The 57,671-nt window shown below is 48.8% G+C and carries 51 protein-coding genes (1 of these 51 cut by a window edge); 30 read left to right on the top strand and 21 right to left on the bottom strand.

What is annotated here, in order from left to right; translation table 11 throughout:
• On the bottom strand, window positions 1-1,364 hold the 5' portion of the coding sequence (locus J7619_RS26530; RefSeq protein ID WP_291206168.1) for a two-component regulator propeller domain-containing protein. 1,792 nt of this gene lie to the left of the window's left edge; 1,364 of the gene's 3,156 nt are visible here — the first part of the coding sequence; its start codon is at window positions 1,362-1,364; its stop codon lies off the left edge, out of view.
• Window positions 1,365-1,370: 6 nt separating this feature from the next.
• Window positions 1,371-4,427, bottom strand: a complete 3,057-nt coding sequence (locus tag J7619_RS26525; protein WP_291206165.1) for a two-component regulator propeller domain-containing protein — start codon at window positions 4,425-4,427, stop codon at window positions 1,371-1,373.
• Between the two features lie 405 nt (window positions 4,428-4,832).
• Between J7619_RS26525 and J7619_RS26520 the strand changes: the two genes are divergently transcribed.
• Complete coding sequence (locus tag J7619_RS26520) at window positions 4,833-5,462, top strand: response regulator transcription factor (protein ID WP_291206162.1); 630 nt, start codon at window positions 4,833-4,835, stop codon at window positions 5,460-5,462.
• 316 nt (window positions 5,463-5,778) lie between these two features.
• Complete coding sequence (locus J7619_RS26515; protein WP_291206159.1) at window positions 5,779-6,405, top strand: response regulator transcription factor; 627 nt, start codon at window positions 5,779-5,781, stop codon at window positions 6,403-6,405.
• Between the two features lie 31 nt (window positions 6,406-6,436).
• On the opposite strand, the gene J7619_RS26510 is transcribed toward J7619_RS26515, so the two are convergent.
• Complete coding sequence (locus J7619_RS26510; RefSeq protein ID WP_291206156.1) at window positions 6,437-7,078, bottom strand: response regulator transcription factor; 642 nt, start codon at window positions 7,076-7,078, stop codon at window positions 6,437-6,439.
• A 185-nt stretch (window positions 7,079-7,263) separates the two neighbouring features.
• Between J7619_RS26510 and J7619_RS26505 the strand changes: the two genes are divergently transcribed.
• The 3 genes from J7619_RS26505 to J7619_RS26495 all read left to right on the top strand — a co-directional run bounded on the left by J7619_RS26505 (window position 7,264) and on the right by J7619_RS26495 (window position 11,156).
• Window positions 7,264-7,908 carry a response regulator transcription factor gene (locus J7619_RS26505; RefSeq protein WP_291206153.1) on the top strand — a complete coding sequence of 215 codons (645 nt, stop codon included), beginning with the start codon at window positions 7,264-7,266 and terminating at the stop codon, window positions 7,906-7,908.
• A 427-nt stretch (window positions 7,909-8,335) separates the two neighbouring features.
• Window positions 8,336-9,874, top strand: coding sequence for a tail fiber domain-containing protein (locus tag J7619_RS26500; RefSeq protein ID WP_291206150.1), 1,539 nt, complete (start codon window positions 8,336-8,338; stop codon window positions 9,872-9,874).
• 7 nt (window positions 9,875-9,881) lie between these two features.
• Complete coding sequence (locus tag J7619_RS26495; protein WP_291206147.1) at window positions 9,882-11,156, top strand: T9SS type A sorting domain-containing protein; 1,275 nt, start codon at window positions 9,882-9,884, stop codon at window positions 11,154-11,156.
• A gap of 89 nt (window positions 11,157-11,245) precedes the next feature.
• On the opposite strand, the gene J7619_RS26490 is transcribed toward J7619_RS26495, so the two are convergent.
• Complete coding sequence (locus J7619_RS26490) at window positions 11,246-12,379, bottom strand: hypothetical protein (protein ID WP_291206144.1); 1,134 nt, start codon at window positions 12,377-12,379, stop codon at window positions 11,246-11,248.
• A 228-nt stretch (window positions 12,380-12,607) separates the two neighbouring features.
• Here J7619_RS26490 and J7619_RS26485 point away from each other — a divergent pair, with 228 nt between their 5' ends.
• The 7 genes from J7619_RS26485 to J7619_RS26455 all read left to right on the top strand — a co-directional run bounded on the left by J7619_RS26485 (window position 12,608) and on the right by J7619_RS26455 (window position 21,779).
• Window positions 12,608-15,766: a lantibiotic dehydratase gene (locus tag J7619_RS26485; RefSeq protein WP_291206142.1), complete on the top strand. Its 3,159-nt coding sequence runs from the start codon at window positions 12,608-12,610 to the stop codon at window positions 15,764-15,766.
• Between the two features lie 59 nt (window positions 15,767-15,825).
• A complete protein-coding gene (locus J7619_RS26480; RefSeq protein ID WP_291206140.1) occupies window positions 15,826-16,626 on the top strand; it encodes a LytTR family DNA-binding domain-containing protein in 801 nt (266 codons plus the stop codon).
• A gap of 372 nt (window positions 16,627-16,998) precedes the next feature.
• Window positions 16,999-17,772, top strand: coding sequence for a sensor histidine kinase (locus tag J7619_RS26475; RefSeq protein WP_291206323.1), 774 nt, complete (start codon window positions 16,999-17,001; stop codon window positions 17,770-17,772).
• A 370-nt stretch (window positions 17,773-18,142) separates the two neighbouring features.
• Window positions 18,143-18,964, top strand: coding sequence for a helix-turn-helix domain-containing protein (locus J7619_RS26470; RefSeq protein ID WP_291206138.1), 822 nt, complete (start codon window positions 18,143-18,145; stop codon window positions 18,962-18,964).
• A gap of 326 nt (window positions 18,965-19,290) precedes the next feature.
• Window positions 19,291-19,968 carry a GNAT family N-acetyltransferase gene (locus J7619_RS26465; RefSeq protein WP_291206136.1) on the top strand — a complete coding sequence of 226 codons (678 nt, stop codon included), beginning with the start codon at window positions 19,291-19,293 and terminating at the stop codon, window positions 19,966-19,968.
• An 89-nt stretch (window positions 19,969-20,057) separates the two neighbouring features.
• Window positions 20,058-20,945, top strand: coding sequence for an oxidoreductase (locus tag J7619_RS26460; protein ID WP_291206134.1), 888 nt, complete (start codon window positions 20,058-20,060; stop codon window positions 20,943-20,945).
• A 15-nt stretch (window positions 20,946-20,960) separates the two neighbouring features.
• A complete protein-coding gene (locus tag J7619_RS26455) occupies window positions 20,961-21,779 on the top strand; it encodes an AraC family transcriptional regulator (RefSeq protein ID WP_291206132.1) in 819 nt (272 codons plus the stop codon).
• 82 nt (window positions 21,780-21,861) lie between these two features.
• Here the strand turns inward: J7619_RS26455 and J7619_RS26450 are convergent, their stop codons facing one another.
• Entirely contained in the window at window positions 21,862-22,776 is a 915-nt protein-coding gene (locus J7619_RS26450; RefSeq protein WP_291206130.1) for a pirin family protein, read from the bottom strand.
• 156 nt (window positions 22,777-22,932) lie between these two features.
• Here J7619_RS26450 and J7619_RS26445 point away from each other — a divergent pair, with 156 nt between their 5' ends.
• Window positions 22,933-23,193, top strand: coding sequence for a DUF4140 domain-containing protein (locus J7619_RS26445; protein ID WP_291206128.1), 261 nt, complete (start codon window positions 22,933-22,935; stop codon window positions 23,191-23,193).
• Complete coding sequence (locus J7619_RS26440; protein ID WP_291206126.1) at window positions 23,190-23,729, top strand: DUF4139 domain-containing protein; 540 nt, start codon at window positions 23,190-23,192, stop codon at window positions 23,727-23,729. The genes J7619_RS26445 and J7619_RS26440 overlap by 4 nt, the downstream gene beginning before the upstream one ends.
• Before the next feature lie 57 nt (window positions 23,730-23,786).
• Here J7619_RS26440 and J7619_RS26435 read toward each other — a convergent pair whose 3' ends face one another.
• Complete coding sequence (locus J7619_RS26435; protein WP_291206124.1) at window positions 23,787-25,391, bottom strand: ABC-F family ATP-binding cassette domain-containing protein; 1,605 nt, start codon at window positions 25,389-25,391, stop codon at window positions 23,787-23,789.
• Between the two features lie 177 nt (window positions 25,392-25,568).
• Complete coding sequence (locus J7619_RS26430; RefSeq protein WP_291206114.1) at window positions 25,569-26,069, bottom strand: methylated-DNA--[protein]-cysteine S-methyltransferase; 501 nt, start codon at window positions 26,067-26,069, stop codon at window positions 25,569-25,571.
• Window positions 26,070-26,288: 219 nt separating this feature from the next.
• On the opposite strand from J7619_RS26430, the gene J7619_RS26425 reads away from it, so the two are divergent.
• The gene (locus tag J7619_RS26425) at window positions 26,289-26,468 is read left to right on the top strand and encodes a hypothetical protein (protein WP_291206111.1); all 180 of its coding nucleotides are present in this window, start codon (window positions 26,289-26,291) and stop codon (window positions 26,466-26,468) included.
• 25 nt (window positions 26,469-26,493) lie between these two features.
• Here J7619_RS26425 and J7619_RS26420 read toward each other — a convergent pair whose 3' ends face one another.
• The 3 genes from J7619_RS26420 to J7619_RS26410 form a co-directional block, all read right to left on the bottom strand.
• The gene (locus J7619_RS26420) at window positions 26,494-26,706 is read right to left on the bottom strand and encodes a hypothetical protein (RefSeq protein ID WP_291206108.1); all 213 of its coding nucleotides are present in this window, start codon (window positions 26,704-26,706) and stop codon (window positions 26,494-26,496) included.
• 219 nt (window positions 26,707-26,925) lie between these two features.
• Window positions 26,926-27,336 (bottom strand): OsmC family protein, encoded by a 411-nt coding sequence (locus J7619_RS26415; protein ID WP_291206105.1) that lies wholly within the window; start codon window positions 27,334-27,336, stop codon window positions 26,926-26,928.
• Window positions 27,337-27,410: 74 nt separating this feature from the next.
• Entirely contained in the window at window positions 27,411-27,995 is a 585-nt protein-coding gene (locus tag J7619_RS26410; RefSeq protein WP_291206102.1) for a TetR/AcrR family transcriptional regulator, read from the bottom strand.
• Between the two features lie 183 nt (window positions 27,996-28,178).
• On the opposite strand from J7619_RS26410, the gene J7619_RS26405 reads away from it, so the two are divergent.
• The 3 genes from J7619_RS26405 (at window position 28,179) to J7619_RS26395 (ending at window position 29,968) form a co-directional block, all read left to right on the top strand.
• A complete protein-coding gene (locus tag J7619_RS26405; RefSeq protein ID WP_291206099.1) occupies window positions 28,179-28,571 on the top strand; it encodes a hypothetical protein in 393 nt (130 codons plus the stop codon).
• Between the two features lie 84 nt (window positions 28,572-28,655).
• Window positions 28,656-29,297: an SCO family protein gene (locus tag J7619_RS26400; RefSeq protein WP_291206096.1), complete on the top strand. Its 642-nt coding sequence runs from the start codon at window positions 28,656-28,658 to the stop codon at window positions 29,295-29,297.
• An 89-nt stretch (window positions 29,298-29,386) separates the two neighbouring features.
• Window positions 29,387-29,968, top strand: coding sequence for a DJ-1/PfpI family protein (locus J7619_RS26395; protein WP_291206094.1), 582 nt, complete (start codon window positions 29,387-29,389; stop codon window positions 29,966-29,968).
• A 70-nt stretch (window positions 29,969-30,038) separates the two neighbouring features.
• On the opposite strand, the gene J7619_RS26390 is transcribed toward J7619_RS26395, so the two are convergent.
• Complete coding sequence (locus J7619_RS26390; RefSeq protein ID WP_291206091.1) at window positions 30,039-31,154, bottom strand: hypothetical protein; 1,116 nt, start codon at window positions 31,152-31,154, stop codon at window positions 30,039-30,041.
• 421 nt (window positions 31,155-31,575) lie between these two features.
• On the opposite strand from J7619_RS26390, the gene J7619_RS26385 reads away from it, so the two are divergent.
• Window positions 31,576-32,475: a DMT family transporter gene (locus J7619_RS26385; RefSeq protein ID WP_291206088.1), complete on the top strand. Its 900-nt coding sequence runs from the start codon at window positions 31,576-31,578 to the stop codon at window positions 32,473-32,475.
• An 18-nt stretch (window positions 32,476-32,493) separates the two neighbouring features.
• On the opposite strand, the gene J7619_RS26380 is transcribed toward J7619_RS26385, so the two are convergent.
• The 3 genes from J7619_RS26380 to J7619_RS26370 form a co-directional block, all read right to left on the bottom strand.
• Window positions 32,494-33,480 carry a glycosyltransferase gene (locus tag J7619_RS26380; protein ID WP_291206085.1) on the bottom strand — a complete coding sequence of 329 codons (987 nt, stop codon included), beginning with the start codon at window positions 33,478-33,480 and terminating at the stop codon, window positions 32,494-32,496.
• A 175-nt stretch (window positions 33,481-33,655) separates the two neighbouring features.
• Window positions 33,656-34,069: a response regulator gene (locus tag J7619_RS26375; RefSeq protein ID WP_291206082.1), complete on the bottom strand. Its 414-nt coding sequence runs from the start codon at window positions 34,067-34,069 to the stop codon at window positions 33,656-33,658.
• Complete coding sequence (locus J7619_RS26370) at window positions 34,062-35,675, bottom strand: ATP-binding protein (RefSeq protein WP_291206079.1); 1,614 nt, start codon at window positions 35,673-35,675, stop codon at window positions 34,062-34,064. The genes J7619_RS26375 and J7619_RS26370 overlap by 8 nt, the downstream gene beginning before the upstream one ends.
• Window positions 35,676-36,117: 442 nt before the next feature.
• On the opposite strand from J7619_RS26370, the gene J7619_RS26365 reads away from it, so the two are divergent.
• The 4 genes from J7619_RS26365 to J7619_RS26350 all read left to right on the top strand — a co-directional run bounded on the left by J7619_RS26365 (window position 36,118) and on the right by J7619_RS26350 (window position 38,206).
• A complete protein-coding gene (locus tag J7619_RS26365; protein ID WP_291206076.1) occupies window positions 36,118-36,477 on the top strand; it encodes a DUF4180 domain-containing protein in 360 nt (119 codons plus the stop codon).
• A 4-nt stretch (window positions 36,478-36,481) separates the two neighbouring features.
• On the top strand, window positions 36,482-37,045 hold the full coding sequence (locus J7619_RS26360) for a Crp/Fnr family transcriptional regulator (protein WP_291206073.1): 564 nt from the start codon (window positions 36,482-36,484) through the stop codon (window positions 37,043-37,045).
• Window positions 37,046-37,120: 75 nt separating this feature from the next.
• A complete protein-coding gene (locus tag J7619_RS26355; RefSeq protein ID WP_291206070.1) occupies window positions 37,121-37,450 on the top strand; it encodes a multidrug efflux SMR transporter in 330 nt (109 codons plus the stop codon).
• 69 nt (window positions 37,451-37,519) lie between these two features.
• The gene (locus J7619_RS26350; RefSeq protein ID WP_291206066.1) at window positions 37,520-38,206 is read left to right on the top strand and encodes a phosphoribosyltransferase; all 687 of its coding nucleotides are present in this window, start codon (window positions 37,520-37,522) and stop codon (window positions 38,204-38,206) included.
• 185 nt (window positions 38,207-38,391) lie between these two features.
• On the opposite strand, the gene J7619_RS26345 is transcribed toward J7619_RS26350, so the two are convergent.
• Together J7619_RS26345 and J7619_RS26340 are read right to left on the bottom strand one after the other, a co-directional pair.
• Window positions 38,392-39,966: a SusD/RagB family nutrient-binding outer membrane lipoprotein gene (locus J7619_RS26345; RefSeq protein WP_291206063.1), complete on the bottom strand. Its 1,575-nt coding sequence runs from the start codon at window positions 39,964-39,966 to the stop codon at window positions 38,392-38,394.
• Window positions 39,967-39,986: 20 nt separating this feature from the next.
• On the bottom strand, window positions 39,987-43,109 hold the full coding sequence (locus J7619_RS26340; RefSeq protein WP_291206060.1) for a SusC/RagA family TonB-linked outer membrane protein: 3,123 nt from the start codon (window positions 43,107-43,109) through the stop codon (window positions 39,987-39,989).
• 443 nt (window positions 43,110-43,552) lie between these two features.
• Here J7619_RS26340 and J7619_RS26335 point away from each other — a divergent pair, with 443 nt between their 5' ends.
• The 5 genes from J7619_RS26335 (at window position 43,553) to J7619_RS26315 (ending at window position 48,290) form a co-directional block, all read left to right on the top strand.
• The gene (locus tag J7619_RS26335) at window positions 43,553-44,116 is read left to right on the top strand and encodes a dihydrofolate reductase family protein (protein WP_291206057.1); all 564 of its coding nucleotides are present in this window, start codon (window positions 43,553-43,555) and stop codon (window positions 44,114-44,116) included.
• 206 nt (window positions 44,117-44,322) lie between these two features.
• The gene (locus tag J7619_RS26330) at window positions 44,323-44,802 is read left to right on the top strand and encodes a hypothetical protein (protein ID WP_291206054.1); all 480 of its coding nucleotides are present in this window, start codon (window positions 44,323-44,325) and stop codon (window positions 44,800-44,802) included.
• Window positions 44,803-44,925: 123 nt separating this feature from the next.
• Complete coding sequence (locus J7619_RS26325; RefSeq protein WP_291206051.1) at window positions 44,926-46,341, top strand: PLP-dependent aminotransferase family protein; 1,416 nt, start codon at window positions 44,926-44,928, stop codon at window positions 46,339-46,341.
• A 118-nt stretch (window positions 46,342-46,459) separates the two neighbouring features.
• Window positions 46,460-47,329, top strand: a complete 870-nt coding sequence (locus tag J7619_RS26320; protein ID WP_291206047.1) for an EamA family transporter — start codon at window positions 46,460-46,462, stop codon at window positions 47,327-47,329.
• Window positions 47,330-47,339: 10 nt separating this feature from the next.
• Window positions 47,340-48,290, top strand: a complete 951-nt coding sequence (locus J7619_RS26315) for a ketopantoate reductase family protein (protein ID WP_291206044.1) — start codon at window positions 47,340-47,342, stop codon at window positions 48,288-48,290.
• 109 nt (window positions 48,291-48,399) lie between these two features.
• On the opposite strand, the gene J7619_RS26310 is transcribed toward J7619_RS26315, so the two are convergent.
• The 3 genes from J7619_RS26310 to J7619_RS26300 form a co-directional block, all read right to left on the bottom strand.
• Window positions 48,400-50,418: a choice-of-anchor Q domain-containing protein gene (locus J7619_RS26310; protein ID WP_291206041.1), complete on the bottom strand. Its 2,019-nt coding sequence runs from the start codon at window positions 50,416-50,418 to the stop codon at window positions 48,400-48,402.
• A gap of 181 nt (window positions 50,419-50,599) precedes the next feature.
• Window positions 50,600-51,382: a TlpA disulfide reductase family protein gene (locus J7619_RS26305; RefSeq protein WP_291206037.1), complete on the bottom strand. Its 783-nt coding sequence runs from the start codon at window positions 51,380-51,382 to the stop codon at window positions 50,600-50,602.
• A 102-nt stretch (window positions 51,383-51,484) separates the two neighbouring features.
• The gene (locus J7619_RS26300; RefSeq protein WP_291206034.1) at window positions 51,485-52,330 is read right to left on the bottom strand and encodes an SDR family NAD(P)-dependent oxidoreductase; all 846 of its coding nucleotides are present in this window, start codon (window positions 52,328-52,330) and stop codon (window positions 51,485-51,487) included.
• A 197-nt stretch (window positions 52,331-52,527) separates the two neighbouring features.
• Here J7619_RS26300 and J7619_RS26295 point away from each other — a divergent pair, with 197 nt between their 5' ends.
• Both J7619_RS26295 and J7619_RS26290 read left to right on the top strand, forming a co-directional pair.
• Window positions 52,528-53,427, top strand: coding sequence for an AraC family transcriptional regulator (locus J7619_RS26295; RefSeq protein WP_291206031.1), 900 nt, complete (start codon window positions 52,528-52,530; stop codon window positions 53,425-53,427).
• A 156-nt stretch (window positions 53,428-53,583) separates the two neighbouring features.
• Window positions 53,584-53,964 carry a nuclear transport factor 2 family protein gene (locus J7619_RS26290; RefSeq protein ID WP_291206028.1) on the top strand — a complete coding sequence of 127 codons (381 nt, stop codon included), beginning with the start codon at window positions 53,584-53,586 and terminating at the stop codon, window positions 53,962-53,964.
• 37 nt (window positions 53,965-54,001) lie between these two features.
• On the opposite strand, the gene J7619_RS26285 is transcribed toward J7619_RS26290, so the two are convergent.
• Both J7619_RS26285 and J7619_RS26280 read right to left on the bottom strand, forming a co-directional pair.
• Entirely contained in the window at window positions 54,002-56,359 is a 2,358-nt protein-coding gene (locus tag J7619_RS26285) for an ABC transporter permease (protein WP_291206024.1), read from the bottom strand.
• 609 nt (window positions 56,360-56,968) lie between these two features.
• On the bottom strand, window positions 56,969-57,397 hold the full coding sequence (locus J7619_RS26280) for a hypothetical protein (RefSeq protein ID WP_291206021.1): 429 nt from the start codon (window positions 57,395-57,397) through the stop codon (window positions 56,969-56,971).
• Window positions 57,398-57,671 lie beyond the last annotated feature (274 nt).

Genomic DNA, 57,671 nt, shown 5'->3' with positions numbered 1-57,671 from the left:
ATGTAGCGGAGCCCTGCGAATCGGGTACCGAGCCAGATTCGCCCGGTTTGGTCTTCATATATATGCGAAATTTCCCCGCCTGCATTCAATTGGCCTTTCAATTTGCTACCCCTGGCGTCGAAGCGATAAAGTACATCGTTTCTTACACACCAAATGTCGCCGTGCCGGTCTGTGAGGGTGGTGCGCTTGTTCATGCTCAGTTCGTCGACCGGCGGCCGGAGCCGGTAGGCGATCGTTTTGCCTGTTGCGCTTTTCCCGAGCACATTGAAGGACGGTGTGATTACCGAAGAATCCGAGAATGCCGTCTGCGCATAGTAGACATTCGCTTCGCGTTCGTTGCTGCCGGCCGTCAGGGTTTCGAATGCATGAAAGTCGAAAATGAATAGTCCATTGCTGAGCGTTCCGAGGAAGAGCCTTCGATGTTTTTCATCAAAAAATACGGAAGCTACATTGTTCTTTTGAAAATCGAAGTCGTTGAGGAGAAGGCTGGTCTGTATCTCTCCCGGATGCTTCTCTGAAAGGACGAACAACTTTTGATCCTGGTAAATGAAAGCGTTTTTCGACAGATCATGGGAATAAACCAGGTACGGTTCGGTCAAATCCAGCCTGGGATCGTGCTTTTGTTCAGCGGTCAGCCTCACTTTTTCCGTTGCAAGGTTCTTGCCAGGGCCCGTCGCCAGCAGTTCGATGTTACCGGCCTGGTCGTCGTTGTACAAACTCGTCCCGATCCTGAAAATTCCCCGCGGCCAGCGCACCTGCGTGGCGTAGTTTTTCTGTTTTTTCCAATTGGAATAATAACCGATGCTGCCGTCTTTTTGCCATATAAAAAAGTCGTTGTTCGAATTGGGGATGAGAAATACGTAATGGGAAGGAAACCATCTCTTTTTGAATGAATCAATCTCATCGTGCAGGAACCAGTTCATATTAAGCCGGTCGGCATGCCCTTTTGAAAAGAACAAACTATGAAAACCTTCTTCGATTTTAAACATCTCCCGAATACGCCTGACCGGTAGTGGGACCTCTTTTTTTGCCCTGCCTGCATGGATTTTAACATAGTTGTGATTATCCGTTATGGCGAACAACGCCCCGGCGCCCGGAAGGAAATCCACGAACATATTGTTCTCCAGGCCAAGTTCGGTTTTGTTGAATGTCAGGAACGACTGCCCGTCAAATCGGACCAGGCCATTGTAGGTAGTGAGCCACACAAAGCCGTCACGGTCCTGTGCAATAGCGGCCACCGAGTTCTGAGGCAGGCCATTTTCGCTGGTGTAATGCCGAAGGGTATATTGAGGCGGCTGCGCGACGCACCAAAATGTGGTCAAGACCAGCCATACCTGAAAAAGAACACGTAAAATCAAACTCATAGATTTTTACTCTTTCCAAAATTCGATAGAAAATACTGTCCCGGAAGCGGATGCCGCTGTAATACGCACATTGAGCATGCCCGCCAGTTCCTTTACAATCACCAACCCGATTCCATGAATATCCGGTCCGCTATCTGCCGGTTCAGGATAGTGGATTTCTTCATTGCCATTAAACCAGTTCTGCACGGTTTCAGGCAATCCGGGACCCGTGTCCGTCACGAACAACCTCATTACTTCGCTTTCCTTCATGGCGCTCACAGTTACCGAACCATCCGAGGTGTATTTGTTGGCATTGTCGATCAGGTTGTGCAGGATAATTTTCAGCAATTGCCGATTGGTTCGGAGCATAAGCGTTTCAGGAACATTATTGACAAACTTGTTTCCCTGAACTTTAAACGAGGCGTTAAAAATGACAGCAATTTCATCGACCAGGCTCCGCACGGCAAAGGTGTCGTAGGCTACCGAGCCCCCCGACATCTGCGATTTGACATAAGAAAGCATGTTTTCCAGTAGCATAAGGACCCTTCTGGAAGACTCGTTGACACTGGAACCGATTGTTTCCACCAGCGCCAAGTCGCCCTTTTGGACAAGGCCGGACACTTTTCCGGAGGCAAATTCAATCGATCTCAGCGGGCTGCGGATGTCGTGGCTGATGGAGGCAATCAGGTGCATTTGAAGACGGGTTTGCCGGAGGAGTTCCTGTTCCGATCCTTTCAGTACACTCAGCGTGTCCTGCAAACTGCGCGTCTTTTCCGACACGCGGGATTCCAGGATTCTATTTAGCTGATCGGCTTTTTTCAGACGGTTTTTGAAATAGAAATAAATACCTATCAGTACCAGGGTAATGACCAGCAATTTAAAAGGCCAGGTATCGTACCAGGGGTAGGGGACGATGATCGTAAGGGTTTTCACTTGCACGGAGTTTTGCCCGAATCCCGTGTTTTTACGGATTTTAAGTGCGTATGTGCCCGATGTAAGGTTGTTGAGGAGGATAGAATGCTGTTCTTGTTCAATGGGGAACCATGTTTGCGAAGAGGCAGTGCGATCTTCCGCCGAAATCGTATAGTACAATTGCTGATTTTGCCTGTCTGCGAGGTACGGTGATGACACAAATACGCGCAAGTCAGTTACGCCTGTGAGCTGGATTTTCGAACCGTCGACGGGAATGTCCCCGTTATTACCCTCAATGCGGTCGATGAAAATTTTGGAACGCGGTGTGTCGACCAGGACTTGTTCGGGTTTAAAAAAGACCAGCCCTCCCATCGACGGCAGCGATACATAACCATTCTGCAACCTAACCGCACAGGGTTGGCATCCCCCATTAAATTCGTTGATCTGAAAGCCGCTCTGCTTGCTGTACCGATGGTAGTATAGCCGGGTACTGTCGCTATGGCTGGCAAAATCAAGCAGGTCGCTCCGGAGCATGCGGAATAAGCCCTGGTTTGTCGGGATCCAGAAAAAGTCCCTGCGGTCGTGTACGATACAATGAGCGTTAGAAAGAAAGTGGTCTTTGTCCAGGGGGAACCGCACCGGCTTTCCGTTTTGTACAAGAAAGAAGCCATCGTCGTCGGTGGTGTACCAGAGCTCGCCCGGGCGGGCCAGCAGGAGGCTTTTGATGTAATGCCCGTTGGTGTGCGGAATGGCGGAAATGGTTTTTCGCGCGAGATTTACCATATACAAGCCCGGGTGTGTACCAACCCAAAGCATATTCTTCCCATCTTTAAGCATGTAAGAAACATGCTTGATCTTTTTTGTTAAGGTATGTACCGGCATCCCGTTTTCGCCAGGGTCGATGTATTTCACCCCATCCGTCTCCATGCCAAGCCAGATACGCCCGGTCTCGTCTTCATAGAGGAAAGAAATATCGCTCCCCAGGTTCCAGACTTGCTTCAACTGTTTACCGGCATTATCATAGCGGTATAGCTGTTGGTACGACCAGCCATAGCCGGCGATCCAGATATCACCTGAACGGCTTTTGACGATTGTGTAGCCATTGATGGCCTTTCCCAGCGGGTGAGGTATGACCCGCGAAAAGCGCTGCCCGTCCTGACCTTTTCCGAGTACGTAGAAGTGTGGGGTGATCACCGAGCTGTCGGACAATACAGCCTGTGCATAATAAACATTCAGGCCGGGATCGTCGGTGTCAATACCAACAGCGTCGAAAACCTTTAAATCGTAAATAAAAAGACCATTGGTGATTGTCCCCAGGTAAAGCCTTTGGTGTCGGCTGTCATGGAAAACGGAGGTAAGGCCATTTCGGCCGAAGTCGACGTCGTCGAGCAAAACGGTTGCCGTTAAATGGCCCGGTATCCTTTCCGACAATGAATACAGCTTACGATCCTGATAGATAAATGCATTGCCCGACAAATCGTCTGCATAGAGCTTGTAGGGCCTGGCCAGATCGGGTTTTTCCGCCCTCATATGTGCGGGGACAAACGTTACGTTCGCACCTGTGGCGGTAGGCCCGCTGGTGGCTACAAGCCGTATGCTGCCCGCCTCGTCGTCGTAATAGAGGTTCGTCCCGATCCTGAAAAGCCCGATAGGCGAAAGCAGTCGGGTTTCGTAGGACTTTTGTTTCTTCCATCCAGCGTAAAGATCGATTTTTCCACCCTTACTCCATATGTAAAAATCACCGTCCGGCTTAGGTAATAAAAACAAGTTATATGTCGGCACAAAATCTTTGTTCCAGCGGTCGGGCAGGCCCAGCATATACATCAGATCGTAGGGGCCCGCGCCGGGTTTGAATATTTTATGAATGCGTTTTTCCAGCGGACTTTTGTCGGGAATAGCTTTGCCGCCGGCGATTCGGATATGGGTCTGGTTTTCTCCCACGGCATACAGCCGCTCGCCCCTACTTTCAATGTCGGTATTAAATGAAAGGAAACTGCTGGATTTCAGGCCCAACTTGTCTTTGTCGAAGGTTACAAACGATTGTCCGTCGAATCTGACCAGGCCCATGTCGGTGGCGAGCCAAACGAAGCCGTCGTGATCCTGCATGATCGCCCTTACGGAATTTTGGGGCAATCCATTGTCGCTGGTGTAGTGACGGACACTATGTTTCATTGCTTTCGCCATGGGCTGCGAGGCGACCGGCAACGCGGGAACTTGTAGTAAGATACAGACACACATTGCTATCCGCCTCACGGCCCGGCCAACAGGGCCCGATGTCAATGCGTTCTCTTGTATCCGATCATTCACTGAATTTATACTTGTGGTTTAGGTATATCGGGATTTCAAGGCAAAGTAAGCGAAATCATTCAGTTGCCGATAACAAAAAAATGACAGGTAATCGTAAATGCCCCTTTCGAAACCGTAGAAATCATTCTATATCTTATTTGTGAAGGGGTGATTGTAACAAAAGCCGTTTCAGCCTACTTTTACCGATGTCACCAGTTTATTCTTTTACTCCTATACGTCGCGCCCGGGCGCGGCTGTTGTCTGTACCGACCGGCCATTGGCCCTACTAGCATGAACATACTCATTATCGACGACCAAACGCTGCTGCGCACCGGCATGCGGTTATTTCTGGGAACCATTCCCGGCGACTATCAACTTTTTGAGGCTGCGGACCTGACAACTGCCAGGGTGGTGCTCCGAGAAAATCCCGATATCGGAATGGTAATCACCGAAGTCAAAATGGAGGGATTGATTTCTTCGGAGATTATCCAATTGCTGAAATCCGTCAAACCCGGCATTGCCATATTATTCTATTCCGGCCTGTCAGAACGCATTTTTGCCCTTCCGGCGCTCCGGGGCGGCGCCGATGGGTTCATCATGAAGCGCGAAAAGCCCGCCGACCTCGCCAAGGCGATCGCTATCGTTGGCTCGGGCGGGAAATACCTGAGCGTCGGGTTGCAGGCTGCACTGATCTCGATGATCGATACCGACCATCAGAAGGAAGCCATAGAATCGCTCGAAACGCTTTCCCAGCGCGAGAGGATTGTGATGAACCAGGTGGTACAGGGAAAATCGACCAAGGAGATTGCTTTCCTGCTTAATGTAAAATGCAACACGGTAAGCACGTACAAAAAGCGTATCTATAAGAAAATGAATGTGATAGATACGTTCGAGCTATCGCAGAAAGCCGCGGGTTTTTGAAGTAATAGAAATCTTTCTATGGTATAGTTTCAGTCGGTGCGAGCTAATACGACGTATTTCTATTTAGTTTTGATGCGGATAGGCTGAGCTTCCCCGCACTATCAAATCTGAGGATTTTATAGATTGCGTATATATATAATCGTTCATATTGTAGTGGGCGATGGCATGGGGATTTTGTCTTTCGGGAATCCCGATTTTATGATAAACCTGTTCACACTATACACACGCGCCGGAAACGGACTCCCCGGGAGCCTCGGCGCATGAACATCTGTTATTTATCACATCAATTTTAAGCCTTGACCCCTTCTTTTGACCTATGAAAGTGCTCGTTATTGACGGCCATCCGCTCATGAGATCGGCCATTAAACGGGAAGTAAAAGACCACAAGCCGCAGGCCAGGGTTATGCTCATGGCACAGCTCGATGAGGCGATCGAAATAATCGGAAAGCAATTCTTCGACCTGATCATTATCGAAATAGGCATTCCCGGCGGGGGTATGCACACGATCCGTGAAATGCGGGCGATGGCGCGCGGAGGTAAGATCCTCGTGTATTCGTCGATGAGTGAGGCTACCTATGCGCTGCCTGCGGTTTCCTCCGGTGCGCACGGGTTTTTGTCCAAAGACGTTTCCGGCGATGAACTGCGCATTGCGATCGATATGGTACTCGATTCGAAGACCTATTTTAGTAAAGCGATACAGGAAAGCCTGCTGTCGCAGGTGATTGCCAATGTGGATGCGTCGGACCACAACCCGTTACAGTCGCTCACGCCGCGGGAACGGCTGGTAGTGCATTTATTACTGGAAGGAAATAAAATAAGAGCGATTGCCGACATGCTGAACCTGAAAGAAAGCACGGTCAGCACGTTTAAAGCGAACGTTTTTAAGAAGCTGCAGGTGAGCAATCTGGTAGCCTTGTCGGAAAAAATGGAAATACTTCGGTAGCCGGCAGGAGGCTACCCGTAATTATGGCACATTAACAGGCCGTTGCTGCGACATCGTCAATGATTTTGGAGAGTTCAATCGCACTCGTGACACCGCATTTCTGGAAAATCTTCTTTTTAAACGTACTCACGGTACTCAATTTCAGCTGTAACTGGGTGGCGATCTCCTTAGTCCACATTCCCCTGATAAGCAGTCTGCTGATTTCCAGTTCCCGGTCGGTCAATCCGATCCATTTCCGTCGCTTGATTTTGTTGTAATTCTGGGGTAATTGCGTCACCAGTTGTTCGCGGACGGCCTCGCTGAGGTATTTCCTGTCGTTTACCACCGCCGACACTGCTTCCCCGTACATCTCCGGGTCGGATCGCTTCGATAAATAGCCGTCAGCCCCGGCCTGTATATATTTCAATGCATACTTTTCCTCCGGTAGTCCGCTGAAAATCAGAATTTTTGTTTCCGTCCTCGCTTTTTTGATCATGTCGATCATCTTGACATCCTGGCCGCCGGGAAGATGGATGTCGAGCACAACGAGGTCGATAGGTTTGTTCTGAACGATCCGGATGCCTTCGTTAAAATCTTCGGACTCCAAAACCGTTGCGTTTTGAAATAGTTCGCGTATCACCAGACGCATGCCCATTCTGACAACGGCATGATCCTCAATTAGTAATGCATTCATCTCAGATAGTAATTTGATTCAGACAAGCGCGGTTACGGCTTTGTCACATCAAAACTAGGTACGCGCACCCGCGGGTGCAATGGAGATGTTGATTTCGGGTTGTCAACATAGTACTACGCTTTTCGATGGAATTTCCTGGAGTTTTTGTTGTTACTTCGGGATATCATTGACAACCACCACTACCATTGCAGCCTTCCCCAGCCCGAATCTTACTCGTCGAAGACCACGATATCGTCCGAATCGCCACCAGCATGCTCGTTCAGGAGGTGATCAATGATGCTGTCGTAGACACTGCGGCTAACTTCAAGGAAGCGGCGTATGCGGTCTCTTCGAAGAATTATCAGCTGATTATCCTCGATTTGAACATACCCGGTGCCAACCATTTGCTGACGATCGAGAAGTTGCGTGCGCTGCAACCCAACGTTCCGGTACTCGTCTTCTCGGGACAGAAGGAAGAGCTGTACGGTTTGCATTGCATTCGCGCGGGCGCAGCCGGGTTTGTCTCCAAAGAATCCAAAGCCACCGAATTGCAGGATGCCATCCGGGTGGTTCTTAAAGGACAGAAGTACCTCAGCCCGGTTGTCCGGGCGCAGTTGCTGAGTTCCATGGTGCAGCAGGGGGGAGCCGATCCCGCCGAACTTTTATCGCCCAAAGAACTGGTGGTAATGGAGATGCTGCTGGAAGGCAAGTGGACAAAGGATATTGCCGGTCAATTGAATCTGAAAAGCACAACTGTCAGCACTTTCAAAGCCCGCATTTTCAAGAAACTTGGCGTTAATAACCTGCTGGATCTCGCGAAGCGCGTCGAGCTGTATCACCTCTCCAAATAGTTTGCCGATCCACGTTCGGAATAAAAATACCTCCATTTACTATCTATTTTTTATGAGAGTAAAGTATAGAACTGTTTCTATGCTTTATCGAAAACATATTTATTAATATATTGATAAACAGATATTTGTGTAAAACGCGGATTCGGATTGTTTCGCACGTCCTTCGAATCGGATACATTTTTGCCGCTACTTTGTAGATATAGTTTGCATCACAGGTCATTGCCGTGACTGACCGTCCGGTAGCTGTTTTGAGATAGCAATCTCTGATCCTTTCAAGGTTCAGCCAGTCCATTAAGCCCCATAGAAATCAAAATAACCCAGAAGATCCATTCAGCAATGAAAGGCTGGAAGTCGCGTCCCGGAAAATCAATCGCTTGTCAATTTAATACTGTTTTTAAACCATTTGTTAATTAAAACCAATTAAACAATGAAAGTAAAACAACTACTAACACGCACTACCGGTGCATTCGGAATTACCGCCGGTTTGCTTTTTGCGGGTTCGCCATTGATGGCGCAGGTAAAGATCGGGGACAACCCGAACACGATTAATCCAAGTTCTATTCTGGAACTGGAAAGTGCAACGAAAGGGCTATTGCTTCCTCGCGTAGCGCTTACTTCCACCACAGTGGCAGCTCCGGTTACCAATGCCGTAGCCGGTATGCACGTGTACAACACGACGGACAACGCTGAGGTACAGCCAGGCGAATACTTTTTCGATGGTTCGACATGGGTGAGATTGAACTCGAACGATACGTATAATTATATCGAAGGTAACGGTGCACCAACCGGTAGCTGTCCGGCCAAAACCATCTATACAGACTCGGATGAAAACAGTGCTACTTTCGGTCAGCAATGGAGCTGTATCAATGGAGCCTGGGTAGCTTATTCTTCTCCTACCAAGACACCTTTCTTTGCCGGATTAACCTCAAATGATGCTGGCGGTGCAAAGAGAGGCCTGATCTCCCGATTCGGTCATATAGTAGTTCGACGGGAAACGCCGGCCAACAGTGGTAAATCGACCATCACACCGGGCGGTATCATTCAACTTTACAGAGGCAATGCCATCGACGCGGGTTACGGCGGGGCTATCGACTTGACAAACGTTGCCGGTAATCCACTTCAATACCGGATTGCTGTACGCCCTACCGTACAAAACGGTAACGGCGGGTTGGTATTCCATACGACTGCTGCCGGCGGCGAAACTCCACAGCCAAGAATGATGCTGACGCCCAGCGGTAAACTGGGCATCGGGGTTACACTCGTTAATGCACCCAACCTGGTTCATGTCAACGGCTCGCTTCAAGGGTCTGAGCAGGATGTAGATGCAGGCGAACTGGCACAAGGCACAGCAAACCTAAGCGGTTACCGGCTTTATCAGGAAGGCGTGAGAGTTGTTGATGGTCAAAACGTACAAATCAACCGAGCTCAAATTGTTGTTCAGTCTGGCGATGCTCCGAACCTGGTTTTAACAAAAAAGAATATGCCTCCTGCCTCGGAACCATTTGTCGTATTCCGTGTGAACGGTAGCGAAGAGGGTAGAATATTCCGTAACAGCAACGGAGACGTGGGTTTTCCAGCTCCAACCTCTGACCGCCGTTTGAAGGAAAATATCAAAAGCACACATTACTCGATCCAGGATCTGATGAAAATAGGTGTGGTGGAATACAACTACATCGCGAACCCGAAGAAAGAGCGTACAATCGGTTTCCTTGCACAGGATCTCTACAAAGTGTTCCCGGAAGCGGTTACCGTGGGTGGTGAAGATGCCAAAACCAATCCATGGAGAGTGGATGCCAGCAAAATCACCCCGCTTCTGGTAAAAGCAGTTCAAGATCAACAGAAAGAAATCGAATCGCTGAAAGCGCAACTGAGCGAAATGAATGCGCTGAAAGCAGAAGTAGCCAGCATCAAGGCGATGTTGGGCAATGCCGGGCAGAAATCATCTGAGGCTACCATTTCAAAATGAGTGAACTATGCACAAAATCATCCATAAAAAGCTCATTGGCCTGAGCGCAGGCCTGTGCCTGTCGCTCTCGCTGATGACCGATCCCGCGGCTGCGCAATCGAGCAGCCAGGGGAATACGGTCATCGAAAGCGGCACGCAGATGACCGTGTTTGGAACGCACACCTTCCTGACAGGAGGGGCGGCTATTCAACCGGGCATTATCAAAGCCAATCGTGCCCTTTCGCCGGGAATCCTCGGGTTTGGAGCCAGTGCCACCTACACCGGGCAGGACGACGCGAACCACGTAGATGGCTATGTGTCGAAAGACGGAACAAGCGCATTTGATTTTCCCGTTGGTGATGGTACCAGGTTACGTCCCATCGGCATTTCTGCTCCTGCCACATCAGGGGTTTATAAGGCCGCTTACTGGTCCGAAAGTGCCGGGGCTGCCACGTTGCCTGCCGGTGCACCGTTTCCGCTGACAAACATGAAGTCCGATGTGACCGGTGTAAGCGCCCTGGAATATTGGGACCTGGACGGCGCGGGGCCGGTAAATATTACGCTTAACTGGGATGCGGCGAGCAATCTGACTGCGCTCACGAGTTCGAATATGGTCAATCTGATTATAGTGGGATACAACCCGGCCACCTCTCAATGGGAAAGCCTGGGTAAAGCAGGGGGCACGACAGGCACGCTGGCAGGTACCGGCAGCGTTACCGCCACTGGTGTAATACCCAACAACTATTCGGCATTTACTTTTGGCGCAAACATCGCGTTGCCTGTGACACTGGTGTCATTCGATGCTCGCAAGGAAGGCGCTACGACTTCGCTCAATTGGGCTACCACGGCCGAAACCAACAGCGACCGCTTCGAGATTGAGCGCAGCGCGAATGGCAAGGCCTGGACCAAGATAGGTACCGTGGCGTCCACAGGCGAAAGTAAGGTGCTTGTCAATTACAAATTCACCGATGCAAACCCATTGGGTGGCGAAAACCTTTATCGCCTGAGAATGGTGGATAAAGACGAAACATTCGCTTACAGTAGCATCAAAAACGTGACCTTCGATCAGCTTTCGAAGCAGCTTGCTTATCCGAACCCTGCACGCGACATCGTGTACATTCAGGATGCGGATCATGTCAAAAGCATTTCGGTCATTGACATGAGCGGAAAAACCGTGAAGGAAACTGGTATCGATGCGGGCGGAACGTTCAGGGTCGACGGACTTGCTGCCGGAATGTATCTTGTGAAAGTCGTTAACAAAGATGGGGGAGTAAAATCACAGAAGATCATCGTTGCAAGGTAATTGCTTCATGTGTTAAACCTCTTTATGCAAATAGCCCCAGGGAATTTCCCGGGGGCTATTTTTTTAAGTAATGTTGAAGAAGCGTTATATCAGAAATGCCAGATAAGGTCATCGAAGTTGACTTTTTCAGGGTGCAGCGCTTTCACCAATGCGCTGCCGATGCCTGCGATGCCCTCCCCGAATGCCAGGTTTTTTTGCATATTCCAGGAGTTTTCGGGCGTTTTGTAACCCGCAAATCCATCAGGGTGAATATCGAACCGGAGAATTTGCCTGTACCAGAATCCGGCAGCGTTTTCAAGCGTTTGGTCGTAGGTGAGCCGGGCAACGCGATCGAACAATAATGCGATGCCGGCGGCCCCGTATTGTATTCCGGCATCCCTGGTAGCACTCAGGTGCTCCTGCCGGCATTTGGCGTATTTTCTCAGCATTTCCAATCCTGCCCGTGTCCAGGACGGATTGCCGAATGCCGCACCGGTGCGTAATAATGCATAACCGGTTTCGGCATTCGCGTCAGTCTGCTGATTTTCCAGATAAGTAACCGCCTCACCAACGATCCCTTCCAGGAAATCGGCAGGGCAGAGGCCCATATCGATGGCCCGGGCCAGAAAAAGAAGTATAGCTGTACTTTCGATTGGGGAGAACACGGCAGGCCTGGTATGGTGCCCGTTCAATCCCGATTGCCAGTAGCAACCTTCGCCCGTAGGTATCGCGTAGCGTACAATGCCCTGGACTAGTTCATCGATAACCGGTTGGGCGAACGCTCTGTTGTAATAGCTCCTTTGAAGGAAATAAATGCCGTAGCCGAGTGCACCGCTTTCAAAGCCACCCAGGTTCCCGATATATAACTCGGAACGCATTTTTTTGAGCAAAACAGCATCTATGTCGCTTAGGAAAACATTGGGGTCGAGGTCCAGCACGCTGACCTGACAGAGGTATTGCGCCACCGCACCCAAACTGGCAAAGTCCTGCGGATAGGCTTTCAGCGGATCGCTGTCTACGAGGTCGCAGGCATGGTCGAATGCATCCCGCGCAGCGTCGAGGTATTGTTTTTTGCCCGAATGCACTGCATATAAATAAGTGAAAACAGAAACGCCGAGGTATCCCCGGGTAAAACCGAAACTGCTCAGCTGTTTTTTATGTGTACTTACAACTTCATAGATCTCATCGATTTTGGCAGCGGCGATCATAGCCGAAAGCCCCGATATTCCTGTTGATGTCGTCATGGTACCGGTTGGTTTTTATATACAAATGTGACGACAACCGGGAGTGGGAGCAGAACTTTTTAGACCAACCTTGTATCTAATTCGACGAACTGTGAAACAGCAGGCGGAAATGACCGTCGGGCGTATGGTTCGCTTTGTCGATGAAACGCTGTTGTTCGCATAAATAGTTTGTTTTCAGTTAGTTCGGGTGATTAGTTTCAGCCAGAGATTGTAAACTCTTCCTGTTATATGTCTATTGTATCCCAAGGATTCTTCGTGCTGAGACGTCCCAGGTTGCCATTGGACGTCCTTTATGCATTCAATGAGCGGGTGGGCAACCGCCCGGAGCTGTTCGAGCGGGAGCTGATCCGTTTTTTCTCGCAATCGTCGATGTTGGAGGCCCTCTACGTGGCCTCGCCGGAACTGTATCATTCGTTCACGGGTCTGATCGAAGGCAAGGTCAAAACCGGCGTGGACAAGTTGCTGAAAACGCTATATAAGTATCTTGTCAGGATGACGTCCCGCAGTACTCCCTACGGCCTCTTCGCCGGGTGCGCGACGGGCGAGCTGGCTCAGAAAACATGCATTGCATTCGACGAGGCCGAACCATTTCGAAAACATGTGCGGCTGGATATGAACTACGTAGCCGAACTCGCAGACGGACTTTTGCAAAAAAGCACCATTCGTAACAACGTGAAGTTCTTTCCCAACACAAGTCTCTACCCGATCGGCGATGCTTACCGCTATGTCGAAAGCGCATTGAGCAACAAGAAGCGGCTTTATGTGCTGGCGTCGGTAGACCGTAATGCTTATCTGGACAAGGTTATCGCCACAGCCCGAGAAGGTACTACCGCGTGGCAGATCGCAGATTGCATTGTATCCGAAGAGGTAAGCCGGGCGGAGGCGGAGCAGTTTGTCGATGCGATCATCAGTGCCCAAATTCTCGTTTCCGAGCTGGCAGCTACGGTCACTGGTAAAGAATTCTTTTTTACAATTATCGACAAGCTGCGCGGAATAGAAGGAGCACGGCAGGATTTGCAGCAGTTGAACAGAATCGCCGGCCTGCTCCAATCGGGCGAACAGGGTGTGGACAAATACCGGGAAGTGGAGTCGGTATTGGCGGAGCATTTCGTCACGACCGGGAGCAAGGACCTGGTGCAGACGGATCTTTTTCTGCAAACCCAATCCTGTACGATCAACGAGAAGGCAGTTACGGTATTAGCAAAAGAATATCAAAGTCTCGAGTGCCTGGGCTTCCGGAACCGGCTGCCGGAGATGGATCAGTTCAAAAAAAGATTTCTGGCAAGGTATGAGCAACGCGAAATGCCGCTGCTGGAAGTACTGGATTGTGAAACCGGGATCGGTTATGGCGATGCCATGGCGGGCAGGGCGGACAATCTCCCGTTGCTGGACGAAATGCAATGGCCGGAGCCGCCCCGGCCCGGGGAAACCGATATTTCTGCCACAATGGAACTCAGGGAGAGGTTATATCGGCAATCCATTGCGGAAAATAGTCATCGCATTTGCCTCACTGACAGTATCCTGGATGAATTTCGAAAGACGGTCGGGGACGCGGGCCAGACACCGGACAGCTTTTACCTCTTCGGAAATCTCATTGCTGGCTCGCAGGCGGATATCGATAATGGAAATTTCCAATTCGCATTCAAAGCGATGGGAGGGCCGTCGGGCCTGAAACTGATCGGGCGCTTTTGCCATGGGAACGAACAGCTATCCGTACGGGTAAAGAATGCAGTGGCGGAGGAGGAAGCATTGCATGAAGAAGGAGTTTATGCGGAGATTGCCCACCTGCCCGAGGCACGCATAGGGAATGTGCTCATGCGGCCGCATCTGCGTGAATTTGAAATCCCATACCTCTCGGGCTCCTCCATGCCGCGCGAAAACCAGATTCTTCCGGAAGACCTGATGGTGTCGATATCGGTTTCCGGGGAGGTGATATTGCGGTCAAAAAGGTTGAACAAACGCGTTTTTCCGAGACTTACCAATGCTCATAACTTCTCCGATGGGTTGCCGGTGTACCGGTTTCTCTGCGAACTCACCTACCAGCACGATTACCACTACCTGGGTTGGGAATGGGGTTATCTTGCTTCCCATACGTTTCTGCCACGCGTCGAATACAAGCATTGGATACTAAGCCGGGCAACCTGGAATATCGATAAAAAAGTGGTGAGAAGTCTTACAGGGAGCGAAGCCCTGACAGCCAGGGAATGGCGTGTGATTAGAAATGCCTTTGACATTCCTCGTTTTGTTCAGCTTCGACAAGGGGATAGCGAATTGCTGATCGACGGGGATTCCGATTTTGCGGTGGAGGTGATTTGTGATTCGATCAGGAAGTTTGACAAAGTCACTTTGACAGAATTTCCCGAGCATATACAGAGTGGTTTTCTCGGCAAACCGGGGGAAACCTACGTGAATGAGGTTTTGCTGCCATTTTTGAATAAAAAGGAGTCACCAGTGCCCGCGCGTGTTTGGGAACAACCGCGAATAACGGAGCCTCTCGTGAGGCGCGAGTTTATGGCTGGCAGTGAATGGTTATATGTCAAAATCTACGCCGGGACCCGGACCGCCGATCGCCTGCTGACGTCGGTCATTAAACCGTTTGCCGATCGCCTTATTGCGGAAAGCGCCATTGAAAAATGGTTTTTCATCCGTTACGGAGACCCCGATAACCACATCCGCTTGCGATTTTTTCATGGTAAGGACAAGTCGTTCTGGCAGACAGTCCTGGCGGAACTGCATGTACTGATGGAGCCGTACCTGAGCAATGGAACCGTCCATAAAATACAGGTCGATACCTATAAGCGGGAGTTGGAACGCTACGGGCATCAGGCATTCGAAGAAATCGAATCCATATTTTTTGCCGATAGTGTCGCGACGGCAGACCTTCTGAATAGGCTGTCGGGCGACGACGGTGAGCATTTCCGGTGGTTGTCGGGGTTGAAGGGAGTGGATATGCTTCTGGACGACCTGGGTTTTACATTGGAAGATAAAAAAGTGTTTGCCGGGCAGTTACAGGAACGCTTTTTCCGGGAATTTCGGGGAGATACCCACCTGAATGTCCAGCTAAACAACAAATACCGCCAGCATACCGAAGAGATCAGGCGTTTTCTGGATTCGGGACATGACGCTCAGAACGGGATCGACGACATCGTTACGTTGCTCGAAAAACGGTCCGCCCGCATCAGGGCTTCGCTCGGGATTGTTTTGCCGCGGAGTGAAATTTCACGGGGTAATTTCGCCAGTAGCTTTGTGCATATGTTTCTGAACAGGCTTTTTGTTTCTCAACAGCGTGAACATGAGTTAGTTGTGTATCATTATTTGAAAAAATATTACGAGTCTAAGTTGGCAAGAAGGGAAAAAGTGGCACATTTGACATTTGTTTGTGCTTAGCGGAATTTGCTTTGCACGGGCAGTAAATTCAAAAGTTACTACCCGGACGCGGTTTAAGTATGACAGGGAAAATTAGTTGCCTCATTGTGGATGATGAGGAACCGGCTCATGAAGTCCTTAAATTTCTGATTTCGAAACTCAGTTGGTTGACCTACGCAGGAAGTTGCTATAATGCATTGGAGGCGCTGGAAATGATCCCGGAAGTGAAGCCGGATATCCTGTTTCTGGATGTAAATATGCCGGAGTTGTCGGGACTTGATCTGCTGAATATCGTTCATGCTCCGGATGCGCACGTGATCATGACCACCGCCTATCCCGAGTATGCAGTAGATGGTTTTACATTCGATGTTACCGCTTTTTTGCTGAAACCCGTCGGCTTCGACCGGTTTTTAAAAGCTGTCACCAAGGTCAGAAGGCTGATCGGCGATAGTCATCTGGCCAATGAAAGGGCACGAGTCCCGGATACGGGCGCTAATGAGCCGGCTGATCACCAGCAGTTGCCCACTCCGCAACCTTCTGAACAGCGGCCCGAGACGGTGCAGGAAGAATACATGTGGATCCGCGCCGACCGCAAAATGTACTGTGTATGGTTCAAGGACATTTATTTTGTGGAAGGTTTGAAGGACTATGTGAAAGTATATTATACCGACGGGGTGCTGGTGACATTAGCTTCCATGGCAGCCATGACGACCCGCCTGCCCTCGCCCACATTCGTGAGGACACACAGGTCCTACATTGTCAACCGCAACATGATCAAAATGATTGAAGGAAATATGGTTACCATGCTGAACGGCATGAAAGTGTCGATAGCCGTGTCGCCTACGCGCGACGAAGTACTCCGCCAATTGACAGAAAGATAAGCCCACTGAATGAATAACGATATTACAAAGAGGGGATCATTGATAGAAAGGCTGCTGTTTCCCCGGACGCAAAAGTTAAGAATCTCCTATCATGTTCTGTTTTGGGTCTTGTTTATTTTGCTGCATTACTCCTATGCGTTGCCGACAATCTTAAAGAAGAATGCAGATCCAACCGTATCCATTGCGAGCTTTGGCTATTTCATGAAAGTAATTCCAGAGTACTATCTATGCGTCGGGTTCTTTTATTTGCTTCGTGATTACCTAAAAGGCTTCTTCCTTTTTCTTGTTCTTTTCATTTTCGCGTTGGCGATCAATCACGTGTTTTCGTTTGCATTGTATTCGGCCGTAGACCATTTTTTTGGATTGGAAAACATGACAGAAAGGTATAGAATGTATGCCAGTATGTATCTTGTACCCTTCAATTTCCGAGATCCCGCTGCGTGGTTGGTATTTGGTAATGACATTTCCGATGTGCAGTTCTTTATATTGCCTGCCGCTTTGAAAACGGCAAAATATGCTGCTAATGAGCGATTTATGAGGCAGAAAATCCAGGATGACGCCCGTAATATGGAATTGAAAGCATTGAAGTCTCAGATAAATCCGCACTTTGTTTTTAATGTACTAAATGCCGCCTACGCCAAAGTTTTACCCGTTTCGGAAGACGCTGCGGAATACCTACAGAAAGTTTCCGAGATTCTGAGATTATCGTTGTACAAGATGGACGACGAGTTTACCAAGCTGGAAACAGAACTCGAATATATGAACCTGTATGTCGAATTGGAATCGATACGCAGTAACCATCGCTGTCAGATTAATGTGGAGCAATACGGGGAAATTAAAGAAACGCAACGCGTTCCGACTGTTTCACTGATCACTTTAGTTGAAAATGCGTTTAAACACGGCGTTCATTCGACCCGGCACGATTCATTTGTTGATATCCAAATCACTGTGCTAGCCGGTACGTTAACTTTTGAGATCACCAACAGCAAGCCATCGCAGCCGCTGAAAAACAAGTCGGGAAGCGGCGGCATCGGGCTGGTTAACCTGGAAAAACGGTTGGCGATTTATTTTCCACGACGGTATAAATTTGAAAAGTTTGAAACTAAGAGCGAGTTTAAGGTTTCCCTACAAATACCGGTACAATAGCCTTGCACGAAAGGATTCGCACTTTGGTCGAACGTTCATTTAGGTTGGTATAAAAAGTTTAAAAAGAATGTTTTTGCTGTCTTATTTCGGGGAGTGATAACTTTTAAATGATAACCAACCCGATGAAAACGCAAGCACTACCCCAGCCAAAACTCCAGTTGGCCAGAATCACAGTGGCACGGCTCAACGGCGTCTCAAAAGCCGGTGTTAACAAAGATTTTATACAGTTAGATACCACGCACAGCACGATGTCATGTAGAACAATCCTGATATAAAAACTGGTAGTGCAGTTTTGGTATGTAGATTTGTGGAACGCGTCGCGGGTATCCTTGGCGCGTTCCATTCAACAGGAGTTTATGACTCATAGCTCATGGCGCAACACACCGATTTTCCATTGCACGAACTACCGCCGTCACGCTTTTTAGCGTCGGATAGCGGACTGGCATTGGGCGATCATGCACAGAGCCATCGTATCAGTTTTTTTGCCATTGTCTGGTTTTTGGAGACGGGCGGCACGCACCATATCGACTTCGAATCGTTTCCGGTAAAGGCCAACGAAGTGTTTCTGCTGGCGCCGAACCAGGTGCATTCGATTCCTGCGGTCAGACTCCCGCGCGCACGCACGATCGTGTTTGCACATGATGTTTTCGACCGGATCGACGAGCCGCATTTACGCCAGCTATTCCTCCCTTTCGAAAACGAGGCGTTCGCCATTCCCGCCGAAATGCAGGCGCCATTGACGCACCTTTTTGACCTCATACTCCTCGAATGCGCCGGTGCCGCCGATTTGACATTGCTTCTGAAATATACAACGGCCTATCTCACTCACCTTTATCGTTTTGGAAAACGGAATCACAGGGTTGCCGGGGCTGAGGACCACCGGTTGGTAAGGTTGTTTCAATTGATGCAAATGCATTACCGGCAGGAAAAGTCGGCGGCATTCTATGCCCGGGAAATCGGGCTTACGCCCAAGAGAGTGAATGAGCTGCTCCGGGAAAAAATGAAAACGACCGTGAGCAAACTGCTCTACCGCCTCATGCTTATCGAGGCGAAGCGGGAATTGTACCACCGACAGCACTCGGTAAAGGAAATTGCCTATGGGTTAGGATTTAGCGATCAATCCTATTTTGCCCGCTTCTTCAAAAAACAGACCGGACTCACGCCGGAGGAGTTCCGTGCCGGCGCTCATTAGCGGATGAACCAGGTCGTGAGGATGTTCAGATTGTCCTAACCTTCGGACAGATCGTGCGGGCTAGTGGACCGCGCTTTCCCGATATTTGTAATATCAATTTTGCATATGCAAAATACGGGCCGACAGCCCGTTATTGACTAGCATGAAGTGGCTTTGCGGCCTTCTGTTTCGAATAGTGTTTTCGTGTGTTTTGGCAAAAGTGGCTGCTTTTTCATGGCAGCCACTTTTTTGTTTTATTCCTCAAAGTGCAACAAAGCGGGTGCGGCCGTTGTTGACTGATGAAACCGGTAGCCGATGGCGATCCTCCAACGTATTGATTATCTGAAATGAAACAAATCCTCGACAACCCGGCCTGGTACGCACTGCGCACACACAATCGTGTGCTTGGGAACGTACAGAAAGGTTCAGCATATTTCCGGCCGGAAGTTTCTCCGTTCGTGGCGGTGGAAGGCCCCGCGTTGGAAGGGCTGCCGGCGCTACATGGCGCCATTCCCTTCGATAACAACGTGATATTTGTCAGTAACGAAAACGTGGAAATACCTGGTCCGTGGCAACTTTTGGCTGCCGTTCCCGGCTATCAGATGCTTTACCGCGGTCAGGCATATCCGGGATCTGAGGGGCCGGCGACTATTCCACTCACTATGGAGCATGTTCCTGAGATGTTGGCCCTAACCAGCCTTACCGCTCCGGGTCCATTCTCGGAAGAAACCATTCGTTTCGGGCATTATGAAGGAATTTTTGATGATGGCAAGCTGGTGGCAATGGCCGGCCAGCGGATGCACCCGGAAGGTTACGCGGAGATCAGCGCCGTTTGTACCCATCCCGATCACCTGGGCAAGGGGTACGCGAAGCATTTGCTGCTCCGGCAGGTAAACCGCATTCAGCAGAATGGAGAACAGCCTTTCCTGCATGTAAAGGCTGATAACGCGCGCGCGATTGGCGTGTACGAATCGCTGGGTTTTGAGATCCGGACGGAGATATTCTTTTATGTATTGAAGCGGTGAGCTTTTTAACAAAGTAACTCTGAGCTTTTCAACAAAGCCGGGGCCTGGGCTGTGGCCTACTTTTGCATTGTACTAAAAACACAAAGACAATGACAAAAGTATGGTTTATCACAGGCAGCTCCCGCGGATTGGGACGCAACCTGGCAGAAGCAGTTTTGAAAAGCGGAGATAAATTGGTTGCCACAGCACGGAATACCGCGCAACTGGATGAACTGGTTGCACAATATGGCGATCAGATTTATCCTATTTCACTGGATGTGACGGATTACGAGCAGGTTTATCGCGTGGTAGCCGACGCCGTTTCACATTTCGGACGTATCGATGTGCTGGTGAACAATGCTGGCTTCGGTATCATTGGCGCCGCGGAAGCTTACACCGAAGAGCAGGTCCGCAGCCAGCTGGAAACGAATCTTTACGCGCCGATTGAAATTACTCGCGCCGTATTGCCCTATATGCGTAAACAGGGAAGCGGCCGTATTTTGCAGATCAGCTCGATTGGAGGACGTGTAGGGAATGCGGGTCTTACCATGTACCAGGCGGCCAAGTTTGGTCTGGGCGGATTTACCGAAGCGCTGGCCAAAGAAGTAGCGCCACTGGGCATTCATGTTACCAGTGTCGAGCCGGGGGGCTTCCGTACGGACTGGGCCGGGGCGTCGATGACTTACGCCCGCGAGATTGAAGGCTATGAGATGGTCAACCAGCGTACCGATTATTTCAAATCCGGAAAATTCGTGCCGGTGGGCGATCCTGAAAGGGCTGCCGATGTGCTGGTGGCTTTGGCTGTACATCCCGCACCGCCTGTCCACCTCATACTGGGTAGTGAAGCAATCGGTATATTGAAAAGTGCCGACGAGGCCCGGAAGGCAGAGATGGAAGCCTGGGAGCACGTCAGCATTTCGACCGACCACCATGAATCGGAGGATTTTCTGGAAACTTCGATGGGTAAATGGTACACCGGTATCAAAAAGAACGCCTGATAGCTAACTTTGTTCATGATCGATCTGAAATCCAACAAACCGAAATCTCCCATCGCGTATTCCTGCTATTTCACACGGAATCGCGAGGGGGAGCAGTTTGCGCCCGAGCACGTGTTCAGTTACCAAATTTCCGGGTCGCTCACGATCAACAACGGTGAAAAGGAATATATTTTCAAACCAGGCGACTACCGGTTTATCCGGCGAAATCAACTCCTGAAATTCATCAAACAACCACCTGCGGATGGTGTCTTCAAATCTGTTTCGGTTTACCTGGACCAGGAAACGCTGCGAAGTTTCGCCATGGAGCACGGGTACCAGGCCGATCCTGCACCTGGCCAGGAGGCGGAGTCAGTTATCGCATTGAAGGGAGGGGGACTGTTGAAGGGATTTATGGACTCGCTGATGCCTTATAGTGAGGACGACCAACTGATCGATGCAGATTTGCAGGCCTTGAAACTGCGAGAAGCCATTATGATACTTTTGCGCTCGTCGACTGTAATGAAAGATATCCTGTTCGATTTCAGCGAGCCGGGCAAGATCGATCTGGAAGCGTTCATGAATAAAAACTTCCATTTTAATGTGCAAATAAACCGCTTTGCTTATCTGACAGGAAGGAGCCTGGCGACATTCAAACGCGATTTTGAACACATATTTCACACATCGCCCAGCCGCTGGCTACAACAACGAAGATTGCAGGAGGCACATTACCTGATCAAAGAAAAGGGGCGAACAGCCTCTGATGTGTATCTCGAAATCGGCTTTGAAGACCTTTCGCATTTCTCATTTGCATTCAAAAAGATGTTTGGCGTTCCGCCGTCGAGGCTCGCTGGTTGAAAAAGCGCAGGTATAATGCTTTGCCAATTTCCTGATGTTTCATCGCATCAGGAAATTGGCATAATGGTGTTCTGTGTTGATCTCAGGAAAGCGGTTCTGGTCGGGGAGGGGCGCCGGCTGGCCGGGAATAGTCTTCGGGCAGGGGGATAAATTCGTGATCGTCGGCAGGGGGCAACTGAATGCGCCCCTGTTTCCAATCCTCCTTGGCCTGCTCGATACGTTCCTTTCTGGACGAAACAAAGTTCCACCAAATAAAACGTTCGCCAAGCGGCTCACCACCCAGTAACATCAGTGTCGTATTTTCCCGGGCTTTGATGACCGGCTCCGCATTCTTGTTGAAAACCAGCATCTGTCCGGGCTGGTAAAAATGTCCGCTGACCTGGACCGAACCTTTCACTACGTAAATAGCCCTTTCGGAATACCCGTCCGGAATCCGAAAAGTTGCCCCCGTCTCTAAAACGACATGCAGGTAGAACAGCGGAGAAAGTGTTTCAACGCCGTTGGATACTCCAAATGCATTGCCGGCAATGAGCCGCATCCATACGCCTTTGTCAGTGAATACCGGTAGTTCGCTTTTCGTATAGTTCCTGAAATTCGGGACAGATTCTTCATCCTTTTCGGGTAATGCCACCCACGTCTGGATCATTTCCAGCCCGCCCGCAAGTGCCGCAGGATCTTCGAAACGCTCCGAATGCGCGATCCCGCTGCCGGCCGTCATCCAGTTCACTTCGCCGGGCTTGATGATCTGCTGAACGCCCGTACTATCGCGATGCGTAACTTGCCCGTCAAACAGATAGCTCACCGTCGACAGCCCGATATGGGGATGTGGCAGCACGTCCATCAACGACGGGTTGACCGGAACCGAACCCAGCGGCCCTGCGTGGTCCATGAATATGAATGGCCCGACCATCCTCCGGAGACGAAAAGGAAGTATCCGTTTCACCACCACCGATTCACTGATTGCCGCCTTTCGGGCTTCGATTACGATATCCAGCATGCTGTATTTTTTGGTTAAAGATAAGGGAATGCAGGGTAAGTGAGAAGTGCCCTTGGTTAAGCAAGAGTTACTTAAAGCATTCGTATTTTACTTTTTTTGATTACTTTTTGAACATTATCCTCAGACAATCCCGACTCACCTTAATCGAATTCAAACATGCGGCTCCTTTCCCTCAGCATTGTCATAACCTTTTTATCGTTTCAGGGACTTGCGCAAAAGACACAGGTCGTAAACAGCAACATCGGGCAGGTCACGATTTACCGAAACGGGGCGGAAGTGACGAGGGACATTTCCGTGACATTGGATGAAAGTACACATGAGTTGATATTCAAAGGCCTGTCCGGTTCGCTGGATAAGGAGAGTATCCGGCTTTCAGGGCTCGCGGATCTGACGGTATTGTCGGTTTTGCCGATTTGAAAACAGAACAAATTTCCGACAGCTACTACGAATACCTGGCTGTTCCAAAAGTGCGGCAAGAAGTTTTCCTGAATGCCTATCTCCCGTCATGGGCGAACCTGAATTTGCTTCCGGGCGACGTAAACCTGTACCTCGAAAACAGCTACGTCGGTAAAACCCGCCTCGATCCGGCTAATGCGTCGGATACGCTCAGTCTTTCATTTGGAGTAGATAAATCGATGTCTGTGCATCGTGAGCAGGTCAAGAGTTACACTAAGAGGCAGTTTCTGGGCAATAATGTGACCGAAAATCGCACGTACCGTATTGTTTTACGAAACACCAAAAAGGCGCCCGCCCGAATCGTGGTCAAAGATCAGTATCCTTTGGCGCGGAGCAAGGATATCGAGGTGTTCGATAAATCGGCGCCGGATGCCAAGTTGGATGACTATACCGGCGAGCTGACATGGACTTTGTCTTTACCGGCGGGGGAAAGCAAGGAGTTGAACTTGCGTTATGCCGTCAAATATCCCCAAAGCGGCTACGTGGCCGGAGAATGAAGGATTATGGAGGTGAACCAGCATTCTCCGGAGTTTGATAAAGTGAGCTAACCTTACTTAGCTCAGCAGGATTTCCCTTTCCACCGCAATCTCCCGCAGAAAATGTGCGTCATGTGACACCACAAGTAGTGTTCCGCGGTATTCGTTGATTGCGGCCGTGAGTATGCCGATGTTCTGAATGTCGAGATTATTGGTCGGTTCGTCGAGGATAATCATATCCGGTGCTTGCGTGGCAACGGCCAACGAGCAGAGCATGAGCCGCATTTTTTCTCCGCCGCTGAGATTTATACAGGGTTTATCCCAATATTCCCGGGTAAACAAGAAGCGGTTGAGCCGGATTTTGATGTCGTGCTCTTGTAATGCGCCGGAATTAAATTGCTGAGCCTGTTCATAGACCGTCAATGCATTGTTGATCAGTGAGTAATCCTGGTCAATGTAAATGGACTTGAAGTCAGCTCGTTCCATAATAGCCGGCGCTCCGGTGCTTGCCATAGGTTGCAGGTCACCCAGGATCATACGTATCAGGGTTGTTTTTCCGGATCCATTGGTTCCTTTGATCGCAATGCGCTCACCGCTGGTGAGCTGAAAATCGAGGTTTTCGTGCCAAAGCGGCTGGCCTCCATAGACGAAATTGACGTGCCTAGCTGTTACAAGTACCTTGCCCTTGTGCAATGACGAATTATCAAAATCGACTTTCATTTTATCGAGCGCAGGTAATTCGCTACGCAAATGGCTGAGTTCCTGGGCAATTCCTCCCACTTTTTCGGCGTGAATCCCCTTCATCCGGGCCGTGCTGCGTTCCGCACTGTTGCGGAATACATTCTGGACGATCGTAGGCAGCCCCGCCTTTTCCTGTTTCTTTTTGCCGCGCGCATCCAGCTTTTGTTGCCGTTCCATCGACTCTCTTTCGATTTCTTTGGCCTTGCGCAGCGCCTTCTCCTTTGCTTTTACGTCGAGGTTTAGCGCCTCATGCTCGATGGTCTTTTGCTCTGCGTAAAAATCGTAGTTGCCACCATACATGGTAATGCCCCGCCTGCCGAGTTCGCAGACCGTATTGAGCAGGTTCAGTAACGTCCTGTCGTGGCTCACAACGACCAGCGTATTGGCCGTTGAGCGGATATAGTCGTACAAAAGTGCCCGGCTAGGGGCGTCGAGGTGGTTGCTGGGTTCGTCGAGCAGCACGATATCCGGCTCATGAACCATGATACCCGCCAGGAATACCTTTGTTTTTTGTCCGCCGCTCAACTCGGACATGGGTTGGGAAAGCGCTATTCCGTGAAGCTGCCAGTGCGCGAAAGCCTCCTGGCAGCGCTCCTCAATACCCCAGTCGTCGTCCAATAGTTCGAGGTTAATGTCCGTTAAATGGCCTTCCAGGATCTCCCGGAGTGCCAGTAACTTGTCGTGAATGCCCAGTGCTTCGGCAACCGTCAGCGCATTGTACTGACCAAAGAGCTGGGGAGCGAAATAGGGCTTCGAATCTGCTCCGGCCGTTCCGGATGAAGGTTTCAATCTTCCCGCCAGAATGCTGAGTAAAGTGGATTTCCCAGCGCCATTGTTGCCAATGAGGGCGATTTTATCCTGCCTATTTACAGTAAGATTTATATCAGAAAACAGCACGTCTCGATTGGGGTGTGCATAGGTAACACCTTGAAGAAAAAGCATAGAAAATTTCTTTTGAGAATGAATAATAGCAGCCGCCATCACGGCCGCGTGCATTTATTTTCCTGAAAGAAATGATCTCCTACACCTGGTGTTTCTGGTTGGTGAATAATGTTGCAAAGGTAAGAATAAATCCCGAATGTAAATAGGTTAACTATCGGTTACCATATTGTACACGATTTAATCGAACAAATTGGTTTGGCGATACGGCGCTTCCAGTTCGAGCAGAAGTGCTTTGTTTTCAAGGCCGCCGCCAAAACCTACGAGCTTGCCATTGGCCCCTACAACCCGGTGACAAGGCGCTATAATCGGAATGGGGTTCTTGTTGGCTGCACCGCCTACGGCCCTGACCGAATCGGGGTTGCCGATCTGTCGCGCGATATCACCATACGTCCTCGTTTCGCCGAATGGGATGGTCAGCAACGCTTCCCACACCTGTATTTGAAAATCACTGCCGACAAAATCGAGTTCAAGTGAGAAAGTTTTGCGCTGTTTGGCAAAATACTCATTCAACTGCTTTTCCGTTTCGAGCAGCGCCGGATGGTCCGGATCTTCCACGCCGCAGTCTATACTCGATTTACGCGGATCATAGTTCCAAAGCACGGCCCTCAATCCCTTGCTGCTGGCAATCAGCGTAAGCGTCCCGGTCGGCGACGCTATGCTCTTGAAGAAGTTATCCATGTTTGTCGCATTTTGTCTTATGCAACAAAAAACCGGATTTCATTGGTTCGAATTGGCATTAGATTGAATCGAAGAACCCGGGTTCCGTCAGTAGTCCGGATTCCTGAACCGTTTTTTCAGAGTAGTAATTGAAATCCACAGAACCGCGGCACCTCCGTAGCCCGTATAGAATTTGTCCATCTCCATCACGGCCTCAGGTTTACACAAGTCCATAAACACATGAAGAACCAGTTTAAAACCACTGGTAAAGGACACAATCTGGAACCCCGTACTGATCAGGTCAGGAAGGTTGGTTTGAATGAAACGGTTTTGAAACCAAAATGTAAAGAGATAAGCAATGCTTCCAAAGCCGGCCAAAACAAAGATGATCCTGGGAGCGAGAACATCCCTGATAACTGAATTCAGCACATCGACCAAGTCAAACTCAGTTCTTGGTGGTTGACGTTCTGGCACTTTTGTATTCGGAGCAAAGGGCGATAAAAATCCCAAATGCGCCGCCTGCCAAAGCGCCGGAAATGTTGGCAATGCTACCGCCGATCACGGCGCCGCCCATGGAAGTTGAGATCAGCGAAGGAACCAGGGAGCTCCATTCATCTCCGCTGCATTGTTTTTTAGTTGTTGTGATGGAGGATTGCATAGATTAGTGTGTTTGGATGTGGTTGACAAGTTAGCTAGTACTTGTTACAAAAGTAAACGGTTCAGACATGATTGCAATGGCATGCAACCCCTCAATTTTTGGCGATTATTGTAGTATTTATAATATGTATGAGTGACGGAAAATTGTCAAACGGCAAAAAAGGAGCGACTAGCAACTGTTTAAAAATCAGTTGTTAACCACTCCTTAATGATAATCTCCTTAAAGTAGCGTCGCGTTCAACACGATTTCGAAGCTGAATGCCTGGCTTACCGGACAGGTTTCTTCTGCGCCTTTGGCGATTACCTGAAATTCTTCTTCTGAAATGCCGGGAACTTTGGCTTGCAGCGTGAGCTCGGACTTGGTGATTTTACCGTTATCCAATGTGACGACCGATTGCGTTTCCAAAGAGTCGACAGTGTAGCCTGCCTGGGTGAGATCAAGGTCTAGCTTCATCGTAAAACATCCCGCGTGAGCCGCGGCAAGAAGCTCTTCAGGGTTGGTGCCGATGCCGTCGGCGAAGCGGCTGTTGAATGAGTATTGCGTTTGGTTGAGTACGGTACTGCCTGTTGTGATATGTCCGGCGCCTGTTTTGATATCACCATTCCATACGGCTGTTGCTTTGCGTTTCATGATCTTTTGAGTTTAAAATTGAAAAATGGTTTGAAAATAAACTGTACTATTTGGTACAAAATTAGGTAAAAAAATTAATTCAGGATTTTCAGGTTCATACGGACCAGTTCAGCGAGTTTACGCTGGTCCGGTTCCATTCTGCGCGTCACGTTGATGCCATTCCAGAGGTTCACCAGGTAGGTTCCCAGGGCGTCTGCGGGTTCCTCGGTTTGAAGCAACCCCAGGTCTTTGCCTTTCTGAACCGCTTCGGTGAATATCTCTTCCAGCAAGTGAAGGTACTTCGCTGCAATCATTTTCAGGCCGGAGTCGTCGGCCGACACTTGTATCAATGCGTTGCCGAAATAGCAGCCTTTGTTACCAACCGGCGACTCGTTACCGGTAAGCGACAGGAAGAAATCTCTGATAAACTGTACCGGGTCGGCGCAGGTTGTGAGCGCGTCACGGATCGCTTTGAAGTTCAGTTCGACGACCCGTTCCATCGACTTCCGGAACAATTCTTCCTTGCCGCCTTTGAATGCGAAATAAAAACTGCCTTTTCCGATTCCCATGGCATGGAGCAAGTCGTCGGCAGTCGCGTTGGCATATCCTTTCTCCCAAAAGACTTCCACCGCCTTGTCCAGGATCGCTGTTTCGTCATATATTTTAGGTCTGCCTGCCATTTTCGCTTTGTTTGATATGACAAAGATATAATACTTTACTGATTGGTACAAAATAAAAGCGAAAATATTTTTTTAGGGAAGAAAGGAGGATGGAGGAAGGGGAGGAGGTGTGTGGGATTTGTTATGTCAGGCTTCGGCATTAGCTTTGCGTTGCATTTGTGCATTTTATCTTCCATTCATTCCTTGAAAACTTCCGGTAAACAGTGGATTACCCTGGGCTTCACGTTCCTGATGCTTATCAAAGCATGGGTTATCCCTTTGGTGTATCTGGATTATGAATTGCGGAAGGAGTATATCATCGCCAATCTTTGCATAAACCGCGATAATCCGATCGTGGTATGCGAGGGCCAATGTTACCTCGCCGAAAAGATTGTCGATGCGAAAAAGCAGGACGAGCGCCGCGCGGAGCAAACTTTCATGGCTAATCTGTTATTTCAGACCATGGATACCGGTAAGCCATTCATTTTCAAATCACCGGAATATTTTCAACGGCCGTTGATCGTAGCATTCGACTATATTTCTCCATTCCTTTCCCGCACGGTTGCCGCGGATATTTTTCATCCTCCGCTGGTTTAAATATCCTCTTTTTTAAGTTTTTGAAAGGCGTGGCCCCGGGCCATCCGCCCGTCATTTCCCATTTCTTTATCCTCAAAATTTATCATGCGCGTGCATACCCGAAGAATCATCGTCGGTTTGCTGGCAGCGGCTGTGCTGGCTGCCTGTGAAGACCGTAAATTGCCCTATCTGGGAGAACCTCAAACTGTTATCAAAACTGTCGGGGGAAAAACTGTTGAAGAAACGGATTATCCGTCGATTCCGGCGTTTTCATTCATTAATCAGGATAACCGGGTCGTTTCCGAGCAGGATTTCAAAGACAAAATCTATGTCGCGGATTTCTTCTTTACAACCTGCCCGACAATCTGCCCGGTGATGAAAAAGAATATGCTGAAAGTGTATGATGAAGTTAAGGACAATCCGGCCGTCCGCATTCTTTCCCACACCATCGACCCGGAGCATGACACACCCGCGGTGCTGAAAACCTACGCCAACGATCTGGGCGTAAGCAATGCAACCTGGCAATTTGTGACCGGCGATCGTGAGGAGATTTACAATATTGGACAGCGGCATTACCTCATCACCGCGGCTGAGGACGCCAAATCACCGGGAGGATTCCTGCACAGCGGGCATTTCGTGCTGCTGGATAAAGACCGCCACATCCGCGGCATGTACGACGGAACCACCGACGAAGGTACCTACGAGCTCATCCGCGATATCCGGACGTTACTCAAAGAATATGAATAGGAAAATCGGCCTCCGGAGGAACCAGGAGGCCGATTTTCATGTAGCTTTAAGCACAATACAACTTCTTTAATCACTAACCTTAAACCATTATGTCGAAGAAAATTTTGCTGCTGGCAGGGGATTATGTGGAAGACTATGAGGCTATGGTGCCTTACCAGGCCCTGCTTTCTGTCGGGTTTGAAGTAGATACGCTCGCTCCCGATCGCCAAAAGGGCGACACTGTGCCAACGGCCGTGCATGATTTTGTGGGCGACCAGACCTACAAGGAAACGCAAGGCCACCGTTTTGCGATCACCGCCGATTTTGATGGTATCAATCCGGCCGATTATGACGGGCTCTACATCGCGGGTGGCCGCGCGCCCGAATACACACGACTTAACAAGCGTGTGCTGGAAATTACCCGCCATTTCTTCGAGGCTAACAAGCCGGTGGCTGCCATTTGCCACGGGATACAGATACTTACCGCCGCGAAAGTATTGCAGGGGCGTACGCTTACCGCTTATGTAGCCGTAGGTCCCGATATCGAATTGGCTGGCGGAACCTGGAAGAATATCCCCGCAGATCAGGCGGTTGTGGACGGTAACCTCGTTACTTCGCCCGCCTGGCCCGGTCACCCGGCTATTTTGAAAGAGTTTTACAAACTGCTCGGCGTGCAGATCAGCGGTATTTAATGAAGATTTTGAATAGAAAAGCCAGACTTGCGATGCAGGCCTGGCTTTTTTTCGGTTCTGTTATTTCGAATTAAAACTTGAAGGAAACGCCTGCATTGATGGAGTAATCCGCAAATGCAGCGTCGCCGCGGGTGAAAACACCGGTTTTGTCGGAGTATTCTTTGTCGGTCACACTCTGGGTGCGGTTCCGGACGAATGCGACCGGCACCGTAGCGAAGAAGCTGAATTTCTCACCCGAATAGGTAATGCCCGGTTCCACACTCCATACGTAACCGGGACGACGGAAATCGCCGCTGCCGCCAATGAGGTCGTGCACGGGGATACCTTCCAGGCGAGCACCCACCGCGACTGCCCAGCCTTTCAAAATCGGATTAAGCGAATAGCTGAAACCACCACGCGCCATGTACTGGTCGGGTACGCTCATAATAGCTTCGTTGGCAAGGCGCGGCGAGAGCGTTTCGCGGTACGTGCGTACGCCATTCTGCTCGCGCGGGTTCACGAGGTAAAAGAAATTGCCATACACACCAAAGTTGTGAAAGATATTATAGAACGTGTTCAGCTCCACGGTGACACCGGTTCCGCCATCACCCAATTGAATGGACTGGTCCACAGGGCGAAGTTCCTTTGTACCGTTCGGGCCTACGTTGTACCAGTAATCCTGGTAGTTGTAATCGCCGGTAGGCAGCTTAATGCCCAAACCCAGCTGGATATTACCACGATAGCTCTTCTTAGGATCTAAAAGCCAACGGTACGCTGCGATACGCAGGTCGCCGATACCAAACGAATGCATACTGTGCCGCTCGTTGAACTTGTTGGCGCCGTTGACCAACCCGTGTTCATACAGCGAAGAACGGGTGTTTGAAATAACCGGGAGATCGACCATCAACGACCAGCGATCGTTCAGAATGCGCATGATATTGATATCGACCGATGCCGTGTGGTTAATCACCTCGGTGTGTTGGACGAGCCGTTCCTTGTTTTCGGTCGCGCCGGAAAAATGGCGGAATGATTTGAAGTAGCGGCCGCTGGCACTCACCACCCACTGGCTGTGGTTACTGCTGTCGGCGTGCGCGATCATGCAAGCATTACCTGTGCCGCGAATGGCTACGCAGCCTTGTGAAAATGAACGTTGAGTAGCGCAAAGGGTAATGGCCAATGCGGCTGAGATCTGTAAAAGTTTTTTCATTCTGATTGGGGGAATGTTTCTGATGTATTGAGATTTTGCTTTAAAATGAATGCTGCAAAGGTAAATAAAGTCAAAAAAATGAAAATATTGTACAATGATTTCTTGCCCAAAAAAATGAAAAGGCGGCGTTACGTTGATCTTCCGGGCAAATCAACCTACTTTTGCACGACAATTACCCATCTTATGTCCGAGAACAGACTTCTTTTCTGCATTTCGCCTCCTCCGGTAGCCTGAACGGCTTAATGACCGGAATCTATTTTGGTACTTCCTGTTTCTTCGGGAAGCGGTTTTGTTATTCCCTGTTACCATTGTTCACGAAGGTTGTTGAGCCTTAGCCCTTTCGCAGGGTTGTGGTTTACCGGTTTGCGCTGTTTTTCACTGCGCCCGATTTCATGATTAACACCTTTGAACAGACAATACAATGAAACAAGCTTTCATCAAGCTTCATATAGCGATCATTCTCGCCGGGTTTACCGGTATCTTCGGAAAACTCATTACGGTAAATGAAGGTCTGCTGTCGTGGTACCGGATCTGGCTCGCAGGCATTCTGATGCTGCTGATCCTGGCGGCTACCAAAAACCTGGAACGCATATCCTTCCGCGATTTCGTCCGTACTTCACTGACCGGGCTGCTGCTCGGGTTACACTGGATTTTCTTTTACGGAAGCATTAAGTATTCCAACATTTCGGTAGGGGTGGTTTGCTTCTCGCTGGTTGGCTTTTTTACGGCCATTTTCTCTCCGTTGATCAATCGCAAACGTTTCGTGCTTTCTGAGTTGTTGTTGAGCCTGCTCACATTGCTGGGTATCGCACTGATTTTCAGTTTCGATTCGCGGTATCGGATCGGCATTGCGTTAGGGGTGGTTTCGTCGGCGCTCGGCTCCCTTTTTACAATCAACAATGAGCGGCTTGCCCATTCGTTCAAAAGTGAAACGGCCACAGTGTACGCATTGATCGGCGGTGCCATTGCATTGACCCCGCTCATGCCGCTGTACTTTTACTTTTTCCCTGTCGCGACGCTCGTTCCGTCCTGGGCCGACCTGGGTTATCTGCTGCTGCTCGCGTTTTTCTGTACCGTTGTCCTCTACATGCTGCAAACGCAGGTGCTGCGTCGCATTTCGGCGTTCACGGTCAACCTCAGTCTGAACCTGGAACCGGTTTATACGATTATTCTCGCCATTCTGATCTATCACGAAAACAAGGAACTCCGCTGGTCGTTTTACCTCGGACTTGCACTGATCATCCTATCGGTGGTGTTGCAAATGTTGCAAGTGATGCGTGCACACCGGAATACCGGTTCGGTGGCGGCGGAGAGCCACTAGGAGAAGTAAAGCGGGGCATCATTGATTGTGCCCCGCTTCGCTTTTTAGCTGTTGTAATGCTTTATCAATCACGGCTTCTAAGACGCCTGATTTGCCTGCGAATCTGCCGGCTGAAAACCCATTATAGCGCAATGCTTCGGTCATGTCGGTGGTCAAATTGATTTCCGCCTGACGTTTGCTAAAAGCGATACCCTGCGCCTGCAAATGTTCGGCCAGGTACTCCTGCTCCGACTGCCCGGGTGTGGGAATTAGCAATGCTTTTTTGCCGAACATTGCCAGGTCCATTAATGTCGAATAGCCGCTTCTGCAAATGACGAGCCGGGCGCGAGCCAGCGCGTCGGTGAGTTCCTGCGCGCTCGCGTAGGCAGTGTATGTAATATGTGCGGGCAAATGCGCGCGCGACTGTCCGGAAGGATTGCCTGCAATGACATGGAAATGATAACCGACAGCGGACGCGGCCTGTTGAAGGATCTTTTCTTCCAGAATACTCCGCATGGGTTCCGGGCCGGAAAGTAACACGAGGACATTGTGATGCGAACCCACTGCCGAAGCATCCGGCTGGCGGAGTTGGGAAAGCAGTCCAATGTAACGGGAATTGGAAGGAAGTTGCCGGGGGTGCGACAACACACCGGCCAGGCCCCCGTTTTCCGGTTCGTCCACCACCCAGCATTCATCGAATTTTTCGAGTATACGGTAATGCAACCGACGCATCAGTGAGTCTGCTGTCGTGCCGAAGCCCGTTAGTACCTGTAACTGGTGGGTCAGGATCACTGATTTTAACCCGTCAATTTTCAATCCGTAGCGATTGTCGGATATGATGAGGTCAAACTGGTACGTAGCTTGTACTTCGCGGAGCCATTGCCGTTCCCGACGGATTGCTCCCAGGATTTTCGGGATCTGGGCTAATATTTTCAGTACAAAAGTGCCGCCGCTCCGGCTATACGTAATGTTGTAGCCCGGGAGCGTGAGTTGTGGCAGATCGGGGAAATTCTTTTTTAGCAGCACTGCAGTAGCACCTGAGGCCGCTATGGTTACCTCGCATTGTTTTTCAATAAGATGCCGGATGACAGGGATACAGCGCGTAGCGTGTCCCAGTCCCCAGTCCAGCGGCGCTATCAGGATACGGAATGGCAGGGTATATTCAGAATATGGTTACAAAGCAAAAATAGCGAGTCTGGCGTTATTTCTGACCAAGAAATGACAGCACGCGCTCGGTAACGTCTTTGAGGGATGGTATTTGCACAGGCTTCTGAAGGTAATCCATGACGTACCCCGAATCCATAGCCCGGTCGTAATCCTCCATCTCGGAGGAAGAGCTCATCATGCAAATCGAGATGGGTTGAGGGACATCCGGTTTCAGCTTCCCGTATTCGTTCAGGAACTGCCAGCCGTCCAGGATAGGCATATTGATGTCGAGCAGTATCAGTTGAGGGAGTTTCAACGCATCCTCCTTGTGGCTCGTCAGGTAATCCATGGCTTCCCTGCCGTTTTCAAAAAAGATGATTTCCCGGGCTATTTTGGCTTTTTCAATGATGCGTTTCAGCAGGTAAGTGAAGATTTTGTCGTCGTCTACCACACAGAGTATTTCAAGCATTTTCGTTGAATATAATTTTAAATGTAATACCCGCGTCGACCTTACTGAATACCTGAATGTTCCCGCCCTGGGCTTCTATCTGATTTTTTATCAAAAATAAGCCAACTCCGTGAGCATCTTCATGCTTGTGGAAAGTTTTATACAGGCCAAAGATTTTGTCGGCATGAAGGGATAGGTCGATTCCTTTGCCTTGATCGCTGTATTCCAGTACTTTGAGTCCCTTTTCATTGCGGTAGAACCGAAGCTGGATCACCGGACGCTGACCGTCCTTTTTGTATTTGATACCATTGGAAATCAGGTTCATCAGAATGCTTTCCAGGTAAATGCGCGGGAAGACGATCTCGTTCTCCATGAAGTCCATCCCGATTTCCGCCTGGCTGGTGTGCAGGCTTTCATCCAGTACACCCAGCACCTGCTCCGTTACTTGCCTGATATCCAATTTTTCGCCTTCCAGATGGTTATCACGGATCTTGATCACCTGTGACAGGTCGTCGAGGGTTCCGTTCAGGTGCTTGGACACTGTTTTGATCTTCTGAAAAAGCTCCTCATTGTCCTTGGTAAGGGTCGACTCGTCCACAAAATCTGCAAGCAAGGCAATGTTGCTGGAATGGTTACGCAGGTTGTGAGAGAGGATGTGGGTGAAGCTTTGGAGCTGGCTATTCTTTTGGGCCATCTGATCAATCGATTTGACCAGTTTAAGTTCCAGTGTTTTGTATCGGTCAATGTCCATGATAATGCCTCTGATCTTGCTGACCTGCCCGCTGGCATTCAGCGATGGTGTGGCCGAAAAGCGCACCCATTTCCGGGCGCCTGTACCAGTAGTGAGTTGCAGTTCATGGTCCCACGAACTACCGGTTTCTATCGATTCGCGCAGCGCCGCACGGATAATCAACTGATAAGGCTCGGGGAAGAAGCGGAGCAGGTCGGTTTCGTCGTGGATATTCTCTTCGTCGGTTTCCAGGATATGGCCGCAAGTGGCGGTCCAGCGAAACTGCCCCGTGCCCGGGTCGTATTCCCAGCCGCCGAGTTTGCCGACATTGCTTGCAGCGGTGAGCAGGAACTCGCTTTCCGCCAGTTTTTCTTCTACGGCTGTCCGTTCGTCTATTTCCCGTTGCAGATCGGAGACGGACCGGAGCAAGAGCACATTGGGGAAGATTTTGAACAGGTAATAAACCGTTGTCATCGAGATGATCGCCGTGGCGAACCTGACGAGTGCACTGAACCGGTATACGGGAATCCAGAAAATCAATGCGTCGATTAAGTGTGTAGCACCGCAGAAAGCGATGAATGCGACGAAAAGCCAGATCGTTTTCCGGAACGGGAAATCCTTTCTGCTAAGAATGAGCCGGATCAGGAAAACGGGGATCAGGAAATAGGCCGCCCAGATCACGATATCGGAAATAATGTACAGCCAGCCATGGAAATCCGACCACGAACCGCAGTACCAGCGGGCAGGCCATTCCGATTGGCTGAAAATCCCCCGGAAGAATTCCGCTACCTGTTCCGGCATTCCGTGATGGCCCGTTTTCAAGGGTACCGCGCCCGTACGGCAAAGTGGTATACGGTCGTTTGAAATGGCAAGATGTTGCGCAGTTTCCGGGGTCATGGATGCTTAATTAACAGGAGGCGTATTCGAATATTAATGATAAAACTCATGCCAAACAACCGTACATTCTTTTTAGAAATTAGCCTTGCTGGTATCGTAAAAATACTATTCGACGGGATTTGTAAAAATAGTTTTATTGATGAACCGTAATAGCGGCTGAGAGAGTGGGAGAGAAGCTTTTTAGCTGTCGATCAACCTGGCGCTAAGTCTGAATTAATGCCTGCTTGTACACTGATAGATGCAAATAATGGCTGGCGGAACGGCCCATGGGCTTACGGAGTTAGTCGTTGCAACTTGTGCTTTTTATTCTCGGATGCGAAATGAGGGGTTAGAATAAATAATTCAAAATGTAGAAAAAGTTCAAGCATTGTTTGTGCCCGGCGGAGCACTTTTTGACTAATTTAGCATGCCGCCGTAAACCAACCACGCGGTGCTTTTTGCCATGAATATTCAAGTCCATCAACACAACGAAACAGCGATTGCGGAAGTAACATCCGACCAAATTCTTATTCAGACTCCCGACGACGGCCTGCAATTGATGGTAGATTTATACTATCAGGGCTACGGTGAAATGATTTTGCATGAGCAAAATATCACCCCTGACTTCTTCGATCTGAAAACGGGCATTGCCGGCGAAATTTTGCAAAAATTTACTACCTACCGCGTCCGGCTGGCCATTGTAGGTGATTTTGCGCGCTATGACAGCAAAAGCCTGCGCGATTTTGTTTTCGAAAGCAACAAGGGAAGGCAGGTCAATTTTGTATCTTCGGTGGAAGAAGCCCTCGGAAGATTGTCAAGCTAATGCGATGGAAATAGAGGAAATCCTGGAACATTTTCACCCGTTGCCGCCCGCTTCGAAGGCGGCCCTGAAGGCTTGCATTTCGGAGGCCCGTTATCCGAAAGGGCACACGCTTATTCGGTCAGGCAGGGTGGAGAAAACGCTCTATTTCATACGAAGCGGCATTGTGAGGGCCTATTCCGATGCCGATCGCGGGGATGTTACATTTTGGTTCGGGAAGGAAGGCGACGTGGTGATTTCAATGAAAAGTTACGTTTCCGGTCAACCCGGTTATGAGCATGTCGAAACCCTGGAAGCGTGCGACTTGTACCAGATGAAAGCACAAGACCTGGAAATGCTTTTTGCGAGCGATATTCATATTGCCAACTGGGGGCGCAAACTGATCGGCCAGGAGCTGATCAAGACCGAAGAGCGGCTTATTTCCATGCAGTTCAAAACCGCCCAGCAAAGGTATCTCGATTTAATGTCTGCTACGCCCGATCTGCTCCACCGTGTGCCATTGTGCCATATTGCTTCTTACCTCGGGATTACGCAGGTGAGCCTGAGCCGCATTCGCGCGGAGATCAGGTAGAGCACTGCTTTTTTATCATTTGTAAATTTTTTTGTGGATCCGGCTCAGGACCTTTGTATCAAAAAACAAAGTGTTATGAACTGGATTATTTTGATCGTCGCCGGCCTGTTCGAGGTCGGATTTGCCTCTTGTTTGGGAAAAGTCCGGGAAACAAGCGGAAACGAAATGTATTTATGGTTTACAGGATTTATCATTTCGCTGGTGATTAGTATGGCATTGCTACTAAAAGCGACACAAACCCTTCCCATTGGCACGGCTTATGCAGTGTGGACAGGAATAGGGGCGGTGGGTACCGTGCTGGTAGGGATATTGGTTTTTAAAGATCCCGTCAGTTTTTGGCGGATATTCTTCATCAGTACGCTGATTCTCTCCATTGCGGGGCTGAAAATGGTTTCGCAACATTAACGATTACGGTTCCGGCATCGATTTTTACTGGTCCGGTCGTGTGGATTTTTTTGTACAGACGCGAAGCCTATGAACCGAAGCAACGACATCATTTTTGCCGACCGGAAAGATGCGGGAGAGCAACTGGGGCGTTTCCTGACAGCACGTTACAAAAGTGCCGATCCACTCGTAATGGGTATTGCCCGGGGCGGGGTGGAGGTGGCGTATTACGTCGCCCAATGTCTGGAAGCAGATCTGAACATGGTTATTTCCCGGAAATTACCTGTCCCTGGCTATCCGGAGGTGGGTTTCGGTGCCATTGCCGAAGATTTGTCGGTGTACATCGCACCGCGGTTCAGGTCCTCGCTCGAACCGGAGACGATCGGAGAGATCATCGACGAGCAGACGGACGAGGTGAACCGCAGGATCGGAATGTACAAGCATGGAAAACCGCTCCCGGATTTGAGGGGGCGGACCGTCATTATCGTGGACGATGGAATCGCTACGGGTGTAACGCTGGTACCTGTGCTGCGTCTTTGCCGCAATAGGGGTGCCGACCGCGTGATAGTGGCCGTGCCGGTGGCGGGTAACAACTTCGATGCCCACCTGAACGACGCCGATGCATTGGAAATACTGGTTATGCCCGAATGGTTTTACGCGGTAGGGCAAGTGTATGCCTCCTTCCGTGATCTTACGGACGATGAGCTACTGGCCATCGTTCGCAAAGGCGCATACCTGCGATCCGGGTGGGAGCACGTGCGGAGTTTGCATTTTTAGTGTCGTGCCAACATGCCGGAGCCATTCAGGGAAATAGAGCATAAGTGAAAAACAACTCTCGGGTGAGCCTTGGGTGTGTTTAGGCTTGCGTACAGCACATAAAAGAGGCTACCCGAATAATCGGATAGCCTCTATATGATACGTACGAAAATATTTACACGTCAGTATCCGGTATTGCGATATGATTAAAAGTTCGCTTTACCGGTATCCCACCACAGGCGAGTGGCAATATCATCCTTGGCGCCTGTACCCATTTTGGACACTGCATCCGCAACGGCAGCAGTGTTACCATTTCTTTCCGAATTTACAAACGGCATTCTTTTGATCCATTCGGTTGCAGGGATCACACCCCAGTCGTTGTTGCTATCGTTTTTGGCCACGTGAGGGATTTTAGGATAGCCTGTACGTCTGAAATCCACCCAAGCCTCCTGCGTATTGGTGAAGGTGTTGAGGTATTTCTGTGTGATGATCTTTTCCAGTTTCAACTCGTTTGAATCCGCATTGTTCCATGCAACTGTGATGGTAGAAGCAGCAGTGAAGTTGTTGCGCGCGTCGATCGGATCCACATAGCTGATCGGCTTGCTGGTAGCATCCGCCAGGTAAGCGTCTACACCACCTGCGCCCCAATCTGCGAACGAAAGTTTGATGCCTTCTTCATAGTTGGTTTTAGGATCACCAGCACCTGCCCAGCCTCTCAATCCGGCTTCGGCTTTCAGGAATGCCACTTCTGCCGCCGTAAAGTTTCTTCTGGTTTGAACAGTCTGAAAATCTTCGCTTACTTTCGAGAAAGGAACGTGATCGGCTTTCGCTTTGATGTAAGCGCCATTACGTATGCCTTTGTAAGGTACCGAAGGGTGATCGGCGTACAAAGCTGCGTTGGTCATAGGGGCGTAATATTTGGAAATCCGGCCGTCTTTCAAACCTACCATAAACGACTCCATCACAGCTCCCATCCGGGTGTCATCCCATTCGTAGCAAATTTGTGCTACCGGTATTTTGTTTCCATTCAATGAGTTAATAAAGTTGTCTGAATTGGCGGTAATCAAACCGGCAGGATCAGCCAGCGCTTTTTCTCCCTCGGTTTTTGCCATCGCCGGATCCACTTTTGAAATGCGCATAGCCAATCTCAAACGCAGAGAGTTGACGAGCTTTTGCCAGCGTGGAATGCTGCCGGCGTATTGTGAAGGGTCGAATTTTTTGAAACCTCCGTACTCTTTGTTAGCGCCAAAGTCGGTTTGGATAGAATCCAGCTGCTTGAAGAAAAGCGGGTAAAGATCCGACTCTTTGTCGTAAGCGATCGAATTGGCGGTGGTTCCGTATTGGGAATAAATAACCGGTCCGTGTACCCCTGTCAATTTGGAAACCGCGTAAATACGGATCAATTTGGCCCAGGTCGCAAACAGCGGCAGGTTATTATCAGCAGCAAGCTTGATCACCTGCTTCGCCGGAGACATAACGCTGCCATATACACGATCCCAATAGGTATTCCAGCGAATGTAGTAGGTCGTGTTATTTACGTTACCCACGAAATCCGTCGGTGTTCCCATGTAACCCATCCAGTTGTCGGAACAAAGGTCCTCCTCGATCTGGTGACCGTTGAGGTTGAAGATCATATTGGAAAACGGTGAACCTACCAGGTTAAAATCCTGCTTGAGAAGTTCATCTGAAATTTGATATGGATTCTGGTTTGTCTCGACGAAATTGTCGGTACAAGCCGCGAATGCAATCAGGGATACCAGTGCTATAACTATTTTTTTCATGTCAATGACTTTAGAGTTTTTTAGAAAGAAAACTTCAGGTTCAATCCGTAGGATCTTGTGGATGGCAAACCGAACACGTCTGTCGATTGCAGATCGTTGTTGGTGCTCATAGCCTGCTCAGGATCGAAAGGCGCTTTTTTGTAGAAGAAGAACAAGTTCCGGCCTACGAAAGAGATAGAGGCATCTTTGAACACGGTACCCTTGCTTTTAAAGTTGTAGCCTAAAACAAGTTGCCCTAACCGGATATTTGTTCTGGAATACACATAAGGTTCCATGATCTTGTTCCTGTCACCGATGGCAGAATAGTAGGTGTACGGGGCAATGGAGTTAACGGCTGTTCCTTCCGGTGTAACCGCGTTGATAGGTACTGACCCTGCATCTCTCGCTTCCGCCGATCTTTCACTCACGCCGTAAGAATCCAGGAATGCCTCTGTTTTGGAGAATGCAACGCCGCCGAACTTACCGTTAACGAGCACATTCGCGAAGAAGTTGCGATAGTTGAAGTTGTTAGTCCATCCCAAAAGAAGCTTAGGGTTTACATTACCAACCTTTTCTTGTTTGGCTGCTTTTGTAGGAACGCCGTTTTTATCGAGGATAATCTGTCCGGCATCATTGCGTGCGAAATGATACACATAAACGTCATTGAAAGAACCGCCCGCTTTGATAATCGACGCAAAACCCTCGTTGTCGCCGCCCACTTGGTAGTTAGGGTTGGAAGCGATCAGTTCAACAATCTTGTTCTTGTTTTGTGAAGCGTTGACTGTCGTGTTCCAGCTGAAATGATCCGTGCGCACAGGCTCTGCATTCAGCGTTAGCTCAAATCCATTGTTTTCAATCCTTCCCGCGTTGACATAATAGGTTGTATATCCTGAGCCCGAAGGTGCTGCCAATGCAAGGAACTGGTTCGTGCTCACGCCATTGTAATAGGTAAAGTCAAGTCCCAGTTTGTTGTGGAAGAACTTGGTTTCAATACCATATTCATTAGCTACGATTTTTTCCGGTTTCAGGTTGGTAAATGGTACCTGTGTAGGTCTGTTGATACCACCGATACCGCTCGGGCCACCCGCACCGCCAATGCTGCTCAAAGGAAGTACTCTGTTATAAGGTACTTCGTTAGCAGTTTGCGAGAACGAAGCCCGTACTTTCAACAGTGAAATAGCCTGGGGCAAGTCAAGCATCTGGCTGATGATCGCAGATCCACCGATAGATGGGTAGAAGTAGGATTGGTTACCGGTAAGTGCCAGTGTTGAAGCCCAGTCGTTACGTCCCGCCAGATCCAAAAAGAGGAATTCCTTGAACCCGAGCGATAAGTTAGCGAATGCTCCCTGTTTGATGGTATTGCTATAACCAGGGTGGTTGTTGAAAACTACGTTGTAAGGCATGTTCGAGAAGGTGAACACGTTGGGATACTGCAACGACACCGTTCCGTTGTTAACGGTCATACCATCGTAGTATTTGTTCTTCTGGTAGCTAAGACCCGCCAATGCATTCAGACTGAAATCACCCAGACTCTTATTATAGGTCAGGATACCGTCCGTGTAAATGGACTGATCTGTGTACCGTGCGTAGTTCCAGGTGCCGTTCGGGCTCACACTCACAGAGTTACCGCCGGCTGCGTAACGTTTGTCGTCCAAAACATTATTATAGTCAATGTTAGCTCTCACCTCGAATCTCAGGTTCTCTACGATGTCGTAAGAAGCTTTCACATTGGCAATGATCCTTTTGTACGACTGTAATTTCGGGTCCTTGTAAAGTTCCCAGTAAGGGTTGTTCTGTTTCTCTTCGGTGGAATACCAGTTCATTTTATCCATATTCCGCTCCTTGTTGAACACCGCGTAGTTGTCTTTGTAGCTTTGGAAATCGCGGTCTCTTGCAAACAGATACAGGCCCGTCAAAGGGTTGTTGTAATAACCTGCCCCCGGGCGGTTCTTGGATACTTCGGAAGACAGGATTATACCGGAGCTAAGGGTGATCTTGTCTTTCAGCATTTTGGTGCTTTGTCTGAACGAGAAGTTGTTTTTCCGATAGGTATTTGTCGGCATGATACCATTGGAAGAAACATTGGCGTACGAGAAATAGACGCTTGTTTTCGCATTCCCGCCAGTAACGGCCACCGAGTTGGTGAAGGTAGTACCCGTGCGGAAGAAGTCGTTAATGTAATCTTTCTGATAATTGTCCGATTTCACCTCTGTCGTTCCAACCGGTGTCCAGCTGTAATCCCCGCCCACGGTTCCGTAGCGGTACTGAAACTTGGGAAGGCCGGATACTTTTTCCAAAACCGCGCTGGAATTGAAGTCCACCGAAAGTTTACCTTCTTTTCCTTTTTTAGTGGTAATCAAAATTACCCCGTTGGCACCCTGGCTACCATAAAGAATAGAAGCGTTGGCGCCTCTCAGGATGCTGATGCTTTCGATATCGGCCGGGTTGATAGACGAAAGACCGTCACCACCATCTGTTCCGCCATAAGAACCTGGTTGGCCGCCCTTGTTATTCACCATCGGAATACCGTCAATTACATAAAGTGCTTCGCTGGATCCTTGCAAGGATTTGTTTCCCCGGAGTACGGCTCTGGTAGAACCACCCGCACCCGAGCTGCTTACTTTAATATCGATACCCGCTGCTTTACCATTAAGTGCATCCACAAAGTTGGTATTGGCGGCAGCCCTCAATTCTTGTCCGCCGATTTGCTGCGTCGCGTAAGTCAGCGCTTTCTTGTCACGCTGAACACCCAACGCCGTTACAACCACTTCGTCAAGGGTAGCTGCTGATGTTTCCAGGACTACGTCCAGCACACTTTGCGACCCAACAACTACTTCTTTACGGGTGAAGCCGATGGAAGAAAATATCAATATGGTTTGATCATTGGGGACCTCGATGGAGAATTTACCTTCGGCATCCGTGATTGTACCGACTTCGCTGCCTTTGATCACGACCGTTGTGCCTGGCACGGCTTCGCCTTTGTTATCGGTCACTTTACCTGTAACGCCCCTTACAGCGGCTACGGACGCAATCCTGTGGTTCGGTATGCCTCCCGATGTCATCGGGACGGCAAAGGACGTGCCTACGGAAGCCGTAAGCGCGGCAATCTGGTAAATAGAAAGTTTCATCCATTGCGGACACTTTACTTCCTGTTTTCTTTTCATAACTCTGAATGGTTAAATTTTTAGGAAAAATTTGGCATAGAAACTCTGTATCGCCTCCGCGAGGCGACCAGGTGTTGAAGCTCATTAAAGTGCTGACTTTGAGGCTTCTTTTGACGGTGGGACTGATACGTAGAGGGTTAAGGCATAGGCAATACTCGTAATTTTTATTAAAAAGTAATTAAATTATGTGATAAGTGTGTTGAACAGGTAGTTCGTTTTGAAGTTTTTTTAAAAATAGTAATTTTATTGGGTACCTGATGCATTTGCTAGGCGTTTGTTCTAAAAAATTTCATTTTTTTGATTCAGGTAGTTCCCTGAAGGCACATTGTGAAGTATCGTGTCTGTAATTCCCCCCTTATTTGTCCTGAATAGCTACGCGATGTTCTGCTGTATCTGTCTAATTTGGCATTGGTTCAAGGAATGCTCACCAGACATCGGATAATATGGGAAAAATAATTGGAGGGATCAATATGACACTTGACGGGGTCTGCGACCATACGAAGGTGGACCCGGATGAAGAGGTTCATCAGCACTACGAAGACTTGCTGCGCAAGACCGACGCGATTCTGTATGGGAGAATAACTTACCAGCTGATGGAGTTTTGGAAGAGTATCCTGGAAAATCCGACGGGGAATAAGGCCCTGGACGAGTTCGCGGCAGCAATGGATGCAGTTCCCAAGATTGTCTTTTCGCGTACGCTGCACGATGTCGATTGGAAAAGCGCGACGTTGGCAAAAAAGAGCCTCTCAGAAGAGACCCTTGCGCTTGCGCAACAACCGGATAAGCATATTCTGGTGGGTAGCCGAAGTCTGATTATTGAGCTCTTGAAGCTGGGCCTGTTAGATGAATTGCAGCTGATGGTTCATCCCGTCATTGCCGGGGAGGGTTTGACATTGTTTGAAAACATGCACGACAGGGTGCCTTTGAAACTGATCAAAACGAAAACTTTCAACTCCGGCGCGGTAATCCTTTATTATGAACCACTGAAACAGCAGGTCGACCAGTGAAAGTTCTTCATTTCAAACTTCCAACAGGCGCAGGATAACGATACCCTTAGGTGAATCGGGCCGCAAAAAATACTTCGATGTGCCGCAAAATTTTTGATAGCTTAGAGCGATAAATGACAGATCGCTCTTCTATGCTTATTAAATGGGTTAAAATTCTGCTTGTAGTTTGCTTAATGCTGGTGACTATGGGCCTGATGCTTCGTTTCATGAAAGTCACATCGGCGGCATTCAGTTTGGCATTCAACTTTGCGCTGATGTTCTGGGTTTCGATACTTGAAACGCAACTCAAACCCGCGCTCGATTCTTCATATTTTAACGCTTTGCCTTTTGAAACGGAAGGGAAATTGTACCGGATGTTGGGTATAGAATGGTACCGGGCTATTCTGGTCAAAAGCGGATGGGAGAAGTTGAGGCAAAAGGCGACACCCATTAGAAAAAGCCTTCATGACTTTCAGGCCTACGAACGGGCGAGCCGCGTGGCAGAAGCCGGGCATTTAGTGGCGGGAGTCATTGTCTTAATCGTGACAGGCTACGTCGTACTCACTTACTCACTCCGCGGTGCGTTATGGCTGATCCTGTTCAACACTTTCCTGAATATTTACCCCGTGCTATTGCAACGATACATCCGTCCGAGACTGCGGCGAATGATTGAGAAATTGCAAAAAAGCCAACTGGTCAGCCAATAGTATACCGCAGTACCGAGACGGTGCTGGTGTTGAAACAGATCCGGAGATTTAAAGTTGATTTTGAAGTAAAACAGATACAGGCTGTGTTTCTGTAAATTTGCCAGGTGCAGTCACGGACGTTTTATGGCCAAAGAGATACTTTATCTTAAAATTGCGAAGATCCTGGAAGAGCAGATTCTGTCTGAAACGCTGCGGATAGGGGATAAGCTGCCTTCCATTAGGACCATTCAGAAAATCTACGGCGTAAGCCTGAACACCGCAGTCCAGGCGTTTGCTGAGCTTGAAAGCAAGTCACTGATTGAATCGCGGCCCAAGTCCGGATATTTTGTAAGCAAGACCTCACAGAGAAAGCTGGCCCTCCCGTCTGTCAGTACACTTAAGTCCCCGGAAAAAGGGAAAAACACCGACGACCTGATCAGCAGCGTTTTCGACATACTCCGCGACAAAAGTATCAGGCAGTTTTCCCTGGGCATCCCGGACAGCAAGCTGCTCCCGCTTGCCAAGCTGAATAAGGGCGTGATTAAGGCCATGCGGCAACTCGAAGGGAATGGAACCGAATTCGAGGCCACCCAGGGGAGCGTCAACCTGAAACGGAACATTGCCAAATGGTCGCTGGTGCTTGATGGAAAGCTCACTGAAGACGACGTGGTAACCACGACCGGAACCACCAACGCAATCTACCAATGCCTGCTGGCAACGACCCGGCCGGGAGACACGATCGCCACCGAAAGCCCCGTCTATTTTGGAATACTTCAACTGGCGAAATCAATGGGGCTGAATGTGATCGAGCTGCCCACGCATCCGCTGACGGGCGTTGAGATCGATGCATTGAAAAAGGTTATACACAAAATTAATGTCTGCTGTTTTACGGCTAATTTCAGCAATCCCCTGGGCAGCCTCATGCCCGACGAGAACAAGCAAGCATTGGTCGGGCTTCTGACTGATCATAATATTCCGCTGATCGAAGACGACCTGTTCGGGAATCTGTTTTTCAGCGGTACCCGCCCGAAGCCCTGTAAGGTGTTCGACGAGGCCGGACTTGTGATGTGGTGTGGTGGCGTGTCCAAAACGCTGGCACCGGGTTATCGGGTCGGATGGGTTGCACCCGGGCGGTTCAAGGACAAAATTATCCGGCAGAAGCTGGTGCAAACCGTTACGCTTCCCTCGCTGTTTCAGGAGGTGATCGCCGACTTTATGGAATTTGGCGGTTACGATCACCATTTGCGGACATTGCGGCATACCTTACATACGAACTGCCTGAGGTTCCAGCGGGCCATTGAAGACTATTTCCCGGAAAATACCAAAATATCCCAGCCGCAAGGAGGCTTCTTCCTGTGGCTGGAACTGGATAAAGGGGTGGACACAACCGAGCTATATGAGACTGCTTTAAAGCATAAGCTCAGCTTTGCGCCAGGCGGTATGTTTTCTCAAAACAGCAACTTCAATAACTGTATGCGCCTGAATTTCGCATTGCCCTGGGACGGTTCCTTAGAGCAGGATATCAAGCGGCTTGGTAATCTTGTGAAACAAGCTTTTTGAATCTGTATCCCTTAAAAAATCAAAAACTATATCTATTATCATAGAAAACTGCTTTGCTATTTTGCATATATGTGAATCAATCTTTAAGCAGTTCCAATTGAAACCAAAACACCTATTATTGGCTCTTGTCACCGTAACTGCCTGGGGCCTGAACTTTATCGCTATTCATGTCGGGCTGGAAGTGCTGCCCCCGATCCTGTTATGCGCGGCTCGCTTTGCGCTTACTGCCCTTCCGTGGGTTTTCTTTCTTCCCAGGCCGAAGGCGCCGTTCAAGCTAATTGCCGGGTACGGCATTTTTACGTTTGCCATTCAGTTTGGCTTGCTCTTCGGAGGCATGTATCTCGGCCTTCCGGCCGGTTTGTCGTCCCTGGTCATCCAGGTTCAGGTGTTTTTCTCGATGGGGTTGGCGGCCTTATTCTTTCGGGATGTGCCCGGTATCTGGAAAGTCTTCGGAGCGCTGATTTCGTTTACAGGTATCGGTATTGTGGCCAGTCATGTGGATGGAAACACAACGTTCATAAGTTTGCTGCTTACTTTATTGTCCGCGCTTTCCTGGGCAATCGGCAATATTTTTTCTAAGAAAATTGCTGCTCAATCGCCACTGGCCCTTGTTGCCTGGGGAAGCCTGGTCGCTACGCCGGTGATGCTGGCGTTGTCCTATATTTTTGAAGGCCCTGATCTTATCGTCGCTTCTCTGCAAAATGTCTCGACGGATACGATTCTGGCGGTTTTGTACATTGTTTATGTCTCTTCCTTTGTCGGTTATGGTATTTGGGGCTTTATGCTGAACAGTTACCCTACTGCGGTGGTGACCCCGTTTACGCTCCTGGTCCCGGTAGTAGGGCTTGTGAGCACTGCTTTTTTCCTGGGAGAAGAACTGTCGTCCTGGAAGCTGCTGGCTTGTCTGTTCATAATCGCCGGCCTTGTCTTCAATTTGCTCGAAAAGCAGATCCGCGCATTGAGCTCAAAACAACCCAAAGCTGTTTAGCCGGTCCGACATGAAACTTGAAAATGATCCCGGCATAGATCGCTTAGATAGCGTCTATATAATAGGTAACGGAGTAATTGGCAAGGCCCTGGCGGTGGCCTTGTCGCTGAATGGTAAAAACGTAACCATTCTTCGTGGTTCGGTAGATGGGGCGGAAACTTTTCACAAGCGTATTCAGGTAGAAACAGGCAATGGAACATGGGAAGCCGACATTCGGATCAGCTCGATAAGCTGCTTTGAAAGGTTGAATGGCATCATCCTGCTGACCAACAAATCGTTCGGGAATCGTCGGCTGGCCGAAAAGTTGCGGTCCAAAGTCGGGCAGTCGCCGATCGTGTTCCTGCAAAACGGATTGAACATTGAGGACAGTTTTACGGAGCTGGGATTCACTAATTTGTACCGGTGCGTATTGCTCGCTACCAGCCAGGCAGCGGCAGAGGATAAAGTTCGGTTCAGGTTGGTTGCAGCCTCTCCGATCGGGGTTATTAATGGTTCTGAAAAGATGCTGACAAACATCGTAGAACAGTTGACGACCAGCATTTTCTCCTTTCGCGCTGAGCCGGATATACAGCCGGTTATTTGGAAGAAAGTAATCAGCAACTGCCTGTTCAATTCGATTTGCCCGCTCTTGGAAACGGATAACGGAGTATTCAGGCGAAATGAAGCCGCTCTTGAAATTGGGAAAAAAGTAATCCGCGAATGCCTTTCAGTGGCCCGGGAATCAGGGATTCAGCTGACTGAGGATGAGGTGCTTGAAAATGTACTAAACATTAGCGCGCTATCCGATGGTCAGAAGATCTCTACTTACCAGGATATTTTAAATGGACGGGAGACCGAGATCGACTCCATGAACCTGGCGATTGCCGACGCGGCAGAACGTTTGGGAATACCCGTTCCCATTACCTCGCTTTTAGGCACGTTGACAAAAACCAAATCGGAAATTTTCCGCGGCGTCGAATAGTGTGGCAATGCTTGTAATTAACAATTCAGCGAAGAAATATCCCTTTCTTGCTTCATCGCCAGCTAAATTTTTGATCGTAAATGATGATCCATGCCATACGATCGCAACCTCACTGCCTGACGAGTTTCACCACATTACCATCCTCAGTGCTCAGGAGGTAGGTGCCCGACGCGTATTTACCCAAATCAAGGGTGACAGATTGCCCTTTTACCGTGATATTTTCTAAAACAATCCCAGACTTGTTCACCAACTTCAACCGGCTTCCCATATACCGTTTGTCCAACTGAACCGTAACGCTTTCGACGGTAGGGTTCGGGAAAGCTGTTAACTCTGTGTCTTCCATTGCAGATACGCTCAGCATGCGGCTGTAACTATAACTTCCATCCAGATCGGTTTGCTTAATGCGATAGTAGACTTGCTGTAAAACCGGCGTCGGATCTGTAAAGGTATATCCCATCATTCCGTCACCTTTGGCAGCCAGCGTACTTGCGGGCTCGAAGTTCCGTGCATTCAGGCTTCGTTGTACCTCGTAATGTGATACCGATCTTTCATTTACGCGCCAATCCAGTACTACCCGGGAAGTGTCATTCCGGCGGGCCGAAAGCGATATCCAGCTCACTGGCAGCGGGGCTTCGGATGTTTTGACAAAGAAGCCGCTGAAACCGGTCACCTCAAAACTGACCTCCCAACGCTGGGCGCTGCTGTTCCAGACGGTCTCAACATCCGACAGGGTTTCGGGTGTACCGGGATAAGTGTTTGGAAGTCCCGTGCCGTCTGTACTCGTCCCGCCCCGCTTTTCGATGAGCAGGTTGCCGGGTAGGGTAGTGGTGGGGTTGACGACGTTGAAAGCGTCGAAATCCTGCTGGGTAAAATACAGGGTAACCTTTCCGGTAGCGGCCCCATTCGCATCAGCAGGGGTGATTTCATAATGCCGTCTTACATAATGAGCAGGTTGGGTATCTTCAATCCAGACTTTGGCGGTTGCCTCGCCAGCCACAGGATTGCCGCCCATCGACTCCAGCGTGGCCAGCACATTACAATTTTCACCAAAAGTCACGGCGTCATTGTCTGAAACAGACATCGTGATTTGTTGATTGTCAGGATATGGAACCGGGCCGATTGCAGCGATTTGCAATTCATAGGCGCCCATGTCCACCGTGCCTTCATAAATGCGGGGGGTACCATCCAGATCAGCTGTAATGCTGTTGGCGGCATTGTTGCCTGCATTAACAGCGGGTGAGCAGGAGAGCAACCGGTAGTTTTCGCCGGCGGCATTTACAAACTTCGGATCGGTGCTGATGTTGCCCGTGCCGCTCACTACACCGTCTTGTATATCACAATAGGTAATTATGGGTGTTGAACTAGAGTTGAGTATCCCAGCTTGGAGAAGCCTTGCAGTATTAGCCCAGATAATGGTGTTGGTAATGACAGGAGAAGATGCAAAATTATACATCCCGCCGCCAGTGGGACCACTATTACCTACAAAAGTACAGTTGGTAATGACAGGAGAAGATGAATTATTTAACATGCCTGCTCCGCCGCCGCCTGTCCTCACGGTTATTATATTCTTCGAAAAAACACAGTTGGTAATGCCAGGCGAGGCATTATAATTTAGCATGCCGGCACCTAAGGAGTACGCAACGTTATTCGTAAAAGTACAGTTGTTGATCTTCGGAGACGAATAAGCATTATACATCCCGCCACCGCCGTCGTTGTTGATATTTCCGCCCGTAACAATAAATCCGTCCAATACTGCCGCATTGGTCAAGCCATTACTATCATTTGTAATCACCCTGCTGCCATTGCCTTGCAACGTAGCTTTGTTGGCAAGATTCCTTTGGGTGAAATCAGTTTCTGTACCCATAAAGCCGCCGAATATCTTTACACCTTCCTTCATGACAAAGCTTTGCCCACTGGCTGGCTGGTAGGTAGCCTGTGCCACAAAAATGCTGTCGCCGCTTACGGCTGCATCAATAGCGGTTTGAAGATTGGTATAAGCATTCGCCCAGCTAGTGCCGTTATTGGTTCCTGCGGCGTTGAGGCTTACATAACGTACCGCAGCGTTTGTTTCACGGGTATTGAATGTACAAATCAAAAACAGGAGTGCTAAGGTGTAAAGTTTGCTCATGGGGAAGGGGCTTGGTTTTGCGGGTAGAAATCTGACGAACGCATTAAAAGTACCTTCCGGCAGACGAGCTGTTTGTACCTTAAAAAGCGAATTATGTGTCGAATTTTCGCGACAGCTAACTTGCGATTTCCGACTCGTTGAACCCGGTTAAATGAATCGCTACCCTACAAAATAGAGCCCCTTAATTTGCAATGAAATAACCGGCCAACATTTCCTTTAAATCTTTTACATTACTGCAAATGCCCGCTACACGCCCTTGCTTGTCCAGCAGCATATGGGTAGGAAAAGCATTCACGCCCAGCGTGTCCGCGACATAATCCTTCTTATCGCCGACCACGGCATAGTCAAACCTTCTGTTAGTCAAAAATTTTCGCAATGCGGGCTGAGCGTCCAGTGCGATGCTGAGAAAAATAACGTCCTTTCTTGCGCTGTTTTTGGCCACGATGGCATTTAATTCGGGCATTTCGGCGACGCAGGGTTGGCAGCCAATAAACCAGAATTTCACGACCACGAATTTGTCCCGGGTGGTTTTGGAGTCAAAGGCCTGGCCGTCGATGGATTGATAGTTAAACCCTTCAAGAGGTTTCCCGATTTTAAGGAAATCCTTGAAATCACTATACGCTGTGGCACGAAGCTGGTTCCGGATATTTTCTTCGCTGCCGGCATCCAGTTTTTTGAGCTGGTACTGGATAGTCGTATCACCCTGGGTATACTTCAAAACTGCATAATCACCCGTGCTGTATTTTTGCATGAATGAATCGAGCGGCACTACGCGTGTATCGGTGTCGAGCGGGATAAAATGCTTATAGAATTTGATGTTACCGGAATGGTAGCTCCACCAATGCGAGAAGTCGGAAAGCGCATCCTTCGTGCCTGGGGCAGGTTTTCCCAGCTTTGCACGATCCTCCGAGCAGGATAGGCAGCAGGTGAGGAGTAAGAGCAGGATGATTTTCCCAGCATTCATGGGGTTTGGAGGTTGCGTTATTTGATGCTCTAAATATATAAATAAATTATATACATTATACACGCGAGCGCTACCCTGGTCTCCGTACCCGCAATTTGCAGTTTACTCTTCAAAATCGCTATTCGCAGATACCGCTTGCCATCGTTGGAATTCTGAATACCGCTTTTTATAGTACTCATCTACCGCCGGGATTGCCCCTTTTCCGATAAGAAGACGTAGCGGGGGATTCTCACTATTCGTAACTTGCAGCAAACCGGCGGCTAGTTTGGCAGGATCTCCCGACTGCTGGCCGTTCATGTTTTTGAAATGGGCAGCTAATTCATCGCGTAAATGCTCGTATCCATCGACTTTTAAATCTGGCAGCTGCATTGAGGCATTTTCATTGGCAAAATCGGTGCGATATCCACCCGGCTCCAAAATCATGAATCGAATGCCGAATGGTTGCAGATCCAGATTCATCCCCTCCGCCCATCCTTCCAGGGCAAATTTGGAAGCACTGTACACCGAGCCCCCTCTAACAGCTTTAATACCAGATGTAGAGCTAACTACAATTACCAAACCCGATCCCTGCTGGCGCATGAGTGGTAAAATTGCCCGGGTGATGTTCATCGTCCCGAACACATTCGTTTTCATTTGGTGCTGGATCAATTCATCCGACATTTCTTCAAAGTAACCTAACAGCCCGTAACCAGCATTATTTACCAACACATCAATCCTGCCAAATTTGGCAATGGCATCCGAAACAGCCGTTTCTACCTGCTCATTATTCGTAATGTCAAGCTTAACCAATAGTAGGTTGGGATGTTCCCCTAACGTTTGCCTGGCACTTTCGATACTTCTGGCCGTAGCCACTACTTTGTTTCCTTCTGCCAGGGCTTCCTGTACAATGGCTGCCCCGAGACCCTTATTACCCCCCGTAATAAACCATACATTTTGTTTCTCGTTCATAGTTTTTCTAAGTTTATATGTAGAGCTGTTTGTCTGCTACACTCATGTTTTGTTTGCTCTATGGCTGCAAATTTAGGCTGCTTTAAGGGCGATATACCTACACAAATTACGGCATCACCTACCAATTTGCCGGATCCGTGAGCGCCTATAAACTTTGGTCATCAAAGACATTTACCTTTGATAAAAATTCCGACATCATGGATCATCAACTGAGTTTCGACACGGTAGATCAATACAATACATTTAATGATCATCTGACCAGGCATCCCCTGATTAGTGTTGTGGATTTTGCCAAAGCGCCACCCCGGCATCGTTCGCGAATGCGTTTTGGTTTTTATGCAATCATGCTAAAAGATCAGAAGACAGGGGATATTCGTTACGGCCGTCATTATTATGACTACCAAAATGGAACGATGCTATTCTTTGCCCCCGGACAGGTTGTAAATGTAGAATATGAGGACGACTTCTATCAACCGCTCGGATACGCCCTTGTGATTCATCCGGATTTACTGCATGGTATGCCCCTTGGACAGAACATTCAGGACTATCCATTTTTTGGTTACCAGGTTCATGAAGCCCTCCATTTGTCGGATTCCGAACGTGCAACAGTCCTTGATTGCTACGCCAAAATAGACACAGAACTACACCAATCTATTGACCAGCACAGTAAACGGATACTTGTAGCGCAGGTTGAAGTCTTGTTAAATTACTGCCTACGGTTCTATGATAGGCAGTTTATAACAAGAAATTATGTAAACAAGGGGATCTTGGAACGGTTTGAAAACTTGCTAAGGGACTATTTTACATCTGGCCGACCAGATTTCCTGGGACTACCTACCGTCGGTTGGTGTGCTAGTGAGTTAAATTTGTCGGCTAGTTACTTTGGTGAACTGATCAAAAAGGACACGGGTAAATCAGCATTAGAGTACATTCAAGACAGAGTAATCAACGAAGGCAAAGCACGCCTCTTTGACAACAATAAATCCGTAAGTGAAGTAGCGTATGAGTTAGGCTTCAAGTATCCTAATCACTTCACACGTTTGTTCAAACAGCACGTAGGTATTACTCCAAACCAATACAAAACTGGTATTCAATAACTCAGATATCACGTCGGCCTACATAGTTGAACAAAGGTATTCCCCAACCGCACGAAATCTGAACCAGGCAAATGTCGGCCACGATTAATTGGCGAGTGCTAGGATGAATCGTGAAATGTGGGGCAATCTTGAGTTCTAGAAGTAAAAAATAGAAATATGGAAAAAACGGAAATTACCAGAGAGGACGTAGTTGAGGCTGAAAACAAACTTTTTTCGGCCCAACTTGTGAGTAACGTGGATACTCTCGATCAACTGTTACACAATGATTTAATTGCAGTTGCGCCGACAGGACAAGTTCTGACGAAAAAAATGGACCTGGACTCACATAAAGCAAAAACAATGATTATTGAAGACGCTTCCACAATCATTGATGAGATTAAAATACTTGGCGACACCGCACTTTCAATCGTTACAATGACAGCGAAGGGAAAAATGATGGGAACACCATTAGAGGGGAAATTTAGATATTTCAGAGTTTGGAAGCGCTTTCGTGATGGGTTGAAAGTGATCGGCGCAAGTTTTATGCAACTACCATAGGATATACCTGGCGTCAGCTCGAATAGCTGTATTGCTCTTACTCGGCCCTGATCGATTGGATAGGGTTGATCAAAGCCGCTTTGACACTCTGAAAACAAATAGTAAGCAGCGCGGTGACCATAGCCAGCAAGCCTGCCAGTAAGAAAGTCCACCAACGCATCTCCACTTTATAGGCAAAATCTTTTAGCCAGTGGTCCATCGCAAACCAGGCAATGGGCGACGCGATTACAATGGCGACGAGCACCAGCTTAATAAACTCCTTCGATAGCAACGTGGTAATGTTCAGGACGGTTGCCCCAAGCACTTTCCGGATGCCGATTTCTTTGGTGCGCTGTTCGGTGGTAAATGACGTTAAGCCGAGTAACCCGAGACATGAAATCACCATGGCAACTCCTGCGAAGAAGTTAAAAAGGCGGCCAGTTTGCTCCTCGGTGTGATAGAGCGCATTGTAGTTAGCATCGAGAAATGCGTATTCAAACGGGTAGGCGGGCATGTACTGTTTCCATACCCGTTCGGCTTTTTGAATAGCCGCTGGCGCGAGTTGTGCCGTAGTGTGCACATGTACTTGGTAATGCCGGTTGGGAAGGCTGAATATGACCAAAGGCATAATTGGCTCGCGAATTGAAGTAATGTTAAAATCTTTCACGATACCAATGATCGTCCCTTCCGTGCCGTCGAGTTTGAAGCGCTTACCGATCGGATCTTTGATCCCCGTTTGTTTGAGCGCCGTTTCATTGATAATAATCGAGGCAGAGTCCGCCCTGGTGCCGCTGAAATTCCTGCCTGCGGTCAGTTTCAGTTTAAAATTGGGAATAAAATCCTGATCGACATTTAATTGTGCCATAATCATCGATCTGCCCTTGGCCTTGCCATCCCAATCCGTCGACAACGTACCTGTTAAGACATTGACCGGCGTGTCTGTGGAAGTACTCACACCCAGGATGCTCGATTCTCGGCTTAGTACCTGTTTGATCTGTGGCGTGAAATTCCGTCCATCGAACGTGAAGGTGTGTTTCCGGTCAAAGCCCGGATCGCGATCACGTATGAAACGCATTTGTTCACCAATCACAAAGGTGTCAACAATGAGCATTGTTGCCAGCGTGAACTGAGCCATCACCAGCGATTTACGCAGCAAAGCGCCATGGGCGCGGCTGGAACGTCCTTTTAAGGCCTGGATGGGATTAAAACCCGAAATCAGAAATGCGGGATACAGTCCCGCCAGAACAAAACAGAATGTAAGTGTACCGAGCAGGATTTGCCACGTCTGCGGATCGAAAAGTGAAAAATGTCCTGACTTGCCCGTCATGCTCGTGTAAAATGGCAGGATTGCTTGTAATAGCCCAATGGATAAGATTAATGAAAGGCTCAATGTCAGTAAAGATTCCACCAGTAACTGGATGGCCAATTGTTGTGAGCCTGCACCAACGACTTTGCGAATGCCAATTTCCTTGGACCTCCTCGTCGCACGGGCGGTAGTCAGATTGACATAATTAATACAACCTATGCTAAGCAAAAGCAGCGCAACAGCTCCCATTATCCCCACCTGTTTAGCAGCGGATTCATTTCCCTCGACCGGATAGAGATGGATGTCGGAAAGCGGCTGTAACCTGAATTCAGACGTGGTTGTAGCGTCTTTCAGCATTTTAGCCTGGATGGAAGTCAATTTTTTTGCCACAGCCGACGGATCGGCATCGGCCACCAGTTTTACGTAAGTTCCAAACCCGTAATCATCCCAATTTTCATCTACCCGTCGTACTCCTTTTTGGGAATTCAGGGTTTTCAAAATCGCCAGGTTTACGTACATATCGTTTCTGAATGACGAATTATCCGGTGCATTTTCGAAAACAGCGCTTACTGTGAATGTTGTGTTGCTTTCAACATTGATGATGGTTTTTCCGATGGCATCTGCCGTGCCGAAGAACTTGCGGGCCAGTTTCTCGGACAACACGACAGCGTTAGGGGCAGGGAAAAGTGCGTTTTTGTTGCCATAAAGCACTTTGAAGCCATTGAAGACTTCAATAAAATTGGCATCTGTATAAGCCAGGTTGCCTTTTTCCGTAAATGTTTTGTTGTTGACGAGGAAAGTGGCTGATGGATAATCGCCCATACGCACGGAACTTTGCACCTCGGGCACTTCCCTGCGCGCTACCACCGCGATGGGTCCGGGCGTTGCGGTAGATGTGTATTCGTCCTCACCTTTGCCAAAATGCGTATTGACCTGGTAAATTCGCTCGGCATCGGCATGGAAGCGATCAAAATCGAGCTCATCCTGCACCCACTGAAACAGTAGCAAACTTACAGCCAGCACCACGGCCAGACCGCCAATGTTCAATGCAGAATACCAGCCGCCCAAACGCATATTGCGAAAGGCTACTTTGAAATAATTTCGAATCATGGGCTAAGAGAGTGAGGTATTTATAGGTAATACCAGCTTAGTTGTGATAGTGTTGCAAACCCAAGTGAAACACGTTTTTTAGTTATCCCAAATTTGAGAATGGAATAGACTCGCAAGACGGGCACTGTTTTACCTTTTTGCTCTTGCTCTCGAATGTAATTGAGTGCCGAACCGCGGGGAGGATATTTTATATTTAATTTGCTGAAAATCAATATATTAAATCGGTACTGTCCGTTAAGAAATGGTTAGTGGTCAGAGCTTCGCTTGATTACCCACGCGGATGAACCTAAAAGATCCTAAGGTATTTTTTGAACGGATTTATACACAAAAAAGCCCCTCAGCTTACGCCGAAGGGCTACCATACCCGCAACGGAATAAATGTCGAACCAAATTCTGATCGAGTTACAGAAGTTGTTAGATATAATTATCTAAAATGAAATTATTATTTGTTGATTAATTATTAATGTGTGGTGGCTGCCATGAAAATTCCAGGAATACTGCCGTACACATTCAAGGGTTTTTGTATACGCCCAAATAGACGGATGCGACAACGTTCGTCACAAAAAATGAGGGTTTTTGAGATTTATGGATAAGTAAACAATCTCATAATCACTCTCGGATGTATTTCTTTGTTAACACGCGCGGCGCGCAACCTGAAAATACTACTAGCTCATCATTTGTCTGAAAAATGTTCCATGCAGTAGAGCAAACCATACAATCTACAGGCCCACATTTCTCGGAAATTTCCCTCGCTATATCTTTATTTATGACAAACCACTCCCCGTTAACCTGATACACCTTAGGTGCGCAGCAATTAGGCAAATTCCTAGAATCTAGTATAACACCATCGTGCGTAAAACTGACATTCGATTCTCCAGGGACAGAAACCCATTCTGGTTTGTCATTCACAATTGTTTCTGTGGCCACATATTTCCAAGTGCCAACAATGCCTTCGATTTCCGGAGCCGGTTTTGGATTATCGCTTTTGCAAGCAAAAAGGGCAAACAGGAGTATTGGTACTAGTACGAGATTTTTCATATTTTGAAGTTTTTGAATAGGATGGGTGTTGATCTGTAATAGTTGGAAACCTTGGAATTTTATTAATCACGGATGTAACGTCCTCAATAGTTTTAATACACTAAATATCTCAGTCTCAAAAAACGTCGGTTGCTGATGCACAACTGCCACCGACATTTTCCGAGACCGAACAATAGTGACAAGCACCTGTTTAGTCCCCAAGTTTTGGCATTGATCCAAAGATAAATCCTATGCGCTCCACAAGTTTTTGATTTGATCCGTTTTCGGACAAGTC

Origin of the sequence: Dyadobacter sp. (assembly GCF_017744695.1) — a bacterium.
In the GTDB taxonomy this organism is placed as follows: domain Bacteria; phylum Bacteroidota; class Bacteroidia; order Cytophagales; family Spirosomataceae; genus Dyadobacter.
This window is presented reverse-complemented; position numbering and strand designations above follow the sequence as displayed.

What these genes read in the sequence shown, in the direction of transcription:
- J7619_RS26525 (WP_291206165.1), bottom strand. Translation starts at nt 4,427, where the DNA reads ATGAAACATAGTGTCCGTCACTACACCAGCGACAATGGATTGCCCCAA.
- J7619_RS26520 (WP_291206162.1), top strand. Translation starts at nt 4,833, where the DNA reads ATGAACATACTCATTATCGACGACCAAACGCTGCTGCGCACCGGCATG.
- J7619_RS26515 (WP_291206159.1), top strand. Translation starts at nt 5,779, where the DNA reads ATGAAAGTGCTCGTTATTGACGGCCATCCGCTCATGAGATCGGCCATT.
- J7619_RS26510 (WP_291206156.1), bottom strand. Translation starts at nt 7,078, where the DNA reads ATGAATGCATTACTAATTGAGGATCATGCCGTTGTCAGAATGGGCATG.
- J7619_RS26500 (WP_291206150.1), top strand. Translation starts at nt 8,336, where the DNA reads ATGAAAGTAAAACAACTACTAACACGCACTACCGGTGCATTCGGAATT.
- J7619_RS26495 (WP_291206147.1), top strand. Translation starts at nt 9,882, where the DNA reads ATGCACAAAATCATCCATAAAAAGCTCATTGGCCTGAGCGCAGGCCTG.
- J7619_RS26490 (WP_291206144.1), bottom strand. Translation starts at nt 12,379, where the DNA reads ATGACGACATCAACAGGAATATCGGGGCTTTCGGCTATGATCGCCGCT.
- J7619_RS26485 (WP_291206142.1), top strand. Translation starts at nt 12,608, where the DNA reads ATGTCTATTGTATCCCAAGGATTCTTCGTGCTGAGACGTCCCAGGTTG.
- J7619_RS26480 (WP_291206140.1), top strand. Translation starts at nt 15,826, where the DNA reads ATGACAGGGAAAATTAGTTGCCTCATTGTGGATGATGAGGAACCGGCT.
- J7619_RS26475 (WP_291206323.1), top strand. Translation starts at nt 16,999, where the DNA reads ATGACAGAAAGGTATAGAATGTATGCCAGTATGTATCTTGTACCCTTC.
- J7619_RS26470 (WP_291206138.1), top strand. Translation starts at nt 18,143, where the DNA reads ATGGCGCAACACACCGATTTTCCATTGCACGAACTACCGCCGTCACGC.
- J7619_RS26465 (WP_291206136.1), top strand. Translation starts at nt 19,291, where the DNA reads ATGAAACAAATCCTCGACAACCCGGCCTGGTACGCACTGCGCACACAC.
- J7619_RS26460 (WP_291206134.1), top strand. Translation starts at nt 20,058, where the DNA reads ATGACAAAAGTATGGTTTATCACAGGCAGCTCCCGCGGATTGGGACGC.
- J7619_RS26455 (WP_291206132.1), top strand. Translation starts at nt 20,961, where the DNA reads ATGATCGATCTGAAATCCAACAAACCGAAATCTCCCATCGCGTATTCC.
- J7619_RS26450 (WP_291206130.1), bottom strand. Translation starts at nt 22,776, where the DNA reads ATGCTGGATATCGTAATCGAAGCCCGAAAGGCGGCAATCAGTGAATCG.
- J7619_RS26445 (WP_291206128.1), top strand. Translation starts at nt 22,933, where the DNA reads ATGCGGCTCCTTTCCCTCAGCATTGTCATAACCTTTTTATCGTTTCAG.
- J7619_RS26435 (WP_291206124.1), bottom strand. Translation starts at nt 25,391, where the DNA reads ATGCTTTTTCTTCAAGGTGTTACCTATGCACACCCCAATCGAGACGTG.
- J7619_RS26430 (WP_291206114.1), bottom strand. Translation starts at nt 26,069, where the DNA reads ATGGATAACTTCTTCAAGAGCATAGCGTCGCCGACCGGGACGCTTACG.
- J7619_RS26425 (WP_291206111.1), top strand. Translation starts at nt 26,289, where the DNA reads ATGAAGAACCAGTTTAAAACCACTGGTAAAGGACACAATCTGGAACCC.
- J7619_RS26420 (WP_291206108.1), bottom strand. Translation starts at nt 26,706, where the DNA reads ATGCAATCCTCCATCACAACAACTAAAAAACAATGCAGCGGAGATGAA.
- J7619_RS26415 (WP_291206105.1), bottom strand. Translation starts at nt 27,336, where the DNA reads ATGAAACGCAAAGCAACAGCCGTATGGAATGGTGATATCAAAACAGGC.
- J7619_RS26410 (WP_291206102.1), bottom strand. Translation starts at nt 27,995, where the DNA reads ATGGCAGGCAGACCTAAAATATATGACGAAACAGCGATCCTGGACAAG.
- J7619_RS26400 (WP_291206096.1), top strand. Translation starts at nt 28,656, where the DNA reads ATGCGCGTGCATACCCGAAGAATCATCGTCGGTTTGCTGGCAGCGGCT.
- J7619_RS26395 (WP_291206094.1), top strand. Translation starts at nt 29,387, where the DNA reads ATGTCGAAGAAAATTTTGCTGCTGGCAGGGGATTATGTGGAAGACTAT.
- J7619_RS26390 (WP_291206091.1), bottom strand. Translation starts at nt 31,154, where the DNA reads ATGAAAAAACTTTTACAGATCTCAGCCGCATTGGCCATTACCCTTTGC.
- J7619_RS26385 (WP_291206088.1), top strand. Translation starts at nt 31,576, where the DNA reads ATGAAACAAGCTTTCATCAAGCTTCATATAGCGATCATTCTCGCCGGG.
- J7619_RS26375 (WP_291206082.1), bottom strand. Translation starts at nt 34,069, where the DNA reads ATGCTTGAAATACTCTGTGTGGTAGACGACGACAAAATCTTCACTTAC.
- J7619_RS26370 (WP_291206079.1), bottom strand. Translation starts at nt 35,675, where the DNA reads ATGACCCCGGAAACTGCGCAACATCTTGCCATTTCAAACGACCGTATA.
- J7619_RS26365 (WP_291206076.1), top strand. Translation starts at nt 36,118, where the DNA reads ATGAATATTCAAGTCCATCAACACAACGAAACAGCGATTGCGGAAGTA.
- J7619_RS26360 (WP_291206073.1), top strand. Translation starts at nt 36,482, where the DNA reads ATGGAAATAGAGGAAATCCTGGAACATTTTCACCCGTTGCCGCCCGCT.
- J7619_RS26355 (WP_291206070.1), top strand. Translation starts at nt 37,121, where the DNA reads ATGAACTGGATTATTTTGATCGTCGCCGGCCTGTTCGAGGTCGGATTT.
- J7619_RS26350 (WP_291206066.1), top strand. Translation starts at nt 37,520, where the DNA reads ATGAACCGAAGCAACGACATCATTTTTGCCGACCGGAAAGATGCGGGA.
- J7619_RS26345 (WP_291206063.1), bottom strand. Translation starts at nt 39,966, where the DNA reads ATGAAAAAAATAGTTATAGCACTGGTATCCCTGATTGCATTCGCGGCT.
- J7619_RS26340 (WP_291206060.1), bottom strand. Translation starts at nt 43,109, where the DNA reads ATGAAAAGAAAACAGGAAGTAAAGTGTCCGCAATGGATGAAACTTTCT.
- J7619_RS26335 (WP_291206057.1), top strand. Translation starts at nt 43,553, where the DNA reads ATGGGAAAAATAATTGGAGGGATCAATATGACACTTGACGGGGTCTGC.
- J7619_RS26330 (WP_291206054.1), top strand. Translation starts at nt 44,323, where the DNA reads ATGAAAGTCACATCGGCGGCATTCAGTTTGGCATTCAACTTTGCGCTG.
- J7619_RS26325 (WP_291206051.1), top strand. Translation starts at nt 44,926, where the DNA reads ATGGCCAAAGAGATACTTTATCTTAAAATTGCGAAGATCCTGGAAGAG.
- J7619_RS26315 (WP_291206044.1), top strand. Translation starts at nt 47,340, where the DNA reads ATGAAACTTGAAAATGATCCCGGCATAGATCGCTTAGATAGCGTCTAT.
- J7619_RS26310 (WP_291206041.1), bottom strand. Translation starts at nt 50,418, where the DNA reads ATGAGCAAACTTTACACCTTAGCACTCCTGTTTTTGATTTGTACATTC.
- J7619_RS26305 (WP_291206037.1), bottom strand. Translation starts at nt 51,382, where the DNA reads ATGAATGCTGGGAAAATCATCCTGCTCTTACTCCTCACCTGCTGCCTA.
- J7619_RS26300 (WP_291206034.1), bottom strand. Translation starts at nt 52,330, where the DNA reads ATGAACGAGAAACAAAATGTATGGTTTATTACGGGGGGTAATAAGGGT.
- J7619_RS26295 (WP_291206031.1), top strand. Translation starts at nt 52,528, where the DNA reads ATGGATCATCAACTGAGTTTCGACACGGTAGATCAATACAATACATTT.
- J7619_RS26290 (WP_291206028.1), top strand. Translation starts at nt 53,584, where the DNA reads ATGGAAAAAACGGAAATTACCAGAGAGGACGTAGTTGAGGCTGAAAAC.
- J7619_RS26285 (WP_291206024.1), bottom strand. Translation starts at nt 56,359, where the DNA reads ATGATTCGAAATTATTTCAAAGTAGCCTTTCGCAATATGCGTTTGGGC.
- J7619_RS26280 (WP_291206021.1), bottom strand. Translation starts at nt 57,397, where the DNA reads ATGAAAAATCTCGTACTAGTACCAATACTCCTGTTTGCCCTTTTTGCT.